We start from the raw sequence: 57671 nt of genomic DNA, 5'->3' as shown, positions 1-57671 counted from the left end.
TTACCCATAGGCCCCGCTCCGATCAGAAAGCTCACAGTTTCGATCAAACATCATCATTAGGTGTGCGCCATCTCCAGTCGCAGGTGATGTCCGGTAGAAACCATCGAGGCGCTCGATTCTTTTCGTCAGCTTTTATCGTTTTTATGCGTTGAACAACCGCTCTAAGCTAGCGACCTTCATTAATCCTGGCAGCAAACCATGTTAGAGATTCGCAAGGCCGGTGAACGAGGCAGCACCCGATTGCCTTGGCTTAAGTCACGCCATACCTTCTCGTTCGGCACCTATAAAGACCCTCAGGAGATGGGCTTTTCTGACTTGCGTGTGATCAACGATGACTGGGTGGTATCTGGTAAAGGGTTTGGTCAGCACGGACATCGCGATGTCGAAATCCTTACTTACGTGCTGCAAGGTACCCTCGCCCATCGCGACACGCTTAACAACAGCGCGAAAATGAAGGCAGGAGACTTCCAACTCATCAGCGCAGGCTCTGGCATCGAGCACAGCGAGTTCAACGGATCGACTACGCAACCCGTCCATTTTTTGCAGATCTGGCTGACGCCACATTCGTCGCGCACCAAACCAACCTACCAGCAGAAACATTTCCCCATTGTTCAGCGGCGCGGGAAGCTGCAGTTGGTCGCTTCAAAAAGCGGGCAAGATGGCTCGCTGAAGATACTCCAGGACGCCAAAATCTACGCCGGGGATTTCGGCCCGGCGGATTCCTTTAGCTTCCCCGTAACAGGACGCAGGCACGTATACGTTCATGTTGTCGCTGGCAAACTCAAGGTGAATGGAGAAAACGTGGCGGAAGGTGACGGTGTAAGGCTGAGCGACGTCCAGGCCGTGGAATTTACCCGCGCCGTGGATGCGCAGGTGCTCGTCTTTGACATGCGAGCCAACAATGGCAAATCTGCAAAAAATCAGTCGTTGGGCATCTGCTCCACTCGTGCCTGCGCAAGACGAAAGTAACCTGGATACCGGCCAGAGAGATCCTGAAGGTTATTGGGGCACGCTTTGTCCGAAGTACGGGAGAAAGGCACAAATGTACCTGCATAGCTAATGGCCTTGAGGAATGCTAGGGGTCTTCATTGGGAGGTACACCATGAGGAACCCTGGCCTGTGTGTCTGCTTGCTATGCGCTGGAACCTTGGCTGTCGCTGACCTGGCAGAGGCGGAAGATTCTGAGGTATCGGAAGGAGCGACGCTCAGTGTCTTGGCGCGGAATTTCTTTCTGTACAACGACAATCGTGCCTCTAACGCTGCGAAAAACTATCAGAAAGAATGGGCACAAGGTTTCATCACCACATTCGAGTCCGGGTTTACCCCAGGCACGGTAGGCTTTGGGGTTGATGCCCACGGCTTTCTGGGGATCAAGCTGGACAGCGGGAAAGGTCACTCCGGCACAGGGCTCCTACCGCAGGGCAGCGACGGCGCAGCACCTGACGATTTCAGTGATGCCGGCGGTGTCATTAAGGCGCGGCTGTTCAAAACCAAATTAAAATTCGGCGAGATGGAAGTTGAAACACCTGTATTCGACACTGCCGACAAGCGCCTTCAGCCCGAGTACGCGACCGGCTGGCTGCTTGAAAGCGATGATGTACCAAACGTTCACCTGGTCGCGGGACGCTTCACAGCGTTCAAGAACCAGGACTCATCTTCCTCCAAGGGCGACTTCCTCGGGTACGGCTTTAGCACCGATGTAGGCGCCATCAGCCTCGCTGGGGTCGACGTAACCTCCAACCCTAACGTTGGAGGCAGGTTTTACGCATCGCAGCTCACAGACACCTGGAGGCAATACTACGCCAACCTGTACGCTCAACGATGGGATACATTGGTAGACTTCAACCTCTATCGAACTGTCGACTACGGCCGGGCCGTCGCTGGTGTCATTAACAACACGGCGTACAGTGTATCGGCGAAACACACGATTGGAGCCCAAGCGTTCACCCTGGCCGCTCAACAGATCCACGGTGACACCCCTTTTGATTTTGTTGGGGGCGATTCAATCTACCTGGCCAACTCGATCAAGTTTGCCGACTTCAACGGTGCTCATGAGCGCTCCTACCAAGCTAGATACGACCTGAATTTCGCATCGTTGGGAGCACCCGGCCTCAAGTTTATGTCCCGCTACGTGACGGGGCGGAATATCGATGGCACGCGCGCACCGCTGGGGGGAGCATATTTCCCGTTCGATACCGATGCCCAAGCATTTGTCCCCCAGCAAGGTGACGGCGGCAAGCACTGGGAGCGCGATATCGATTTGAGCTATACGATTCAAACCGGCCCAGCGAAAGACCTGCTCCTGCATTTCACCCACGTCTCCCATCGTGGCAACGACGCCCAGGGTGGCCCGGACATCGACCGGATTTACTTTGTGATGGAATACAGCCTTAAAATACTTTGATAATCCGCAAGCGTCGGAAATGCGCTTCAGCCGTCGAGCAAATGCCGAATAGTAGGCGGCTTTCCGTCAATCTGATATTGCCTGGCTGCTGCTTCAATCTTGAGCTCTGCTCGCGTCACCCGGTTGTGGTGGCGCAAGTGGTCGCCGCTGAGTGAGATCGCCGCCGGAAAGTCGGTGGCAGGCACCAATTCAGGTGTGAGTGCCGACCAGGCAGGTGAGGTCAGAGCACTTCCAATTCCCATCAGGAACGTCATGATCAACAGCAATGACGCATCTACCCATCCGCCGCAGGTCAGAATGGCAAGAGCCAGCGCAACCGCTGCCATGCCAGTTTGCACGGTGAGCAAAAAACGGCGCTTATCAACGATATCTGCCAGAGCACCGGCAGGAAGCGCCAGAACAAATAACGGCGCCACACTGACCACTTGAACGAGCGAAACGATCAGGGAGCTCGTGGTAAGGGACGTCATCAGCCAGCTGGCACCCACCTCGTGAATCCAGGTGCTAATGTTCGAAGTGATGCTGGCGAGCCACAGCCATTTGAACATCCGATGTTTGAGAGGCCCCCATGCTGACTCTACCGGCTGCGCATTCACAACGCTCATAAGGTGCCTATAGGGTATCGAGTACAGGCCACCGGTTGGCGGCAAGGTGAGCAATCCCGAATCGCCCTGCCCCACCTATCAAGATGGTGGAAAAAATGATCAGCAGCAGCCAGGCAAATTGCCCCTGTTCCAAACTCCATTCGGGATGCACGTAGAGAACCGAAACGGCCAGCAAGAACAGCACCGGCAAGGTAGCAAGGCGAGTAAAGAGCCCCAGGATGATTCCGATGGGACAAATCACTTCGGCGAAGATGGCCAGTGACAACGTCAGCTGAGCCCCCATCTCGAACGGATCCTCGATGACCTGCAGCTCGTGATCAAAATGCACAAGCTTGGGAAGCCCGTGCACGGCGATCAGCAACACCGCGCCACAAACACGCATCCACAACATAGCAAGATCGGGGGCATACGCCGACATGCGTTCAACGGGATTCATCGTGGATCACCTCTAGTGATTAGATCCAGCCAACAAAGCTGCTACTCGCACGCTCTGAATGGTCAAGCGCCCTACGTTGTTTTCGATAACCAAGGATATCGACTCGTATCCCCTCCCCCATAATCGGGGTCGAGGTAGATGAAGCAACGGTTGATTTTCCAGTCACGAACCTCGAAGACATCACACCAATAGCCTGCGCCCCAATCCGGGCTTCCAGCGCACCATGAACCCTCAACGTGCTCGCCGTGACTGGTACCTTCGCAAACGACGACATCGGTGCCCGAAAACACCCAGTTGAAATGCGCGTAATCGTGTGTGATCGACAACAGTCGGGCACCCAGTTCATTGAACATCTCACCGATCTGCGCCCGACCAGTTGCAATCCCCCATTTGGGAAAATACACCTGCGCATCCTCGGCAAACAGATCAAGGATGCTACCGCCATCAGGCGTGACACCACCGTTATCGAATGCCCTGAAATACTCAAGGATGACCGATTTTCGCTGCTCATCCGTCATGGTGAGTTTGCTGATCATGGCTCGCCTCCATGTACCTGGTCGATGAATGTTCGGGGATGATCCACAAGCCCTTTAAAGAGGCCTGTGGATCGTCGCGGCCTTAGAACGCAAAGCACGAACAGCCGAATGCCCCCCAGAAACCTTGGAAGTCACTGATAGGCACTGATGAACTGCGAGCTCGTTCATGGCTATGGGCGTGGACAGCGCAAGCACCCTTACACTGATGGGCCTGCGCCACTGCAGCGGCAACAGGCTTCCAGTGCCCAGGCACCTTGGCCACCGGTGACCAGTCAGGCAAGACGGGAATAGCTTTGGGAGCCAGCGTATCGAACTCTTCAGCGCCATAGACAATCTTGCCGTCCACCACGGTGAGAACAGACTCAATCCACTTGATCGCATCTTCGTTGACGCTGAAGTAGTCAGCACTCAATGCTGTGAGGTCTGCGAGCTGGCCCACCTTGATCATCCCCTTTTTCCCTTGCTCGGAAGAGAACCAGGCACTGCCATGGGTGTAAAGCTCAAGAGCCGTATCTCGGCTCAATCCTTCCGGGTAGAGCCCCAAGCCCCCTACCGTCTTGCCACTGACCAGCCAATACAAGGATGTCCACGGGTTGTAGCTTGAAACACGGGTAGCATCCGAACCCGCACCCACAGGCACGCCCTCGGAAAGCATGCGCTTGATGGGCGGCGTCTGCTCTGCCGCCTTGTTGCCATACCGATCTACAAAGTACTCACCTTGGAATGCCATGCGATCCTGGATCGCGATACCGCCGTCAAGCGCTTTCACCCGTGCGATGTTTTCAGGTGTGATTGTCTCCGCGTGGTCGAAAAACCACACCAAGCCATTGAAGGGTATATCGCGATTCACCTTCTCGAAGACGTTCAACATCCGCGTGATGGACTCGTTATACGTCGCGTGCAAACGGAACGGCCAGCGATGCTCAACCAGATGGCGCACGACGGGCTCAAGCTCTTCCTCCATCGTTTTGGGAAGGTCAGGTCGAGGTTCCAGGAAGTCTTCAAAATCGGCGGCTGAGAACACCAGCATTTCCCCTGCGCCGTTATGGCGGAAGAAATCACTGCCATCGCCCGGCTTCACGAGGTTCGTCCAGTTCTGGAAGTCCGCGAGCTCCTGCTTTGGTTTTTGCGTAAACAGGTTGTAGGCGATCCTGACCGTCAATTCGTTTTTGGCGGCAAGGTCACTGATCACCTTGTAGTCGTCTGGATAATTCTGGAAACCGCCGCCGGCATCAATGGCGCTGGTGATACCCAGACGGTTGAGCTCACGCATAAAGTGGCGCGTGGAGTTCACCTGGTACTCCAAGGGAAGCGTTGGGCCCTTGGCAAGGGTCGAGTAGAGGATCATCGCGTTCGGACGGGCTATGAGCATCCCGGTGGGCTCGCCATTGGCGTCCCTTTGAATTTCTCCACCTGGGGGGTTGGGTGTGTCCTTGGTGTAGCCCACGACCTTCAATGCAGCACGATTGAGCAGTGCACGATCATAGAGGTGGAGCACAAAGACTGGGGTATCAGGAGCCGCTTTGTTCAAGTCGTCCAGAGTCGGCATGCGTCGTTCGGCGAACTGGAACTCAGTCCATCCGCCCACCACCCTCACCCACTGCGGAGCAGGGGTGCGGTCGGCTTGAGCCTTCAGCATCCCCAAGGCGTCAGACAGGGACGGGATGCCCTCCCAGCGCAGCTCCAGGTTGTAGTTCAACCCGCCGCGGATTAGATGTAAGTGCGAGTCGTTGAGTCCCGGAATAACCGTGCGCCGCTTCAAATCTACCACACGGGTAGTGGCTCCCTTCACTGCCATGGCCTCAGAGTCAGAGCCCACCACTAGAAACTTCCCGTCCCTGATAGCCACAGCGCTCGCTGTCGGGCGCTCGCGGTCTACAGTGTGAAACTTTCCGTTTACCAGGATGAAATCGGCGTTCATTTTGCCTCCTGAAATACTCGATGAAGAGGAAGAGCCTGCACCTGCTGAGGCAGAAAATGGCAATGCGCACCACAAGGCACCAACTGCTCCAATTACCGAGGTATCAGCAACAAAGCGCCTGCGACCGCTGTCCATCGACTCATCTTTTTTCATGGTTTCTTCTCGGTTGGCCGGGCGTTTAACCAAGGCTCAAACAAGCGGGTAACGCGCGGCATGAAGAGGTAGACCACTGACAACACGATAGTCACGGTGACCGCAACCGTACTCATTATGTAACCCTGCAACCAGGGTACCCGGGTAAAGACGGGCTGCCAGATCAGAGGAACCAGCAAGGTATGGGGAAGGATCACAATGAAGGTCACACAGGCCTGCTTCCACCGTGGTGGTGGCGACTGCCCCATAGTTGGGTTGAACCAAAACTCGCGATCCTGATTAACCTCGGTATGGTCACCATCGGCGAGCATGTCCTGGACTTTCGCTATCTGTTGGCGGCGATCATTGGACTCGAGCCATTTCTGCAGCTTCTCGGTACAGGAAAATCGAAGCACTGAGGTGTAAAGCGGCAAGCCTCCACATTCGCTGGGCGACACATCAATGCCTAGATGCCCCTCATAGGTTTTGGCAGTTTGGATCGTCGCCCGCAGCCACTGCTCGTATGCCTTGAGCGAACCTTCTTTGATCCGGTGACGAACCACCAGTGTGGCGACTTCATTTGCACTGCCATTGCTCATCGCGTGCTCCCCCTGATTGCCTCCAGTCAGGCTTGCGTTCGGCAAAAGAATGCCGCTAGTCGATCAAAATCGATTAGCGCCCCTCAATTCTTGAGGCTGCGGGGCTGTGTCCACAGCGCCCTGAGCCCATCAGCCCAGGGCGCACGCATATCAGTGCCCTTCAGAGGCGTTAAACATCGTTTTGGCGTAGATGAGGCCCAAACCGTATGCCCCACCATGTGCCACCGACGTTTTCACCGTCTCGTTGTAGGTATCTGTACGAGCCCAGTCGCGTTGTAGTTCCAGCAGATATTGCAGAGCGGTCATGGGGCGCGCACCGGCTTGCACCATCCGTTCAATCGCCCTTTCGTGAGCCTCGTCCGATACATCTCCGCAGGCATCGCAAATCACGTAGACCTCAAAGCCCTGGTCGAGCGCCGACAAGGTTGGGCCGACGATGCATACAGATGTCCAGAGGCCTGCGAACACCAGACGATCCCGGCCAATCCGGTTGACCTCCACTTCGATGTTCTTGTCTTCCCAGGTGTTCATGCTGGTGCGATCGATGAGCTTCTGCCCTTCGAAGACCGAGGTAATCTCCTCAAACATTGGGCCGGAAAAACTCTTCTCAGCCACGGTGGTCAGGATGGCTGGGACTTTGAACTCCTTTGCGGCCTTGGAGATAAGTGCGGCGTTGTTGCGCAGCGTAACGGCATCGATGGACTTGGTAGCGAAGGCCATCTGCGATTGGAAGTCGATCAGCACCAGTGCGTGATTGCTGGGGTCAAGCAGGCCTTTACCGGGTGCGGCTTTTGCGGTTGCCATGGCGATTCTCCAGGTTCGGGTGTGAGAGCCAAGATTGTCGGACTCCATGACAAAAAAATCAGGTACATCTGTGCGAATTTAGAACGTTTGTGATCACAAAGGCGCAGAGTATTTAGAGCAATACTAGATACCAATTGCCCCTTCATGAGCCAAACGCTACAAGGATCCAACCTTACATTTCCATAGCACACACGTACAAGACAGGAAAACGTCTTCGAACTAGCAAACTCCGCAATAGTCTCATTAATTCATGACCTCGACGAATGGCACAGTGAGTAGTTGATCTCTCAGATTTTTCGGCCAGAATCAGTTCTACTCAGTGCGTATCAGCGTTCCTACAAACGTCCTGCGATCGAGTACCTGCAAATGCCTGCTAACTTGGTACCGCTACTGCCCTCATCACGACTTTTCTTCACCCTCCTACAGCCGCTCGAAGGAAGCACACAATTTGAAATAATTCATAATGGGATCCTACATGATGTGTTCCCTAAGAAATTTCCCGACCTAGCTGGAGACTCCGTCAAGCAGATTACTTCTAGCAGGGAGAATGGCCCATCACGTACAGAAGAAGAGTTTGCGAAAAAATCTTCTCAACCTAAATTTAGGGGGCTTGCTCCATGGCAAGAGCGAAGAGCAAAAGAGCTGATTGCGGCAAACCTAATTAGCGGCATTACCGTCGAGGCTATAGCCGGCGAATGCTCATACTCAAGATGCCATTTCAGCCGAGCATTCAAGATTTCAACCGGTATCACCCCTCATCAGTACCTGCTAAACCTTAAAATCGAAAAAGCCAAACATCTACTTTGTGAGCAAAGCGCGAGAATCATTGATATCTCCAGCGAGTGCGGATTTTCCGACAGCTCCCACTTCACTAGGGTGTTCAGCAAACTAGTCGGATACACGCCCTCTTACTGGCGTCGAATCAATAACGGCTTTAACGATACGATAGCGAAGCCTGGTGACTAGTCAAAACTAAAAAAAGCGCCTCTCGGCGCTTTTTTGTTCCTGGTCATATCAGCGTTTGTCAATAGAGAATCGACCTGGGCCAAAAACGCTAAGTAACAGCAGGCCGCCCATGATGCTCAGATTTTTGTAGAAGTGAAGCATGTTCGCGGTTTTGTCAGGTTCGGGCATCGACCAGAAGTGGTGCCCAAGGAACGCTGTACCCAGCACAAACAGCGCCATCAATGCCGCTAATGGCCGAGTGAAGAAACCCACCACCAATGCTATGCCTACGAAGAACTCCATGACAATCGCGATGATAGTAGCGATTGATGGGGCCGGCACCCCTACAGAAGCGAAATACCCTTCGATCATCGAGAAGTTAGTCAGCTTCGTCCAGCCTGAAGTGACAAAGAGATACATAAGCAGGATACGTGCAATCAAAATGATCAGGTCTTTTTGACGATCAAAGAGGGTATATCGCATGGCTATCAACCTTTAGAAAGTTTAACGGTTAGTTTGGCCACATATTCGCCCTGATGTCGCGCGATACCAAGCTCGCGACCGTCGGGCTGGCGGGAGCCATCGCCGCCAGCGATGGTGGAGGCGCCGTAAGGGGTGCCACCACCGACTTGAGAAACGTCAAACAATGCGGGATCGCTGTAGCCAATGGGTACAATAATCATCCCATGATGAGCAAGCGTTGTCCAAGTAGACGTAATAGTCATCTCTTGTCCGCCACCTGTTCCAGTTGACGTGAACACACTTGCAATTTTTCCGACCAATGCCCCTTTAGCCCACAAACCACCGGTCTGGTCTAGGAAGTTTCGCATCTGCCCAGACATGTTACCGAAACGGGTGGGTGTGCCAAAGATGATGGCGTCAAAATCTCCCAACTCGGATGGCGAGGCCACTGCTGCTTGCTGATCCGTCTTCCCGTGCGCGGCTTTAAACGCTTCGGGATCCATTGTTTCAGGTACGCGCTTTACAGTCACTTCAACGCCAGGAACTTTTCGCGCACCCTCAGCAACAGCGTCAGCCATCTGTTCGATATGGCCGTACATTGAATGATATAGAACGAGCAATTTTGCCATTTTTAGATCCTCTCCCGATGGGTTCACAGTATCCCTACCGAACAGTTGGGCAATCAGGTTTGATAGCCAGCTCACTGTAGGCACCTCGTGATGGCGACTTAAGAATTGGTTTTCCCTCCACTGAGGGTGCAACCACCTATAACACTAGACTTAGGTCGCCAATCCTGCCACCGCTCAGATCACATCTACGAGCACAATTTCGCTACGTTCCAGCGCATGCACATTGAGGGAGTCCTCCCGATCAATAGCAGCGCCATCACCTGGCCCGACCAACACACCGTTCACATCAATTTGACCTGTTGCGACGACTAAATAAGCTTTCCGGCCTTTTGCGATGTTGTATTGCGCGCTTTGGCCGGCCTCTAAAGTTGCAGCCGCTAATCTGGCATCGCCGCGGATAGGAAGCGCATCTTCATCGCCATCCAGTCCACTCGCAAGCGTCACGAAAGCGCCTTCTGACATACCTTTAGGGAAAGGTCTTGTACCCCAACTAGGCGGCAAGCCCTTTTGGTTCGGGAAAATCCATATCTGAAAAATCTGCGTAACTTCATCTTCCAGATTGTATTCGCTATGTCGAATACCTGTGCCTGCACTCATGACCTGCACATCACCGGCGATAGTACGGCCTTTATTACCAAGGCTATCTTCGTGTGTGATCGCACCTTTACGGACATAGGTGATAATTTCCATATCACTGTGCGAGTGAGTGTCGAAACCAGTCTGTGGAGCAATGGTGTCATCGTTCCACACCCGCATATTGCCCCAGTTCATTCGCTGCGGGTCTTGATACTCAGCAAAAGAAAAATGGTGTTTAGAGTCAAGCCAACCATGGTGGCCTGCACCAAGTTTGTTAAAGGGACGTAACTCGATCATTTTTCATTCCTCGAAAAGCGTTGATTGAGATGGCTCCCCAATCCATGAAAAGATCTTATCATCAATTATAATGATTTAAAGCGCCGAATTAGTGCTAATACCAATCGACTTTACCGATTGATTGGCTCGAGCAACGTTTGTTGCTCCATACGGGGCCTAGCTGGCGTGATGCCAAGCCCCGAATTCTGCTGGCTCCTAGAGCCCTCAAGGGCGGATGCTAGACCCGTTAACCACCGTCCAGGTCGAGCACCAGGTACATAGCTACGGTGCAATACGCTGCGCGTAAACCATGCTGGAAGCGACCGCGTCAGAGCCAATTCCACCGCCGCGCGATGCAAGAGCCCTCGGCATGTCATTGGATGCCAGCACCGTATCACCTTCCTGGAACGACCCTGCTACCCGATTAGCGCCGACGCGATCACCACCATCCTGTGCCACACGGTTAGCACCAACGCGATCGCCGCCATCCTGGGCCACGCGATTAGCACCAACGCGATCGCCGCCATCCTGAGCCACGCGATTAGCACCAACGCGATCGCCGCCATCCTGAGCCACACGATTAGCACCAACGCGATCGCCGCCATCCTGAGCCACGCGATTAGCACCAACGCGATCGCCGCCATCCTGAGCCACACGATTAGCACCAACGCGATCGCCGCCATCCTGAGCCACACGATTAGCACCAACGCGATCGCCGCCATCCTGAGCCACGCGATTAGCACCAACGCGATCGCCGCCATCCTGGGCCACACGATTAGCACCAACGCGATCGCCGCCATCCTGAGCCACGCGATTGGCACCAACGCGATCGCCGCCATCCTGGGCCACACGATTAGCACCAACGCGATCGCCGCCATCCTGAGCCACGCGATTAGCACCAACGCGATCGCCGCCATCCTGAGCCACACGATTAGCACCAACGCGATCGCCGCCATCCTGAGCAACACGATTAACACCCACGCGGTCAGCTCCATCTTGAGCAATAGGCCCTGCGCCGACTGAAGTGTTTTCTGCCTGCTGGTCTGGGCAGTTCGAGGGCTGGTCGGGTGTATTGGTTGGTGCAGGCGAAGAATTGGCGGACGGAACGACTAGAGGGGGGGAATTGGTGCTGGGGCATGGTTTGACGTCTGCGCCATAGCTGGACACAGTAACGCCGGCGAGAACTAATCCAAGAAAGCCATTTAGGTTCATGATTTTTCTCCGCGTATTTGACCTCCATGACGCTGCCGATCGATCCATGATTGTGATCCGATTGCGCCGCAAATTGCCGGCTTTTACATTATAGATCCGGCCTTTTAGGTTGCTGAACCGATTGGCAATTACCGACTAGGCGGTATCAATCATAAACACACGAGAGCCCGAACTTTACAGCCAGCCAAGGCTTCTCCCGTTGCGCAGACCAGTTTCACCGGCTTGCCCAGCAACTGACATCCAAAGCTTCGAAGGTACGCAGCAATCAGAAATCAGAAGGACTTTGGACTAGCAGGCTTTCGAGTCGTCGTTCACGAATTGCCGCTTTCAGTAAGCGAGCCATCCCGCTGCGCACACCGCTGCTTACGCAACCACATCAGGGTCACCCGGGATGCCCCAATCGGGTGAATCCAGGACGTGCCAAGCTGCCGGCAGCGTGTAGCGCTCCAACATAGCGTTACACCGGGCCGATATCGAGTTGGCTTCGCGTGTCGCGGCACTAGGTGGACTCTCTCTCTACAGCCGCCAAGCACTCCAAGGTTTGGAAGTACCGCTTTTCGATGTCTCCAGGTTTGACCACATGCGTCAGGCCCTTGTAGACCTCGAATGCTTTGAAGATGGCGAGTGCTGCAAAGTGCTGCGCCTGATCAACCTGTTCAGCCGTAGGGTTGAACCCGCCAGCGTGCACTGCCTGGGAGCGCTTGCTGTACAGGGCCTCTACTTTCTTAGCGGCCTCGTCTTGCTCCGCTGGCGGGAAGCAAAGGGATGAAACGAATCGCGAGAGGCGAGCCTTGATCCAGACCTTTTCACCGAAGATGAATAGCTCTTCCATCGCGATTACAAACGACATGAATCGAACAACATTGTCCCCGCGAGCGTACCCCCTTGAGAATGAAGCGAGCGCATTTTTGAACCGGGAGAGCACCTTGTCACCGGAACAAAAGACCCTGTTGCAATACCACTCGAAATCGTTTGCCGTCAGAAAATCGAAGTAGCTACACGATGCATCGATGTTGAGACGCGATGGCGTACGCAAAACCTCTCGATCAATGGCACCATCGATAGTTCTGATATGAAAGGCGTGTTGTACTTTTCTTCCGCCCTCCAGCAAACGGCCTCCGTAAGGCTCATTGATTGTACTGAAGACTTCCGCCAAGCTGCAGAAAAACGCGAGCCGCTGCCGAGCTTTTGCATCCCGCACATCCTCTGAACCTTGGCTATGGAAGGCTAAAAAACATTCGTCGTGAAGCGCGCCTTCCGCTTGGGTGCTTTGATGCCGGTAGGATTCAGGATCGACTGAAGATACCCCAAACTCTGAACGCATGACCTCCTGGAAAGCTTCAAACCCCTCCTTAACGCTCACTAGTCGAAAGCGACCGAACCTGAGAATTCCATCAAACTCCGGCCGACCGAGGATCTGCTTTGCGATGCTGTTGAATGAGATTGGATAAACAGATACCCAGTCATGGTATTGCTCATGGTCTACCACGTACTGCTGCAGAGCATCGACGACGTGTTGGGAGCCATCAATCTTCAACGTCACAATGACGTGGTGCAACGCGGCCATGAAGAACTCGTAATCGAGATGCTCGCGAGCGTATTCGGTCGAGAAAAGAGCCTTGAGCAACGTGTCGTTGAGCTCAAAAATTGAGAACGCCCCTTGCCCGCCGTCGGCATTGTCTGCCGCAAGCAAATCCTTGTACTTGGGGATCCAATATCGCAGGCTTCTAACGATCGCTTTCTCATTCAGGCGCGGCGCCACCGTCATACTCTTTTCCTCTTCCCGTCTAGAGAGCCATTAGACTTCTGCTCCACGCGTCATCGTAGCGACCCTGCGCCGCCCAGCCATTAGCAAGACCGCGCGGTCTGGCCGGGATAATAAACTAGGCGGACGGATGGTATATAGGGTCAAGACGCGCGCAGCCAACGCGATCGGGGGACGTCAGACGCATTGATCGAGTTGCGGAAGGCATGATGCGCGCTACGGGCGTCGATCATCGCTGTGATGTGTGCCACCATCGATTCCTCGGTTCTTTACCAATAAACCATCAGGGATGAAGCATGGCATTTAGTGACGATAGCGGTGGGTTTGCTTTCCAGTGTCCTGACGCGAAATTTTCCATTGGCTCTGCAACGTGGGCTACGAGATTAAGTCAACTTGCGAAAATGACAGGAACAGTTCGGATTTTGACCCGTGCGTTGCCCGACGTGAATTACATCATCCGGGTTTTGGAGAAGCGGCCTCTGGATGTGTGGATCGTCGCTCATGTCACTGCGCACCAAAGCGCTGCCGCAATCAAACGAGCGCTACCGGGTGTACGAATAGCGCTCCATCCGGATATTGGTGCCAAGGTCGCGTTGATATCGCCTGAAACGGTATGGCTGTCGAGCAGCGATTTTGGGTTTGCAGGTAAGCTAGAATCAGCGATAGGGCTACATTCGCGCTATGCGCACGACCGGGCGGTACAAGACCTGTTCGAGCACGCTTGGAACGAAGCTGCAGAGGTCAGATCTTGAGGCACGCGGCATTTATAAGTGCGGCGAGATAGCTAGTACTTGAAGTGAGAGGATCCATCCTGTCTTCCCGAACCACGACCCAAATCAGCACTGAAAACGTTACGCTCATCCGAGCGCGCGATCTCCATCCTGATGCAAATGCGGTAATCCATATCCCGCCGAGCGACTCATTTTCGGTGATTATTCAGCTCACTGACTTTGCTGACCATCGATTGTGGAAAGGCAACCATTTGGAGTATCACGGTGGCCATCAGCGTGGAAGTGCTTCCCTGCCGTTCATGGGCGATGAGCTGAAGTGCCAGCATCGAGCGCCCTACGACAACGTTCGCTTCAACATTCCGAGGGCGACGTTCGACGGCCTGCAGTTGGAGACTGATGGCCGAAAGGTAGGCAGGTTTAACTATGGTCACAGTGTGCAGGATCCGACGCTGTTCCATTTGGCACAGTCAGTGCTCCCGGCGTTGACAACACAAGGAAAACACAATCACCTCTTTTTGGATTGCACACTTGTCACATTGTGCAACCACGTCATGCAGCATTACGGCGGCATTGATATCAAACCAGGCCCGATAAAGCTGACCGCCGCTCAAGTCAATCGAGCCAAAGACGTCATGGCTGCCAACCTCGCCTCAAGCCTGTCGATCGAGGAAGTTGCAACAGAGTGCTCTCTGTCTAGAAGTCATTTTTCCCGGGCGTTCACGCAGACGGTAGGAATGCCTCCGCGGGAGTGGGTTCAAAAAATGAGATTGGAGCGTGCCAAGTCGCTTCTACTTTTCGAACCGCCTATGAGCATTGCCCAGGTTGCAGTGGAGTGTGGCTACACCGATCAGCCGCACCTCAATCGTCATTTCAAACAGGCCTTCGGGGTAACACCCGGAGTCTGGCGCAATCAGCACCGCTCCTAAGTAGCAGTGAGCTCTACACGAGGGCCCCACCTGCGTCGACGGGACGTGGCGCTGTATTCGACGTGGCGCAGTAAAATGGGAGCTATGTCCCACCGGGCGCCATCGCCCGTTCAGCTCATTGAGGCTCCCGCATGAAAATCTTGATGGTTCTCACCTCCCACGATCAGATCGGGAACACAGGTCAACGAACTGGCTTTTGGCTTGAAGAATTCGCTGCTCCGTATTACGTCTTCAAAGACGCAGGCCTTGAGGTAGGGTTGGCTTCACCCGCCGGTGGCCAACCGCCCCTGGATCCTAAGAGCAATGAACCGGATGCGCTAAGCGAATCGACACAACGTTATTACGAAGATCTCGACGCACAGCGCGCACTTTCTTGCACCTGCCCGCTCACCGATGTATGTGCGGCAGAGTACGATGCTGTGTTCTACCCAGGGGGCCACGGCCCGCTCTGGGACTTGGCTAATGACCAACAATCGATTGCGATGATTGAAGAGTTCTCTGCCAGCGCCAAACCGCACGGATTCGTTTGCCATGCGCCGGCAGCTTTGCGTTCAGTAAAACGCCCGGACGGCGCTCCACTTGTCGCAGGCCGCAATGTCACCGGCTTTTCCAACAGTGAGGAGGAGGCAGTCGGCCTCGCCACCTTTGTCCCGTTTCTCTTGGAAACGGAGCTCAACCAGCTCGGCGGCGTCTATTCCAAAGCCGCGGACTGGCAGAGCCATGTGGTAGTGGATGGGTTGCTGGTCACCGGACAAAATCCAGCGAGCTCTACAGGCGTTGCGCTGGCAATGATCAGCCTGTTTGACAGAGAGTCTGCATAGCCCACTCTGCAATCTGCCTGGCGTCCCGACATGCTCAGCCGGCCGGTGCGTCTCAGGGGCAACCCTCGCTGAAAATGCCCAGCCGGGCTAAAAATTTAAACTGGCGCATCTTCGAACGTGCCTCCGATAATGCCCGGCTACCCACCTTCGGTGGCCAACCCTGCACCGAGGAGAAAGCGGACGATGGCTTCAATGCGTCCCTCACTATATGCCCTGGCGTTGCGCCCGGATATCCGCCCAAAGCAAAAAAGCTTCCTCCGAATGTGCTGGCTGATCTTATCGCTCTCGGGCGAGGTCCGTCTCGGCTGTCGAGGAGCGATCAACATTCTGCTGCGAGACTTGTGCACGACAACGTAGATGTCATGGCCAAGACTGAACGTCGCACACTGTTCAACCTTAAAGCAGAAATTGAACTGGTCACACTAGGTGAGCTGATCGAGGTTTTTGCGAAGATGCTCACGAGCAACGCCAAGGAGGCTCAATGGCAAACATTCCTGAGCGAGCATCCCTTCGTCTTGGACATGGCCTTCGGTTACCCGGTTAAAATGATCGCTGAGCGCCTCTATGTCGGCGGGAAAAGCTTTACTGGCCGCGGTGGGCAGCATTCTGATTTCTTGGTGGCAGCCAAGGCCACGGGGAACCTGGCGCTCATTGAGATCAAGCACGCCCAGCACGACTTGCTAGGCAAGCTCTATCGCAACAAAACGTACATGCCCTCCGAGGAACTGAGTGGCTCTGTCGCCCAGGTAATCAGCCAGCGAGCGCTGGTTCACCGGAATATCTTGATACTTGCCGATGAGCTTGATGACCGCGTACATGCCCACGCAGTTGCAGCCATTATCATCATCGGACGCACGCCCGACACCCGGGAAAAGCAGCGAGCTTTCGAGCAATACCGTAACAGTCTAAAAGATGTTTTGATCGTTACCTTTGACGAGCTTGAGGAACGGCTCCGAAGCATCCACCGGGCGCTAGTGTCTTCACCGCCTACCGTTCCGATTGAAGACGACGATTTGCCCTTTTAGATGGGTAAAGGTGGCGTTGCCAGTCCTGCAAAGGAGAGGTGGCAATGAGGACGGCAATTCTATGCATGGCTCCCACAGCAATGCTTATAGCGCCGGCCGCTTCCACAAGGGCAAGGCTCGTTTCGTGTGAAGCGGCCCCAAAACTTTGGAAAAGGCGGAAGCGTCGTCCCCAACTGGACTTGATCCTCCGATGAAAGCCGGGCAGCTATTTCTTCCGCCATCTCAGCCTCGCTGCCCTCGGTTACCAGATAAATTCCCTGGATGACCAAAGCATCGCCAGGGTTGGACTGCCGATAGTTTTTTTGGAGCGTTCTCAGAATCTCGTGGCCTATCTGGCGGACAGCAGCACGCTCGGCGCCCTGCAATGGTTGAAGCGTAACAAAGTCGCTGCTGCTCATGTCGCCCAACATGTTGCGGCGAGAGAGATCCGCATAAAGGCCATCGAGGTGCGGGTCAACGTGCGCACCTCCATCCTGTTCAGTCATGCTCAGCACCAGATCGCGCCGGGACATTGTTCGATCGCGTTGCCAATCCTGAATCACTGGAGCACTCCACCACTGCTCAAAAGGTACGAAGACTGGCTCACTATGAAGTTCGCTATCGAGCAGCGGAACATAGGTGACACCATCACTCGCGATGCGCTTGCCAACGAGCCCGTTGTAGCCGTTCGAGAAGCCTGGCAGCGGGGGGAGCGAGCTATCGTAGAAGGTATCCTTCATACCTAGCTGCTTCAACAGCGACACGCTCTGCCGCGCGTCTTTGACCAACGTGCGGATAGCCGTTGCGATGCGCTTGGCTTCACCGGTATACCCCTGATCGTAAGCCTTGCAGGAGGCGTCTATGAAGTAGAGTTGATCGTCGAGATGACGACGTAACTCATGTTTCGACTGCGTATGCTTGTCGCACATCAGGGCTGCTCCGGGTGAGTAAAACCACTCCAGAATTTTAGATCCTCAAACTTGAAAAATCACGCCGCCACAGCCTCCTTGACGTGATCAGAAGGTGTGGGGGAAGCCCACGAATACGCCGGTAGCGATGCTTGGAGGCTGCTTACCTAGCGCTCAGTGAGTCAAGAGCAAAACGACTCCCCCAAGAAATCTCCACCCGAACGTTACGTTAACGTAAGGTAATTCTATTGTCAGCTATCCCACCTGATCCAAGCGGGCTCCGGACTTGAATTTGAGTGAGCGGATGCTAGGGGACAATCGCGGCCCCTTCGGCATGCGAGCGGGATGAAAATGGGGGCGGCGATCAATACTGCGTCAGATAAACCCGTCCTGACAGTGAACCACCTTACCTTCCAAGAGTGTCAGCAACACCTCAGTCTGGGCGATCTCATAAGGGGACACTTCAAAGATGTCTCGATCCAGGACGATTAAATCTGCGTATTTTCCTACCGTGAGGCTCCCGGTGACGTTCTCCCTCCACGCCGCATAGGCAGCACTGATGGTGTACCCCTTGACCGCAGCCTCCACACTGATTCTATGCTGGGGAGTGTGGGGCTTCTCGCTCGAGTTCATCGTTGGGTTTTGCCGGGTAACGGCGCACTGAATGATTTGGAACGGGTCGTAAGTCGTCACGCCCCAGTCACTGCTGAGCATGCAGGGGATCCCCTGCTTAACGAACGCCCCAATCGGGTAAACCCACTCAGAGCGGAATTTACCCAGCATCCTAGAAACGACTGCGTCGAACTCTTGATGAGGCTGGGCCCAAAACGTCTGGTAATTCGCAATGACCCCTAGATGCTTGAACCGAGGGATATCGGAAGGATCGACTACTTGCAGATGAGCCAGTTGATGGCGAGAGTCCCAGCGACCGTTAACCTTCTGAGCGAACTCGATACCATTCAAAGCGGCACGGACAGCCCCATCACCAATGGTGTGGACATGCAGCTGAAATCCAGCTCGGTCGAACGCGGCGAAGAACTCGTTGATTTGCCCCTGATCGAACATCAACGCTGCGTTAAGCCCATCATCCGTACGAGGCTCGAGCAGCACCGCAGTGCCGTTCTCCAACACCCCATCCAGGAAGAATTTAGCCGAATGCATACGTACATGATCAGTGTTGAATTCGTCTCGCAAGCTGCGCAGCTCCAGAAGCTGCTGATCCAGTTCTTTGTGTGCAAAAACCTTGGCAGTCGCGCAGACACGAAGGGTCAAATTCCCCCGTTCGTAACATGCTTGGTAGGCCTCCATGTTTCTCCGATTCACCAGCGCATCCAGCACTCCGGTCACGCCACGGCGGTTAAAGACCTTACAGAAATGCTCCATGGCCGTGATGTAATCTGCCTGTGTGAAGCTAGGGGCCACATGGGCCATCGCCCAAATAGCATCTTCAACAATCCAGCCCTTGGGACTTCCATCCGGCAAGCGCAAATACTGCCCATTTTCGGGATCCTGACTACCAGGCGCCACATCGGCAATCTGGAAGGCAGCACTGTTCGCCCACCCATTATGATAATCACTGGCCAGCATCAAGGCAGGTCTGGTCCCAGTCACACCGTCGAGAAGCTCTTTCGTTAGCTCGTCAGGGGTAAAAAGAGCGGGGTTAAATCCAACGCCTCTTATCCATGGATTGCCTGGATTCGCCACGGCAAACTCATGAATAACAGAAAGCAATTGGTCGACAGTCTCGATGTCATGAAGGGAGACATTGTGAAACTGGTCGGCACTGCTCTGCTGAAAATGGATGTGCGTGTCCTGAAATCCGGGCAGCACCAACCGTCCTCCTGCATCGATCCGCGTCGTCCCGTGTCTTGCCCACGTTTCAACCTCACCTTGGGTGCCGACAGCAACGATTCGCCCCTGGGACACCGCAATGGCGTCTGCGAACGGGCACTTCTCATCCATTGTGCGAACCTTGGCGTTAACCACGATTAGATCAGCGACCACTTCCACCTGATTATTGCTCCTCTGTCTAAGAAATTTCTGCTAGCAATTGCGGCTGGCTAAAATCAGGTTTCATTACTCGATGAAACCTCTGACTTCCTTGCGTCACCGGGAAGCTAAAGCACAAATAAAAAACTGGTGCCGTTGCCAGCACCAGAAAGAGTGGAGTTCCTTTTAAAACTTTTTCTTGGCAGTGAAAATGAACGCTGATGAACAGACACTTCCATCGCCGGAGTAGCTGGCACACTCAAATTTCGTCAGATCGTTATCTACATAGGAAACACCAAACTCAACACCCACGAGATTTCGGCTGACTTTAACCTCCCACTCGCGATAGCCTTGACGCGCATGCATATCCCTATCCCAAAAAACATCATCCTTGTAGTCGACATACCCGAAATGCAGCTTGCCGACAAACTCCAGCAGCAGCGAGTGCGAATACTCAGCGTAGCTGTACATCGAAGATTGATGAAAGCTGGACATGCTCGCCGGGGCATATTGAAACCCGATCTTAGCGCCATACCCGATGAGCTCACCGTACCAACCATTGAAGTTGTAGTATTTTGCCCCTGAGTAATTGATATCTATATAGCCGACATTCGCCATAAAACCCATGACAAGTGGAATCATTGCACCTGCCAAGTAATCATACTCGTAGCTTGCGTTGGAGCCTTTGAACTCTACGTTAGCCAGGTAGGCACCAGCATACAACCCGTAAGGAGAGGACAAGACAGCCAGCGCCTGAGCGCCAGGTTTATTACTTGTCTGCGAAATCCCCTTTATACGATAGTCCGAGCCAACTGTGGCATCGGCCAGAACGCTATAACCATTTCCGAGATCAAATGCATGAGCCTGTACAATGGTGCAAGCGAGAAGCGCACCCATAGCCACGCTACGAACTGAGGTCATTTCGACACCTTCAATGATGATAATTAAGGCACATACCAAAAAGAGTTAAATCTTGTAAGGGTACGGCCCAAACGACCAGGCTGACCAAACCTTGCGTCGCTCACTTTCAAAATCTTTAACTAGAATAGGGTTGCTATTCCATACGAGAGTAGGCCGTGTAGAAAGAGTGTACTGACTCCATTGCGGTACGTTCTGACCGTTAGGATCTCCAAATTTAGCGAAATTACTCCAAGCCAGTGACATTTTTTTCGAAAGCTCTTTTGCCACAGCAGATTCATTGGAGCGATAGTAGTTTTCAATGCCCGGTACGATTTTCAGCCTATCGTCCAGTATCCCAAACACAAACGGAATTTCCATCGCATGAACTGCGCCCAACTGAGGCGTTCCCTGCGGTACGTACTTATCGGGCATCGTCCAAGCGAACCGATAGAGATAGGTGTTGCCGCCCCCAAGCGCATGATTCTCTGCGAACCTAACAGCCGGGCCATTCATGATGAAGTCGTTAACCATAGCGACTCTGCGCGCACGTTCAGATGCACCCGGAATGGCTTTTGCGTACGCCTGCTCCAGGGAGGCCACGCTATTGGCATTAGCTACCTTAGCTTCTACGTCCAGGGGCAGAAGGCGGTTGGGTTGCCCACCGTCCCATTCATCGATGAATAGGTTCCGAAATTTGCTGTCGTAGAGGTTCCAGTAGTTAATTTCGTCCTGGTTCGCACCGACGATCACAGGAATTTCCTTCGCTACTCCACTCTTCAGCGCTTCTTCAGGGTTGGCTGGAATTTCAAGGGTTCCGACCTTAGGCGCAAACATACTCGATGAGTTTTGCGCAGTAAACTGGGCGGTCAGTTGCACCTGTAAAAGCTCCTCAGTGGTAGCCGATTTGAAATCTTTCATCGACTTTAGCTTTCCAGCGGCTAGCAACTGTTCAAGGGTGCGCTTGGCAGCCTCCGGGGTCTGCAGGAGATTGAAGTTCCCGCTTTGGATAATCGCTCGTTTGAACAGTCCTTTAGTTTGCGGGCTAACAAGCATCGAGGCTACGGACGCTCCACCGGCGGACTCGCCAAAAATGGTGATATTTTCGGGATCCCCCCCGAATGCAGAGATGTTGTTTTTCACCCATTTGAGTGCTGCAATTTGGTCTCTGAAACCATTATTACCACTCCCAGTATACTGACTGTCCAAACTGCCCAATTCGGCGAAACCGAACAGGCCAAGGCGATAGTTAAAATTCACAACCAAAACACCATTCCTGGCCAACGCGGTTCCATCGTAGGCCGGGGAAGAGCCCGCACCAACGAAGAACGCCCCACCGTGGACGTAAAGCATCACCGGCAGCTTCGCAACACTGCCATGTGGCTTCCAGATGTTAAGGCTGAGGCAATCTTCGTTGGCAAAAACCGGAATCTCGTGAACTGGTCCACCCACCAAGTCGAGCATCTTAGGCTTTTGGGGGTAGGGAATAATGTGATCGGCTGCTTGAGGGCATACGGCGCCAAAGTTGGAGGCGTCCCTGACGCCTAACCATTTCTTCGGCGGCTTAGGAGGCATGAATCGATTCTCCCCTACGGGCGCGTCCGCATAAGGTATGCCTTTGAACGTCACCACATCGGTGTTTAGCACACCCTTGACTTCACCGCTTTCTGTCTTGGAACACGTATCGCACTCCGCTGCGAATACCCCTGTTGAAAACAAGCTTGCCCCTGCTAGTGCAACGGCCATACCTACTGCGGTTTTTTTACGCATTGCTATCTCTCTGCATTGGGTTATCTTTTATATTTCTAATTTCAATGTAAGGAGGCAGTTCACAATAAAATAGCAAATTTTTTATTCTGATGGGCACGAGGCACCCCACATTCGAGCCTCAAGTAACCAAAACGAGCAAGCAAACCACGTTTAAATAAGTTAAGTTCATGTGTGGGCTTGAGTGAAATCGACGGTATCACCGCCTTGCTTATTCGAATAGAGCTCTGATCTCACAAGTCTATTTCCATTTTGGAAACGAACGCGGCATCAACCATTTGATACACACGGCTGTCAGATTGAAACTGCCCGGTAGACTTACCCCCTGTGCACATCAGGTAATGCTACTGGCCAGGCCTGTCATGTAATGACGGGAAAAGCGCACCAGAAAAAATTCGGTGCGCCGCCATGAGGCACTACCTGCTGAACTGCATCTACGGCCGTTAGGTAACGAATTGGTGTTTCAAGAGGAAACACTCCCCTTCAGCCATAGCGGCGATAAGCTCAAATCAGGGCAATCTTTGCTGAGCGCTTGCCGGCACAATTAATGCATGGGGAAAGATTGGACAAATGCTCTGTAACTTTTTTCAGCGGTAGCTTCGATGAGTAAATTGACCTCCTTCGCAACCTTTTTATCAGTAGCCGAGCACAGCAGCTTCAGCCGAGCAGCGGAATCCTTGAGGAAATCTCCGTCTGCTGTGACAAAAATAATCACACAGTTGGAAGCCGAGTTAGGCGCACAGCTATTCGTCAGAGACACCCGTCACACGATGCTGACCGAAGCTGGAAAACTTTACATCGAAACCATCAGAGGTATATTTGAAAGCCTGAAGAACACTGAAGAAGAAGTGACACAATTGCGCAGTGAAATAAGCGGCTCATTACGAATCGCCGCGCCCATCGCATATTCACGAGCTTTTCTGGAAGATGCATGCGCGCTATTTCAAAGTAAGCACCCCAAAATACAACTGATCATTCACCTACTTGACACGCCCATCAGCTTAAATGAAGGCGGCTACGACTTAGCTCTGAGGGATGGAAATACAGACAGCTACATAGCCCGCCCGGTGGGTAGGAATCAACTTTACATCTGTGCCAGCCCACTGTACCTAGAGAAGCTCAGCACGCCAGTTACGATCGAACGCCTTGGCGAACTCGACTGGATGTCATTTTCAAACCCGACGATAAACAAAGAATACTTTGAACTTCATGACGGAGCCATCAGCCATAAAATCTGGCCAAATGTAAAAACCAAGATCATCAGCAACAATTACGATTTTTTGCTCGCTCAAGCTATCAGAGGGAGAGCATTGTTGATAGTGCCTCAATGGTGCGCCAATCCACTGATAAAGAAAGGTGAACTGGTGAAAATACTTCCAGAGTATGAAATCCACCCTAACCCATTTGGTAGCCACATAATCGGCGTGTACCCCGAGCACCGCCGTGCCTCTAGAAAAGTCTCCGCTTTCCTCGACCACTTGCAAACCTACCTTGAGGAGAACGATCTTCACTGAATTTCGGGTAAACGATCTTTCATTGCCTCCTGGCACTCGTCCCGAAGCCCGGCGGGTTGATGCTCGCCAATGGCAGACAACTTCGATAGGTACCTGCCCTCACTGACTAGCCCGCACCCGTCGTAGCATCGTTCAGCCTGGCTGCGGGTTTATTCAAAATAACGAAAACACCCTTTCCATTTAGGAAAAACCAAAACGATTTTATTGGGGTAGAGTTCATTGCGCTCTCCGACGCGGCAATGACAATCCGGGATTCAAGTATAATTTATTACCAGGTGCCCTCATGCTTACCGTATTTAGTGATAAACATCGCCTCCACCACGGACAAGGTGAGATGGTCAATGGTGAAGTCCATCCATGCTTTGAAATACCAAGCCGGGCTGAAACAGTCCTTCAGCGCGTTCGACAGCAGAACATTGGCGACGTCGTTGCCCCTCATGACTTTGGTATCGCGCGGATCCTACGCATCCATGACCAACCGTACTTAGAGTTTTTGAGTTGCGCATGGGATCGCTGGGCAGCAGAAGGTAACAGCTGCGATATGCTGCCGACTGCCTTCCCCGCGCGACGCTTGCGAAGCGATGGCCCGGTACCTGAGGCACTGCACGGAGCGCTTGGGCATTATTGTTTTGACACAGAAGCGCCTATTACCTCCGGTACATGGATCGCGGCCTACTCGGCGGCGCAGTCGGCACTGACAGCTCAAGACCATATCAGCAAAGGTGCGGACAGTGCGTTCGCCTTATGCCGTCCTCCTGGCCACCATGCGGGCACAGACTTCATGGGCGGCTACTGCTATATCAACCACGCAGCAGTCGCAGCACAAGCATTCCTGGATCAAGGCTCCAGGCGAGTCGCCATCCTCGACGTGGACTACCACCACGGAAATGGCACTCAGCAAATTTTCTATCAGCGCTCAGATGTACTATTTGCTTCCATCCACTGTGATCCTCTGGCCGAGTATCCGTACTACCTTGGGCACTCAGACGAACGCGGTGAGGGTGAAGGCCTTGGATTCAACGTTAACTACCCCCTACCCCGGGGAACGGACTGGGAGGCCTGGTCGGTAGCCTTGGAGAAAGCCTGCTTACGAATCGCCGATTACAACCCCGACGCCCTCATCATCTCCCTTGGTGTTGACACCTTTGAAGAAGATCCCATCTCTCAATTCAAACTCAGATCATCTGATTATCTTGAAATGGGGAAACGCATTGCGTCGCTGAAGCGACCGACGCTGTTTATCATGGAAGGTGGATATGCCGTCGAGGCCTTGGGTATTAATGCTGTAAACGTGCTGCAAGGATATGAACTCAACAAAAAATGCATTCAGCCTCCGCTGTAGCTCGACAAAAAATTAACCATGAGGGCCGCCCTCTACAACACGTGCCTTACATTCACCCCATCAAGAAACGTCCATTTATGATCTCTCAGCGCCTCGGCAGTTCTGAAGATGGAAGGAACATTATGCGAATCCACGTAAAAAAAGTTACAAGCTTTGGCGTGTTACTCATCTTGGGACTAGGGAATATTTCCACCTCCACTGCTAGCGAGCTTCGAATTTACAACTGGACAGAATACCTTCCAAAATCGGTTATTGCCGATTTCCAAAAAGAAACTGGAATCACGGTTCAATACGACGTATTCGATACCGCGGAGACTCTCGAGACCAAATTGATGACGGGCAGCTCAGGGTATGATGTTGCCTTCCCTGCTCACTCCCAAATCCCCAGGCTCGAAGCGGCGGGCGCCATCCTTCCTCTAGACCATGAAAAGATCCCTAATTGGAAAAAAATCGACCCCGCGTTTCTGCAGAACCTGGCCCTGAGCGATCCAGGCAATGCGTACGCCGCGCCCTATTTGTGGGGTACAACAGTGATCGGCTACAACGCAGATAAGGTGAAGGCCGCCCTTAAAGGCGAGGCCATCCCCAATTCCTGGTCGCTTGTGCTAGATCCTAAATATGCAGAAAAGCTAAAAGCATGCGGCATCGCCTTCCTCGATGCCCCTACCGAAATTTTCCCGATAACTCTGAATTATTTGAAGCTTGATCCTCACGCGCTCAACGAGGAAAGCTTGAAGCAGGCCCGAGACCTGCTGCTCACCGTGCGCCCGAATATCAAGTATTTTCAGTCGGCCCGTTGGGTGCAGGATCTCGCCAACGGTGATATCTGCGTAGCCGTTGGATACTCTGGAGCTATCAATATGGCGAAGGAACTGGCCAGATCTTCAGGAACTGACGTGAAGGTCGAGATGATGCTTCCTGATGAAGGCGCTCTGGCCTGGTCAGATGACATGGTGATCCCAAAAGGGGCTAGTAATGAAGCCAACGCGTACCGATTCATCGACTACATTCTCCGTCCTGATGTGATCGCCAAAATATCCAATAATGTCGGCTATCCAAACGCCATTGGCGCGTCCGCTCCGCTGATTGACAAAGAGAAGCTGACAAACGAAACACTGTTCATCCCAGAGAACAAACGTGAAAAATTATTCTTCCCCATCATCCCTTCTTTGAAAATTGAGAGGGTCAGTACCAGATTCTGGAACACAGTGAAGTCGGGGGCCTGACGTTCTCAAATAGCGATTGGGGAAGCATGCCAGGCTAACCTGGCGCGTTGGAAAGAGCTTTCTGTATCGCTGGCCCACGAATGAATGAGGCAAAAGCGGCGCCCTGAGGGCGCCGCCACCTACAATGTCAGGAGTGAAAAACCACGCTATCGCTGATCGTGGCTCTCCCAACATCTATTTGCTGGTCTGGTGCGTCGTGGTCGGCGTAGCCGAAAGAAATCCCGAACAGCAATTTGAACTCATCCGAAATCCCCAGCTTCCTGCGAATCGTGTCGGCGTAGAACCCAAGAATTGTCTGTGGGATACCTGCCAAGCCATTGGCAACGAGCGACAGCAGAAAGGTCTGCGCATACATCCCGATATCACCCGCAGTGCGAACGTTATCGCCAAAACTTGGCATGAACAACAATGCCACATGCGGCGCTCCATAGAAGCTCAAGTTTCGTAGCATATCCTCCCTTCGCGCCTCTACATCCTCGCGACTGATGCCTGCCGCGTTATTGCGCGTGGAAGCCATGGAGTGGTGGCGCTCAGCATAGACACCGTAAAAATCCGAGACATCAAACGAAAAATCTGGTTTCTGCTGCCCCAGCTCCTCCGCCAACAGCAAGGTTTGAGCAAGCGCTCGTTGCGCCTTGCCGGAGACAATATGCACCATCCAGGGCTGGGTATTGCAGTTGGATGGCGTGCACTGTGCGTCCTCGAGAACCTTTTGAATCAACTCGCTGGTAGCAGGCTTGGTCAGGTATTGCCTGGTCGACCGGCGAGAGCGGACTGCCGTGAAAAACCTGGTTGGAGCATCATTCATCAGTCACCTCTTCATCATTGCGATTCGGGAGTGGTTTCAGGACTGCGCGGGTGTCAGTCGATTATCTGGCGCTAGCATGAGCAGCGCGGCCAGGAAAATTGCGGTCAGGATGAACCCAGATGCGACGTAGCTGACGCTACCAAGGCCTGCGGTATCAATGACGCGACCACCCACAAGCGCACCGAGACCAATCCCGATATTGCAGCCAGAAATGTTGAGCGATGCTGCGAAAGCTGGCGCCTGCGGCGCTATTTTCATGACTCTCACATGACTCACCAGGAAAAGGGCCGCTTGTGTGATTCCCCACACACCCATTGCCACAGCCAGTCCGAATGAACTGTGAATAGAAGGAATTAGCGCGATCATGCCCCCTGCCAGGAAAAAGCAGAACACCATCGACGCGATCAGCGGATGGCGATCGACCGCTTTTCCTCCTAGCGTATTTCCGATCAAGCCAACCGCGCCGAACGCCATCAGCGACCACCCCACCCACTGGCCGCTAAAGCCCGCAAGTCTTTCAAGAATGTCCGCAAGATAGGTGTAGGCGGTGAACATCCCGCAGAACACCAGGACTGATAGCAGTACATGACCCAAGGTCGCCGGCGTGCGCAATATCTTAACTTGCTGGATCAACGAGGATTCAGCTCGAAGAGGCGGTACCTTGGGGAGAAACTGGATCAGCAATAGGCCTTTCATGATTGATAAGCCCGCCAAGACGGCGAATGCGCTGCGCCAGCCCCATGCGTCAGCCATTAACGTGCTCAACGGAATGCCGAAAACCGTGGCGCAGACGATTCCGAACGTAATCTTGGCCATGGCACGACCGGCGTGTTCAACGCCAGCGATGTCCACGGCCGTCTCGCTCGCCAACGCCCAGAATACCGGCAACCCGAGGGCCGGTATGAGGCGAGCTATCCCCAGGATCCAGAGACTGGATGCCGTCGCGGCCAAGAGGTTCGACAGCCCAAACAACATCAGGATCGACACGAACAGCCGCTTACGTTCAAAGCGTGCAAAATACGCTGTCAAGAACGGTCCGAAGGTCGCAACGGTAAGGGCGAAAAGCGTTACCAAGAGGCCTACTCGAGGCGTGCTCACGTTTAAGTCATGCGCGATGCCGGGTATGAGGCCCACGATCATGAATTCGGTCGTCAGCACGCTAAACCCGGCAGCGGATAACAATAAAATTGGAAGCATTCAATCTCCATACGACAGCGGCGGCTCCCCATGGCCAGCAATGCAAGCGGCACGCAGGCGTTAGCCGTGTGGATCGCTTGGCAGCAAGGGTGCTGGGGACAAGAGCTTGTGCCGCGTGCGAGAAAATGGGGTGACTTGAGACGACATTCGATACTAACAACCAGCACCTGGAATGCCTGATCGGTGCGAGTGATTGCACGATTCAGCGGAATTGGCCATCAGATGGAAGTCCTGATCTGAACAGACGCCAGATCAGGAAGACGCTTTTTCGATTGGAACCAGCGCATTCCCCTCATGGCTAGTGGACTCTATCTTTAGCCATGGTGTGTGCCCCCCTCAGCCTTTGGGAGACGCCTTCACCCCCCCGAATTCTTGAATGCTCAATTCCCGCATTCTGAATTTCTGGATCTTCCCGGTCACCGTCATTGGGAACGCATCCACAAATTTAAAATGCTTCGGAATCTTGTAATGGGCGATTCTGTCTTTTGCCCACGACCTCAACTCTTCATCGGTCGTGGCCGTGTTTACATGAATTCGCGCCCATGCGACCAACTCTTCCCCGTATTTTGGGTGGGGAATGCCAACGATGTAGATGTCAGCGACTGCGGGATGAGCTCTGTAGAATTCCTCGACCTCACAGGGATAGATGTTCTCCCCTCCCCGAATGATCATGTCCTTGATACGACCCACCACGGTGACGAACCCAGCTTCGTCCATGGTCGCGAGGTCTCCCGTGTGCATCCACCGGCTGGCATCGATGACTTCAGCTGTTCCCTGCGCATTATTCCAGTAGCCGAGCATCACGCTGTAGCCGCGGGTGCAGAGTTCACCGATGTGGCCCCGGGGAACGATTCTGCCATCCGAGTCGATAATCTTGTTTTCCAGGTGCGGCTGCGTCCGCCCCACCGTCGAAACCCTCTGTTCGACAGCGTCGTCCGGGCCGGTCTGCAAGGACACCGGACTGGTTTCGGTCATACCGTAGGCGATCTGTATCTGCGACATATGCATCTCGGTCATGACGCGCTTCATGACCTCGATTGGACAAGATGCGCCTGCCATGATACCCGTGCGCAAGCTAGACAGATCAAACTCTTCGCGCTGCGGATGGTCGAGTTCGGCGATGAACATTGTCGGCACCCCGAATAGCGCAGTGGCGCGTTCCTGGGATACCGCTTGCAGCACTTTTAGTGGATCGAATCCCGCACTTGGATAAATCATGGCGCTACCATGAGTCAGGCAACCCAGATTACCCATGACCATGCCAAAACAGTGATAAAGCGGCACCGGTATAACGACGCTGTCTTGCTCGGTCAGACCAAGGCTCTCAGCTACCAGAAAACCATTGTTCAAAATGTTGTAGTGGCTGAGCGTCGCGCCTTTGGGGAAGCCAGTAGTTCCAGACGTGTACTGGATGTTGATGGGGTCATCGAACTGAAGTAATGCTTGGCGAGTATCCAGGTGCTCGGGAGGGACGCCTTCGGCCATGCTCTGTAGCTGCGCCCAACTCAGGAAACCTGATGGCGGCGATCCCGACAGGCTGATTACGCCCCGCAGGCTCGGCAGTCGATTGATGTTCAGTGCGCCCGGTTCGCTTGCCGGCAGCTCAGGAATGACTTCGCTGATCATCGCGTGGTAATGCGACCCCTTGAAGGTCTCATCGCTGATGATCCAACTGCATTGGGACTGAGCAACGACATACTCGAATTCACTGGTGCGGTAAGCGGGATTGATGTTGACCAGAATGGCGCCGATTTTAGCCGATGCGAACTGGGTCAGGCACCATTCCACTCGGTTAGGGGCCCATATGCCAATCCGATCCCCTGCCTGCACGCCAATAGCCATCAGGGCACGAGCGTGTTGATCGACATAGGCTTTCAGATCGGCCCACGACCATCGGATGCCCTGATCGTGAATCACTAATGCCGAGCGATCGCCGAACTTGGATACGGTCGTGTCGAACGCCTCACCGATCGTCTGCGCGATAAGCGGGGTGTGCTTGGAGCCTTGCGAGTAACTCAGCTGGTCCATGGATTAAACCTTTCTTATGCTTGTTGTGCAGCCAACTGGGGTGTTGCCTTATCTGTGCTCCATATTCATGGCTTCCACCATGATCAGCGCATCATCTGCTCGGTCTACCCAGGCACCACCAGCACGCGAAGGGTACCGCCATTCATGGGCGCGGCCAGGACGCCTTCGCCAGCCTGAAAAGCAGGCGTCTCGAGCAATATTACGTTAACGTAAACGTAAGCATCCCTTAGCGCGCTGTCAATGGTTGCTTCCATGCACTGCCCTGCCAATTCGACTAACTCACGCAATGCAGAGGCAGGTGCACCTGTTTAGATCGTAGTGCTTCGCTCGTTTGGAGCATATTCAACAAGCTATCGATCAGCCGTTCTGCGTTATCAGAAATCGAGCAGCTCGAAGGCTGCAATAGCCACAATCCAATATGCCCATCAAATGAATGCATGGATCGATATCGCCGCGAGTCTGTTATCCAGACTGCGAGGTAGCTGTCCATTCATCTTGGCAGCCTGGAGCAGTTGCTCAAGGTAACCGTTGCATCGTGTACTGATTCGCTGACGCTGAACGCGCAGGTCACACATTTCATCGGTCAACTCGCACTCGGCCTTCTGCAGTACCATCCTGCCAGGACGGCGCTCAGGCCAATGCGCAGCTACCTGAGGGCGCTTGTTCGCCCATACTGGAACGTTATTGGCAGGTACGCACCTGCGAATGATGCTGCGCTCGAAAAAAATGCAGGATAAGGCGGGACTGCGAGGGGACCCCTCACCAAATGCCGGTCAAGATCTGGCAGGTGCCAGCTTTATCTGGATAGCAACGCGCAGATACGGATAAAAAGTCAGATGCTATGCAATCGCATCCGCTTGATGTCGCGTTGTGGTGGCTCACCAAAAAGGCGGCTGTATTCCCGGCTGAACTGGGAAGAGCTCTCATAGCCGACCAACCCCCCCGCACTACTGGCATCGATATTTTGGCTAAGCATCATGTGCCTGGCAGCTTGGAGTCTCAGTTGCTTTTGGTACTGCAAAGGGCTCATCCCGGTAACGGCACGAAAATGCTGTCGAAAAGTCGATGGGCTCATGTAGGCAGTCGCGGCGAGATCATCCATGCGAAGCGCCTCGCGAAAGTTCTGTTTAAGCCAGGCTACCGCTTTGGCAATGTGCTGGCTCGGCGAGCCGGCACTCACCACATGCATGAGTTGCGGGCCATGCGAGCCACTCAGAAGGCGAATGATGATCTCTTTGGTGATCAGAGGCGCGACAGTCTTGATCAAGCATGGCTCGTCCAGCAACGCTACCAGCCGCTCCAAAGCTGCAAGAATATAGGCGTCCAATGACTGCACTGTCACTGGCCTGAATTCGTCGTCTTTCAGTCGCTGCGAGAGCTGGAGGCGCTCCGCGAGCTGCATGACCACCGTGCTGTCGAACGTCAACATCAACCCTAGAAAAGGATGAGCATGACTCGCCTCGATGACGTTCGATATGACGGGCACATCTACGCTGGTGACCATTGACTGCCCTGGCGAATATGTCAGGATTTCTTCCCCGACCATCGCCTGCTTGCCTCCTTGAAGGGTCACCCCTATGCCTAAGCCGTAGATGCAATGCAATGGCACCGTGGGGCTGTGGCGCCGATGGAAGCTTAGCCCTGGAATCGCGGTATGGAGGTCGCATTCCGTTCGGGCCGTTTGACTGACGAGGTCTGCCAAACGGCCTGTATCGCTATAAGTCAGGTTATGTCTGGATGCGGCTTGCATATTCATCTCCCAAAAACGCCCCTTGGCTACAAAGCGCTCCGAAGGACCCCGTTATTGACTCGTATAATATCCGCCATGACAGCCAAAGCGATCTCTGCGGGTGTCTTGCTCCCGAGGTTCAATCCAATGGGCGCGCGTATTCTCTCTACGAGTTGCTCTTCAAGCTTCCCTATGCGCTTGACGCGCTCCAGGCGCTTGGTGCTCGTACGCGCGGAGCCCATCGCGCCTATGTAAAACGCCGGCGTCCTGATGGCCTCCAGGAGCGTCAAATCATCCAGCCGGGGATCATGAGTCAACGCCACGACCGCGGTGCTGGAGTGGCACCCCCCCTGAGCAATGTAGTTTGCTGGCAGTACTTCCACGACCTTGACGCCAGGCATGCTGAACTTCGAGGTCAGCTCTACCCGTGGATCGCACACAACGACCTCAAAGCCCAGTGATACAGCGAAGCTGGCACAGTATTCTGCAACTGGGGAAAGCCCTGCGATCAATAGCCGCTGAGCGGCTCCCACGCGCAACCTGACCTGGTCACCCACTATCGAGACGGTCGCACAGACACCTGCATCTAACTCGATATCGGTGACCAACGTCCCCAGTGCTACACTTCTGATGACGGCTTGCCGACCTTCGATGGCTCCCAGCAGTATTGAAAAATGCTCTCGGCTTTCGCACGTTGGTTCAAAGCGTTGTACGAGTACATCCAGAACCCCACCGCAGGGTAGTTCGAGTGACGGTGCGAGACCGCCCTCCCCGTACCGTATGATTTGATTCTCAGGTACAAGCTCTTCACGTCCTAGCCTCTCCAGGAAGTCCTCCTCGACACAACCGCCCGAGAGCGATCCGCAAAAGGTGCCCGATTGCAGTGCCACCAGCATCGCGCCTGGCCCCCTGGGCGCAGAACCATAGGTGCTCAAGACTGTGCAAAACCAGATGTTTTCGCCACGGTCGAGCCACTCAAGACATTGCTGGATTACCTGATGATCAAGACTTTTCATCGGCCGCAGTTCTTCATGCGAGTAGCTTGTCCATGGTAATGGGAAGGTCGCGAATACGTTTTCCAGTCGCGTGGTAAACCGCGTTTCCAATCGCCGCGGCGACGCCCACGATACCGAGTTCACCCACTGCCTTGCCGCCCAATGCACTGGCCTGCGGATCGGGAACCCCCACGTTCAAAGTGAGGATCTCCGGTACGTCAGCGTTCACCGGCACGACATAGTCGGCAAGATTCGCGTTAACTACGCGCCCATCGCGCGGATCAATGTGTCCCTCTTCAAGCAGCGCTTGCCCCAACCCCATGATCATTCCGCCCATCCACTGGCTCTCGGCCAATTTTGGGTTATAGACCCGCCCGCTATCAAAGGCGGCGACCATGCGCTTGACCCTGACCGTGCCGAAATCCTCGTCCACCCGTACTTCAACGAAATGCACGCCCCAGCTGTGTGCCGAGACGCCACCGGTAGTTGCTGGCAGCATTTGACTGAACGCGTGCGCCGCTGCATCACGATCTGCTTCGGTCGCACCCGCCTTGAAAGTGTCGGTCGAGATTTCGAATCGCTCTTTTCCAACGGCTGCGAGCAGGTCGGCCAGGGCTATACCGTCACCCGGACGCTGAGGGGGTTTTATGCGGCCGTTCTTGAACACCAGATTGCCGATATCCATACCGTACAAAGGCGATTTAGGCTCGGTGGTCGCAACCCGCAGCAATTCATTACGCGCGAGCTTCGCAGCTTTGTACACCGCTCCTGTCAGGTTGTTTGCCAGTTGGGACCCCCCGGCGACCGGCGCTCGAGGCAATACGGTGTCCCCCAGAGAAACCTTGATGGAGCTCGTCGGTACATCCAGCACTTCTGCGGCGGCCTGGGCCAGGATGGTGTAGGTACCGGTCCCCAGATCCGTCCCGCCGCTCAGCACTTCAATCAGCCCGCTGCGATGAATCAAGATCTTCGCTTCACCAGGCGTGCGCCATACTGGGTAGGTGCCGGCAGCCATACCCCAGCCTATCAAATCCCGACCTTCGCGCATGGAGCGTGGTTTTGGATTACGCTTCGCCCAGCCGAATGCTGCGGCTCCCGCAGCGTACCCTTCACGCAGCCGGCGCGTTGTCCAAGGGATATTGGCCTTGGGATCGTGGGCCGCCCAATTGCGCAGTCGTAGCTCAATGGGATCGATATCGAGCTCGTACGCCAACTCATCCATTGCTGACTCAAGGGCATAGGTACTGATGTTTTCCCCGGGCGCTCTCATCCAGCCAGGGTTGACCGTATTCACAGGGACAATGCTATGGCGCGCGAGCATGGCCGGTGTGGCATACATGAGGGCAGTCACCGAAGTACTTGGTTCCAGATGCGTGTCGTCGATAGCGGTTTCGTTCCAGCCTGCGTGTACGACCGAAACCAGCCGTCCATCTCGTGTGGCACCCAAAGCAATCTGCTGGCTGGTTCTTGGGCGCCCACCATACCCGGTAAAGGTCTGTGGACGAGTCAACGAAACCTTCAACGGACGACCAAGCGCCTTCGAGGCAGCGCAAGCCATGGCGACATGCGGATGGGGCGCGATCTTGCACCCAAACCCGCCCCCAATGAACGGAGAGACCACGCGTACCTTGGTCATCTCCATGCCCATCCATTGCGAGATAACGCTTCGTGCGCCGCCGACCCATTGGCTGGATTCATACACCGTCAAGTCATCTCCAGCCCAATGGGCGATACAGGCATGGGGCTCCATAGGAACGTTGTATTCTCTCGGCGTGGTATACGTCGCCTGGACTTTGACAGGTGCAGCTGCCAGCCGCACCTCGGCATCGCCCCACTGCGCCTTTAGGTCATCAATAGGCTGATGCTTCGCGCCGGGGTCATTGGGGTTGATGATCGCTTTGGTCTGTTCGTAGGTCACTCGCATCAGGCTTGCCGCTTCAGTGGCTTGCTCGAATGTCTCGGCGACTACCAGGGCGATATGTTGCCCATTCCATTTCACCTGATCATCTTGCAAAGGCGTGAAGGCTTCTGTCGCCGCACCGCCTTTGATGAAAGGCGTAGCTGGCTGGATCGAGAGTGGATTGAGGTGCGTATAGACGGCAATGAAGCCCGGTGCTTTCTTTACCTGATCGATGTCGATATCGACGATACGCCCCGAAGGGACGGTCGACTGAACCGCGACGCCGTATACCAGGCCATCGATCACATGCTCGATGGCGTAGGTAGCATGGCCCGTGACTTTAAGCCCGCCGTCCTGGCGTGACGCGCGTTCACCCAGTGATCCATTGGGCTCTCGCGCCGACAACTGTGCCGCTTCGCCTGTCACAGGATTGAACGCCAACCCACCATAAGCGATGGCGGAGCCGGCAGCGGCTGTTTTCAACAGGCTGCGCCGATTGATCTTTGGATTGAAGATATCGTTCATACCAAACCTCCAGCGGCCATCAACGCCCGTGCGACGACTCGAGGGGCCAGCGTGATTTTGAAACGGTTATGCTCCAAACCTTGCGCTCCGTCGACGCAGAGCTCTGCGGCCGACCGGATGACCTTTTCGTTGAAGGGTTTGCCCCGCAATGCCTGCTCCACGGATCTGGCCCGCCAAGGTTTGGTCGCAACACCGCCCATGGCGACACGCACATCACGGATGGTATGGCCATCAGGCTCGAATTCGAGTCCAACTGCCGCACTGGCTGCAGCGAATTCATACGAGACCCGATCGCGCACCTTCAGGTAATGGGACTGTTTGAGCGCAGGCACCACTGGAACCTCCACGCCCACAATGATCTCACCGGGCGCTAGAGTGTGTTCGATATGCGGGGTGTCTCCCGGCAATCGATAAAAGTCATCCACGGGTATCGAGCGCTCAGTGTCTCCAAGCACCTTGACCTTGGCATCGAACGCGACAAGCGCTACCGCAAGGTCTCCGGGATAAACCGCCACACATGACTCGCTGGCACCGAGTATGGCGTGGTTACGATTGACTCCCTGCAAGGCGGCACATCCAGAACCAGGGCTACGTTTGTTGCAGTTGGGATAGGCCGCCGGATCGCGATAATAGGTGCATCGCGTGCGCTGCATCAGGTTTCCCCCAATGGAGGCCATGTTGCGCAACTGCGGCGACGCTGCGCGCCACAGCGCTTCGCTGACGACAGCTGCCTGTCGCTGGACGTGAGCATTTGCAGCGACGTGGCTCATCTTGGCCAAGGCGCCAATGTGAATCAGCTGGTCGTCGACAGTGGTGTCATTCAACCCACCCAGATGGCTGATGTCGATCAGACGCTCTGGGCGCTCTACCCCGCATTTCATGAGATCGAGCAACGTTGTTCCACCAGCGAGTATCCGGGTACCGGGCACGGCAGCATCCAGATGTGCACTACTGACGTCCCGGGCACGTACGTAATCAAAGGCTCTCATGCCTTGCCCTCTTGAAGACGGGCCGCAGCGGTGCGCACTGCGGTCACGATATGTGGATAGGCACCGCAGCGGCAGATATTGCCACTCATGTATTCGCGGATTGCCTCGTCAGATCCTGTATGACCTTCACGGATACAGGCAACAGCCGACATGATTTGCCCAGGGGTACAGTACCCGCACTGGAACGCATCGAATTCGACGAAAGCTGCTTGCACTGCATGCAAGGTGCCATCTGCGTTGGCCAACCCCTCGATGGTTGTGATATCACGCCCCTCAACCTGGGCCGCTAGCGTCAAACAGCTCAATACACGCTCGCCACTGACATGCACCGTACAAGCCCCGCACTGCCCGTGGTCACAGCCCTTCTTGGTGCCGGGCAATATGGCATGCTCACGCAGTGCGTCGAGCAGCGTAGTTCTGGCGTCGAGCTCAAATACACGCTTATCGCCATTGATGGTGAGCCGGAGCTTGTTACGGTTGGCCATGGGGCTTACCTCGTTAGTGTTGACAAGCAGCCTTATCAATATGCAGCTGTGTCGGTAAGTTGAAGTATGCAATGCGCGCCCCGCCAGGAATTGCCTGATCGGGGCTGTTTATTGCCCAATCTGACGGCGGTATCACGGGCGGCGCGGTCGTAACAGGATGCGACGGGCTCCAGGGGTGCTTGAAATGACGGCGAGGCCTACGTCGCCATTAACCCGAGCCGGACCAAAGTTTGGTCCAGACTCGACAACCCCGAGTCGAATCGACAAGGGTAAAGCGATCGCCCAACACTGCGCACGGAAATCACAGTTTCAATATGAACGAGCGGATGCCAAAAGCGTGTTGTTGCCTGATCGGAGTGAGCGCCTTCCCCCGCGGGCATACGCAGAATAGCCATTGTGCACTACCTCTCCATACGCGCGGGACATCTGACGCTCTGCGAAAGTCTGACCTCCGTAATAGCCCGATAACTCCTCACAATAGGCAATCCTTTCGATGGAATGGGCAAGTATGGAGGAGGCATATGCTGCAGCCTTATATGACGGACTCGCAAAGGGAGGGCATGAACAATGAAGCAACTTCTCAGCGGCAAAACTGCCATTATCAATGGCGCATCCAGTGGCATTGGGGAAACAACCGCCGAACTCCTGGCTTCCGAAGGTGCGAATGTAGTACTTACTGCTCGGCGCGAAGAGAAGCTGAGGGAGATCGTCACGAGAATTACTGACAAGGGCGGCAAAGCTATTTATGTTGTTGCGGACTCTACGCTGCCCGAAAGCCCTTCCCATGTTTTTCAGGAAGCCATCAGTGCATTCGGGCAAGTAGATATCCTGGTCAACAACGCGGGCTTCGGCGATATGTCCTCCATTGAGGAAACCACCGATGAGCACTTCGAAAAAGTTATCCAGATAAATTATTTCAGTGTATTCAGGTTTTGCCGCGAGGCCATTCAGCATTTCATGCCGCGCAATGAGGGGGTTATTGTCAACGTCAGCTCTATCAATGGCTCACTTCCAGTTTGCGGTGTGGCCTACACGTCTACAAAAGGAGCCGTGAACATACTGACCAAAAACGTCGCACTTCGATTCACTGGCACCCGCATCCGCTGCAACGCTGTTGCGCCGGGCGTAACGGATACGCCAATGGCGGCAGAGTGGGCCGCCGGCAAGTTGCCTGGCGGCGACACGATGCTGAAATACTCCAATACCTACTCCAATACAGAGCTTCCACCTACCGCCCCTATTGATCAAGCAAACACTATCTTGTTCCTTGCCTCAGACATGAGTCGCGCTATCACAGGCCAGGTCATAGTGGTCGATAACGGCGCCTATATGGGAGCTTGAGCCACGCCTTCAAGCGCTGACTGCTGCCATCTACTGGGTTGGGTTGCTATCTGCGGCAGGAGCGATAGCCCTGCCAAGTCAGCGCAGGCCACTAATTCGAGCAAGGAACTTTCGATCGGCTGCGTGGTATGCATGGCACCTGACCACACTCAAACTGCCCTACAGGCCATGCTTTACAAGGGTTATGGCGGTTCAGACGGGTTGTCGGAGACGCGATGACATCTCGCCCCTCTCGATACGAAACCTCGTTTTAGGCAATAAAACCGACGGATCTGGCAAATACGGCCTGTGTGTTCTCGCTAATTTCGGATATCACTTTCAGGAGCTTTATATGCCTTCGCTTTTCGATCCGTTTGCCATCAAAGGCGTTACGCTGCGCAATCGAATAGTGGCTTCCCCCATGTGCCAGTACCAAGCCCAGGACGGCATCCTCAACGAGTGGCATCATGCTCATTACGCAACGTTGGCCCGCGGCGGTGTAGGTCTAGTGGTCGTGGAAGCGACTGCTGTCGCTCCCGAAGGCCGAATCACCCCGGGTGATGCCGGTCTTTGGCGTGATGAACAGGTGCCCGGTTTCGCTGCAGTGGCCGAGTCCATCAAAGCTGCTGGCGCCGTACCTGGTATCCAGATCGGACACGCTGGCCGCAAGGCTGGGTGCGCTCCTCCTTGGCTGGGTGGCGCGCCGCTGGAGCCAACCGACCCTCTCGCCTGGGAGCCAATTGGCCCTAGCGCCCTCCCTTATCTGCCAGGCTCTACGTACATTCCTCGTGAAATGGCTGTGAATGAAATCCGCGAGGCACAGCAGGATTTCGTCGATGCCGCTAGCCGCGCACGAGCGGCCGGCTATGAATGGCTGGAGCTACATTTCGCGCATGGGTTCCTGGGGCAGAGCTATTTTTCCAAACAATCCAACGCGCGCAATGACCAATACGGTGGCTCGGTTGAAAACCGCGCTCGATTCATCCTCGAAACGATAAGAGCAGTTCGGCAGGTGTGGCCTGACCAGTTTCCGTTGACGATGCGCCTCGGCGTCATCGAGTTCGGCGAAGGTGCCGAGCAGTCGTTCGCCGAATCCCTGGAACTGATTCGCTGGGCGAAAGAAGCCGGCCTCGACCTGGTGGACGTTGGCCTTGCAGGCACGACGGCAGGCGAACAGGTTCCATGGGGGCGTAACTTCATGGTGCCCTATGCCGAAGCTGTTCGACAGGAAAGCGGGCTTCCCGTAGCCACCAGCTGGATGATCACTGACCCCAAAGAGGCGGATGCATTTATCCGCGAGGGCCAGCTGGATCTGGTCTTCTTCGCGCGCACGCTCCTCGCCAATCCTCATTGGGTCTATCTAGCCGCCCGCGAACTGGGCGTCGATTCACCCGAATCGACCCTCCCTACCCCCTACGCCTACTGGTTGCGCAATTGGTCTGTCTGACCTGGGCCGCGGGCACTGTGCGCGGCTGCCTGCTGGACCGATACCGAACCACCACTATGGAGATTTCCAAATGAAACAGCGTGAACTTGGTAACAGCGGTCTCAACGTATCGGAGCTTGGCTTCGGTTGTATGGGATTGAACGGTGGATATGGTGCGCCAACCGAAGACAAGGCTGCCATTGCCGTGATCCGTGCCGCCTATGAGGCAGGGGTCACGTTTTTTGATACTGCAGAAGTTTACGGACTGCGGGCAAATGAAACGCTGGTAGGTAAAGCCCTGGCACCGTTCAGAGACAAAGTGACAATCGCCACGAAGTTCGGGTTTGACCTGGATAATTACCCAGACCTCAATAGCCGCCCCGAGCACATCAAGAAAGTTGTCGAACAATGCCTGACACGTCTGCGAACCGATGTGATCGATCTGTTTTACCAGCATCGCGTGGATGCTAATACGCCGATTGAAGAAACAGTTGGTGCGCTCAAAGACCTCATCGACGAAGGCAAGATCAAGCATTACGGCCTCTCCGAAGCAAACGTTGCAACGCTTCGGCGCGCGCACGCTGTGCATCCGGTCACAGCGCTGCAAAGTGAATACTCTCTCTGGACACGTGATCGTGAAGCAGACGTCATCCCTGTCTGTGAGGAACTGGGTATTGGATTCGTCCCATGGAGCCCCGTTGGCATGGGCTATTTGGCCGGCAAAATAACGCCATCCGCGACCTTCGACAGTTCTAATGATCTGCGCTCCGAGTTTCCTCGCTTTACGCCTGAGGCCATACGCGCCAATCAACCGTTTCTGGATGTCCTCAACGGCATGGCCGCGCGCAAGGGCGCTACAGCAGTTCAAATCGCCCTGGCGTGGTTGATGGCCCAGAAACCCTGGATTGTGCCCATCCCGGGTACAACCAGGATCGCGCATTTACAGGAAAACCTTGGCGCATCGAATGTAACGCTCGACACGGATGACCTAAAGGTTATTCAGGCCGCCCTTGCCACGCTCAAGGTTGTAGGCGCTCGCATGTCGGAAAAATACCTCGCCAGTTGCGAAGACTGATCTCGATTGACTTACTAGGAGTCTTGAAAATGCAGATGCAAAATCTGAGTGGAAAAATCGCAGTCGTCACCGGTGCTTCAAGCGGCATTGGTGCGGCGGCTGCACGGCTGCTGGTTGACGAGGGCGTTACCGTAGTGTTGGCGGCGCGCCGCAAAGACAGAATCCAGGCGCTTGCCGACGAGCTCGGAGAGCTGGCTTTGGCCGTCGAGGCCGACGTGGCTGACCCTCAAAGCGTCGCAGCGCTGTTCAAACTGGTGCATGATCAGTTTGGCGGCCTGGATCTGCTTTTCAACAACGCCGGGGTCGGAATCAATGGCGTTTTTGCCGATAGCAGCCCTGAGGGATGGCGTACCCAGATAGATGCCAACTTTTACGGCGTACTGAACTGCACTCACGCAGCGATCCCATTGATGCAGGGGCGCGAGGGCGCAATGATTTCGACCGTTTCAAGTGTTGGCGGCCGGAACGGAGCACCGGGTTGGGCCGTGTACTGCGCAACAAAGTTCGCGGTTATTGGTTTCCATGACTCGTTGCGCAAGGAGCTGGGTGATCAAGGTATTCGTGTTTCCCTGATCGAACCAGGCGCGACCTGGACAGAATGGGGTGGTACCGGCGAAAACGACCCTGCCGCTCAGCACCGTGCTCAGGTTGACGCACTTCACTCCGTCGATATCGCCCAAGGGCTGGTGTACAGCTTCGCGCAGCCGCCACGAGTGCTCGTCGGGGAGCTCGTTATCCGGCCGGTACGGCAAATGGACTGAGTCGTCCCCATGGGTATTGTTGATGGGGCACTTGATGCCCCATTTCTACGAAAATCTCCAACGCAGGATCGCTACATGGCCAAGACCTTTGACCCTACCGTTCATCCAGGTACTGCTGGACAGCTTGATCGACGGGGTTTTATCAAAACCGGTGTTGGAATCACTGCTGCGATGGTGATTCCATCCTTCGTCAACGCAACGGCCATTGCGGCTGTCACAGTGGCGCCATCGGCGATTTCGAACGAGGGTAAAAGCGGCAAGCGAGCGCTCGTGATCAATGCGCATCAGACTCATCATGGCATTAGCGAGGGACGCCTGAATCGTACAATGGCAGCATTGATTGCCGACGAGATGAAAAAACACGGCTACACGGTACGACAAACCTATATTGAGTCCGGTTATGACGTGAGTGAAGAAGTCGAGAAGCATCTATGGGCGGATGTCATCGTGACGCAATCCCCTATCTTTTGGTTCGGTAACCCGTGGTTGTACAAAAAATACGTCGACGAAGTGTTCACGGCCGGACTGATTCAGCAAAGTTTTCTCGGCGGAGATGGACGATCCATGGATGATCCCTCGCGCCAATATGGCTCAGGTGGAAAAATGCAAGGCAAGCGCTACCTGCTCTCGCTGACCATGAACTCGCCACGCGAAGCTTTTGATGACCCCAAGCAAAAGCTGCATCAGGGCCGATCGGTGGATGAGGTGTTTGCAGCGAATACCGCAAATTACCGATTCTGCGGTGCTGAGGTTTTGCCAATTTTTGCGTGCTACGACGTGATCAGTGCTCCCACAGTCGAGCAGGATATAAAGCGACTGAAAGACCGCATTGGTGATGAGTTCGGATAAGCGATGCCTCTCCATCCATTGGCCGTGCGACCCAAGGAATGGTTCAAAGTGAGATATGGGCGCTGAACCCGCGTGGCGTGGTATCGCGAAGTAGTGAGCGATGGGGAGAACCAGGTTCCCCCCCCCCACGCAGATCGTTCTTGATTGCTGTCGAGGCGCACGCAGCAGATCCAAGACAATCAGCAAACGATCTCAGTTGACGAGTCAAGTCATCATCAGGCGCGGTGCAACCTGCCGCTTGACTTACTCGTCATGAGCCAACGAAGACGAAAGTTCGCGGTGGGCGTTTGCCTGTTCTGACAGCAGCTTCGCCTTGTTCTCGAAAGCCTGGACGGCGTCTGCACCGCCGGCAAAACGAGCGGGTGGGGTATCGCTACCTGCCAGTTGAACGACTGCTACCGCGAGCTTGGCAGGATCTCCGCCTTGTTTGCCGCTCATTCCGCTCCACGCGCTTACAGTAGCGCGAGTCATTTCCGCATAGTCCTCAATCGCTGGTTCGGCGAAGGTAGTGGAGTTGGTAGTCAGCAAGTCCGTGCGGAAGAAGCCAGGCTCAACCAGCATCGTTTTGATGCCAAACTGCTCGACCTCAGACGCCAAGGACTCCATCCAACCTTCAACACCAAACTTACCCGCGGCGTAGGCACTGCAGAACGTTCCGCCGACTACACCGGCCGTTGAAGATACTGTGACAACCAGGCCAGAACGCTGCTTGCGCATGACTGGAAGCACGGCCCGGGTCACATTTACCGGGCCAAACAACAGTGTTTCGATCTGGCTGCGGAAATGTTCAGGAGTCAGCTCTTCGAAAAAACCAGCGTAGAAGTCACCAGCGTTGTTGATAAGGACATCGACTCGGCCAAATTTGGCAACCGTAGCAGCGACAGCTGCTTCAGCATCTTCTGGGCGGGTAATGTCGAGCTTAACGGTCAACAGGCCAGCACTTGCCCCTACCGCAGCTTCCACTTTTTGCGGGTCGCGTCCGGTAGCCACCACGGTATGACCGGCGGCCAGAGCAGCCTTTGCCAGTTGGACACCAAGACCGCGACTCGCACCAGTGATCAGCCAAACCTTCTTATCCGCCATGACATCTTCCTCGTAATTTGAAATTAATTCGTCTTGCCGGAGCGCTGATAACCACGTCCTCGGCATGGAGGTCATTCTCCTCATCTACGGGATAGGCAGGTTGCTGAGTCCGGGCGAAAGATTGCCTAAAACGACGAATCTCGTGGTTTCTGCCAAGCCGGGGAAGACATGCCTCCGAAGGTGAACAAGATGATTCCTGAGCAAAGATTCATTTTCATTGGAACAGGCAAGCATCCGCCCGGATCCAGCAACCAGTCGCATGCTGCGGTCGACATAATCGCTACAAGCTACGCCATGTAGGGCTCTATCAGGGCCGGCGGTGGGCCGTACACTCGTATTAAGTGATCGGATTGAATAATGGCTATACGATTTGCCTGTAATGGCTGCGGCGTTTGCTGCAAAGGACGTTTGATTCCCTTGACTCTCGAAGAGTCTAGACAATGGCTTCGACGTGGACACGATGTCGCCGTGATTCTCGAGGCATTCGATGACTCAGCGTGGGAAAGCCAACCTGCAAAGTTTGCCTACAATGACCGGCGCTCAGCAGTGGTTGTGAGCGATGCGTCCAAGCTGAAAGTCATCTCTATCTTTGCGGCCAATGCCCTCACCCAGTGCCCTAACCTGGACGACCAAGATCAATGTGGCATCTACGAGAAGCGCCCCCTGGTGTGCCGGATTTACCCTATGGAAATTTCTCCATTCATAGCCTTGAAGCCCGAGCAGAAGGCCTGCCCGCCCCAGGTATGGGAATCAGGGGATGTCATCTACACCGACCGCGTCGTTGATCAGGTGTTGGCTGACAACATCGACCAGTCGCGAGAGGCGGACAAGCGGGATGCGCAGGACAAGGTCGCCATCTGCGAATCGATGGGCATGACGGTCGCCGCGTGGAAGGACAACGCCTTGGCGGTTTATTTGCCAGACCGTGCCAAAATGATGGAAGCCATTGAGCGATACGACTCTGGTTTCAAAGGCCCCACTCCACCAACGTGGGCCGTATGCGCTGAAAATCCGACGCTGCGTCAATCACTTCTCGATAAAGGTGTGGGGGTAGCTGACATCGACAGTGGTGACTACATTTTTCACCGGCTTTGACAGCGCAGAACCCCCCATGGATAGGGGAACGGTGATATTGGCAAAAGCCGCCAGACAATCAGAAATCCTGCGCACTGCAGCAGAGCACGCAGCTTGAGAGGAAAGTGCACATGTCCCGAGTCATCGTCGTCGGCGGTAGTGGACACATCGGAACCTACCTCGTTCCTGCTTTGGTTGAGCTAGGTCATGAGGTGATCAACGTCAGTCGAGGAAAAGCCAAGGCCTACAGCGAGCATTCCGCCTGGGCTGCCGTCCAGCAAATTACTGCTGATCGCTCGGCAGAGAATCAGGTGGACACCTTCGGCCAACGCATTGCAGCATTGCGACCAGATATCGTCATCGACCTGATTTCGTTCGACCTCGACAGTACGCGAAAGCTGGTGGAACCGCTACGTGGGAAAATCGAACACTTCGTTCATTGCAGCACGATATGGGTGTACGGTCACAACGTGGCCGTACCGACGTGTGAGGACGACCCGCTCAATCCATTCGGAGCGTATGGCATCAACAAAGCCGAAATGGAGGGCTGGCTTCTCCAGGAAGCACATCGGGCTGGGTTTCCGGCGACTGTCTTCCGCCCCGGACATATCGTAGGGCCCGGGTGGGCTCCCATCAGCCCCCATGGCAACGCTAATACAGCGGTATTTGCCCAGATGGCGCGAGGCGAAGAAATCACGCTCCCGAACTTCGGTCTTGAAACGCTTCATCACGTTCACGGCTATGATGTCGCGCAACTGATCTTGCTCGCTCTTGCCAACAAGGCAGCATCGGCAGGGGAAGCGTTCAACGCGGTATCCGCTCAAGCTTTAAACCTGCGGGGATATGCGGAATCCATGTTTCGCTGGTTCGGTAAAGAACCAAAAATCCGCTATCTTCCGTTTGAAGAATGGAAGGCTGCTTACCCACCCGAAGACGCCCAACTTTCCTGGGAGCACGTTGTACGAAGCTCGTGCCTGTCCATGGATAAAGCGCGCACGAGGCTAGGCTACCATCCTCGCTACAGCAGCCTTGAGGCTATACAAGAGTCTGTAGGCTCATTGATCGAAGCGGGCACTCTTTAATTAGCCTTTTTCTTCTCAATAGGCAATCTTCTCTTCGAATTTGGCAACCTGAGGCGCTTGGTTATGGGGAGAATCGATCGCCATCACCATCACGTTGTAACCCCGGCAAAGCGCTGGATGCTGAATAGGATTGTTGCCAGTACTATTTTTTCATATATCGGTGCCTACCAAATGTGGGATATACCCGAGACCTGGGAATTGACATCAATGGAATACTCCCAGATAGATCAGCGTGCCTTTTCTCGGCCTGCATTACGTGGGCCCAGCGGCTTAGCGATGCTTGGCTCAATTACAGCATGGAGCCTGACCGCGCTCTACTCGCACTTTGTAAACGGCGATCTTTTTTTGCTGATCATTCCGATCATATGCTCGGGCGCAACGGCTGTGATGTACCTCATGACTCCCAAGGGAAATGTACCAGGAATGATTGGTGCCACGTCGATAACGTTCGTGAATTTGCCCTTGCTATACGGCTACCCCATCTAGATCATTGGCTGGACAGTCACGATCGCGGCTTAGACAATGTCTGGAGATCCATGATTTACTTTGGCTCCTGCTTGGAAAAACCATGCCAGATTTAACCCATTGATGGCAGACATCGGGTAGTCCGAACAAAACCGAGTATTTCGGACTTTCCACCTGAAGCAAGTTCGCTGCTTTGCACCTGGTTGGTTGGGCGGTTTGTTGATCGGATGCTCCGGCTGATGGTGCTTGGCGCAATGGTGCAGCGCCGCGTCCAGCCGCTGCCCCGATTCCGGCGCACATCGATCAGGTTGTCAGTCACGCCCCCGCACCAACAGCCACCCCGCCAGCAACGTCAGCCCCGCGAACACCGCCAGTGTGGTACGTGGGCGGCGCTGCGTGAAGGCCGACACCTCGGCCAGCAGGTCGCCGTAGTGCTGTTGAAGCTCCCCCGCCGACTGCCGCGCCTTGCCTTCCACTTGCAGCCGCTCATTGCCGGTCAGGTCGCCGAGGATGTCCTGGGCTTTGCCTGCCGCCTGTTCCAATGCACCTTTGACCTGTTCGGGTTTCATGGCTACCTCCGGGTGATGCCGACCACTGTGCCGGCTTTACCCCAGATTACGAACCCGCGAACCACCCTGACAGGTGATTTCGCATCAGTGCCCCTGGTGCATTTGCACCCTATTCCTTGCGTTTGGCCTTGGCCTGGCCCGCGAACAGGTGACGTTCCCGGGCCCAGACAATGGCCTCGCTTCGGCTGTGCACGTCGAGCTTGGAATACACCGTGGCCACATGGTTGCGCACCGTGTTGAGGGCCAGGTTGAGCCGTGCGGCTATTTCCTTGTCGGCCAACCCCTCGCAGATCAGGCCCAGCACATCTCGCTCACGCGCGGTAAGGTCGGTGAAGGAGGCCGACGGGAGCTGCCGGCCATTGACGCTTTTGGCATTGGCCAGCTTTTCGATCAGGGTCTGGCTGAACCAGGAAGCGTCCTGCATCACCGTTTCAATGGCTTCCACCAACTCCAGCTCCGACCGCTTGCGCTCGGTGATGTCCATCAGCACCAGCAGGTAGCACGCTGCGTCCTGGAGGCTGACGGTATCGGCCGCCAGCACACAGTCGAGGGTCTCATCACCCTTTTTGCGCAGCTTCACGTCCAGCCCGTCGATACGCCCGCTCTTCTCCAGCACATCAAACAGGGTACCCGCCATCCCTGCGCCCTCGATGAAGTCCAACTCGGCCACGGTGCGGCCGATCAACTCCTGGGCGGTGTAGCCCAGGGTGGCAAGAAAGGCTTCGTTGACGTCCACCACCTGCTGGCGATCGGCGCTGCATACCAGGGTGGGCACCGGGGTGAGCCGAAAGGCCTTGGCGAAGCGCTCCTCGCTCTGGCGCAAGGCGGTTTCGGCCTTGCGCCGGGGTTCCAGGTCAGTGAACGAGAACAGCATGCAGTCCTCTTCGTTCATGTCCAGCGGCTGCCCTGCCACGATCACCAGTTTGGTCCCGCCGCCCGGCAGCTTCAGTTCGGCCTGCATTTGCGGAATGGTCGCGCCCTGGGTCAAGCGCTCGATGGCCAGGTCCTTGCGCTCGGCATTCTCCAGCACGTCCACCTCGTACACCGAGCGCCCGATCACCTGCTCGCGCGAATGCCCGGTCATCTCCAGAAAGCCCTGGTTGACCTTGATGAAACGCAGGTCGCTGAGGCGGCAGATCACGGCGGGGGCCGGGTTGGCGTTGAAGGTCTTTTCAAAGCGCTGCTCGGCACTGGCCCACTCGGTGGCATCGGCGATGATCAACACCAGCGACTCCGGCGTGCCCTTGCTGTCTTCCAGCACCATGCTGCGCACCCGGTGCACACGGCTGCGCTGTTCTGGATCGTCGGCCGGTGCGACCTCCACGATCACATCACTGAACACATCGCCCGCCGCCACCCGGGCGATCGGGTATTGCTCCACCTCCAGCGGATGATTATTGCGATAACGCAAGGCGAAGCGCGCGCGGTACTCATCGCCGTTGGCGCCCAGGTCGGCGATGGCCTCGACCCCGTGCATCTGCAGGGCCGCCTCGTTGGCCCAGATGATGGTCTGGTCGGTTTCGATCAGCATCACCCCATCCGACAGCCCGGAGATGATCTGCTGCAACTGGCGGCGGTTGGTTTCTCTGGCAAGCACGGCCTCACTCATCTTCATCTCCTGTTCCTGTGGCGTGGACATCGGACCCACAGCCCGCAGCTTAGTGCAGTACCCGCACACGGCGGTCGGTGCGAATGCACCAGAGGCACCGGTGCAAATGCGCCAATACACCCCGTACCTGGCCTCGGCACACTGGTACTCACGTCGAAATCGACGATGAAGGCAGCCCCGCTGCCCGCCAACCGGCCGGTGCCACTGGCGCATCGGCCGAACGCACTTACTGCCCGAGGATCGATTCATGAGCACAACCTATGTAGACACAGCTGCTACCACGGCCTCTCCGTTCCGGGTGTCCTGGAGTTCGGTTTTTGCCGGTGGTGCCATTGCCCTGGTCACTTACCTGGTGCTGAGCGTGCTGGGCACTGCCATCGGCGCCGGTGCGGTCGACCCGATGGCCCAGGGCAACCCCCTGCGCGGTTTCGGTACTGGCGCCGGCGTGTGGTTGTTTGTCAGCACCCTGATTTCGGTGGCGGCCGGCGCCTGGGTGGCCGGGCGCACCGCGCCAGACCGCGGTGGCCTGCATGGCCTGCTGAGCTGGACCATCACCACCCTGCTGACCACCTGGCTGTTGGCGTCCCTGGCCGGTAGCCTGGTGGGGACCGCCGGCACCATCGCGGGCAAGGGCCTGTCGCTGGCCGCCGATGGCGTCGCCGCTGCCGCGCCTGGCGTGGGCCAGAGCATCAAGCAGCAGCTGGACAAGAACGGCATCAGCCTGGACTGGGACAGCCTCAAGGCCCAAATGGACACCACCCTGAAGCAGTCGGGCAAGGCCGAGCTGGACCCCTCCATGCTTGAGCAGAAAACCGACCAGGCCGGTAACGACGCCAAGCAGGCGGCTACCCAGGCGTCTACTGATCCTGCCCAGGCAGGCGACCAACTGAAGCAGTGGTTCGACCGCGTCCAGAAGGCCGGTGAGCCAGCACTGAACGCCGCCGACAAGGAAGCGCTGGTCAATATCGTCGCCGCGCGCACCGGCAAGAGTCACGAACAGGCGCAGCAGATCGTCGACAACTACGCCCAGGCCTACGAACAGGCGGTTGCCAAGGTGCAGGCGCTCAAGCAGCAGGCCGAGCAGCAAGCCCGCGAAGCCGCTGACGCGGCGGCCAGGAACCTGTCCAAGGCTGCCTGGGGCACCTTGCTCATGCTGTTGATCGGCGGTGCCTTGAGCATCGGTGTCGGACGCTTCGCCTTGTCTTCGCGCCCACGGGTGGTCATCGCCGCCGTCTGAAACCGCAGGTGATACCTCTCATCGGCTGTCAGCGCGCAAAGTAGCCACACAGCTCACACGCCCTGACAGTCGATGATTCACGGCAGCGTTGCCGGAAAAACGGGCACGGAAAAAGACTTGTCATTGCAACGGAACCACCCAACCAGGAGTGTGGTCGGAGCCCTGCATTACCGAGATTCGGCTAGCCAGAAACAGCGAACCAGCGCGGATCTCGGTGCACTCCCACCCAGCCATACTTCAGCATTGGGCGCCGTAGATGAACGTTCCTCCAAGCAGCAACGCAATGGATCGACCTGACGATCCTGGGGCCGCGACGAGCGAGTGCGCCGGTGAACTCGGCGCTTTGATCGAAGCGTTTGATTGGTCCAGTACCGCGCTAGGGCCATTATCGGAATGGCCCCCCAGCTTGAGAACGCTCACAAGGACGGTTGTACAGTCCAGAGTCCCGATGGCCTTGCTCTGGGGCCGCGCGGGAACCATGATCTATAACGATGCCTACTCCGTGATCGCCGGGAACAAGCACCCCCAGGTATTGGGCATGAACGTCGTCGACGCGTGGCCGGAGGCCGCTGAATTCAATGCCAACGTCATGGAGAAAGTATTGCAGGGACAGCGCCTGTCTTACGTTGACCGCGGGTTTGAACTCAATCGCACTGGCGCCCCCGAACAAGTCTGGCTGAACCTCGACTACTCTCCCATCCCAGACGAAGACGGCACCCCCTTGGGTGTACTGGCCGTCGTGGTCGAAACCACCGAACGGTTTCGTGCCCAATGCGCTTTGCAGGAAAACGAAAGGCAGTTGCGCTTTCTTGACAGTTTGGCCGCGCACACCATCCAGCTCAGTGGGGCCGATGCGATCCTGGCGACAACGACCCGCCTGCTCGGCGAGTACCTGGATGTTGCGATCTGCGCTTATGCCGACGTTGAGCCAGATGCTGACCACTTCACTATCCGAGGCGACTGGTGCATACCCGGTGTGCCGAGCCTCGTTGGGCACTACAGTTTGTCGACGTTCGGCAGTCTGGTTGAAAAACAACTGCATACCGGTCTTCCCCTCGTCCTCGGTGACGTCCACGAGCAACTGGCGCCCGATGACGCGCAGATGTTTTTGCAACTGGGCGTAGCGTCAAGCATCTGCATGCCTCTGATCAAGGACGGTAAGCTGACGGCAATGATGGCGGTCCACGGCAACACACCTCGAGCCTGGAAGACCAACGAAATAAGCTTGCTCCGGGAGGTGACGGAGCGTTCCTGGGCGCATATCGAACGCGTGCGCGCAGCAGAGCAAGTACGAAAAACCGAGCTGCGGTTTGTAGAGCGACTTGAAGAGCAGGTCGCACAGCGAACCGCGCAGTTGATGCAAAGCGAGGCGAACATTCGTGCCATTTTCGACACGTCACATTTGTATCAATGGATGACCTGCCCAGAAGGGAAGGTCATCTACGCGAATGCGACTGCGCTGGCGGGCGCCGGCACTACGCTGGCCGAGACAGAAGGCCAACTATTCTGGGATAGCGCCTGGTTTGAGCGCTCGGCTGGCGCGAGCGAGACGGTGAAAACCGCAATGGCTAACGTCGCTGCCGGGGCAACGGAAAGCTTCAGTCTTTCTGTTGAAGAGCACCGCGGCACTCGGGTTTTTGATTTCTCCATACGCCCCATGCTTGATCAGTCCGGTAGCGTCATCGGCATGGTCCCGGAGGCATTGGACAAGACCGATCGACTCAAGGCTGAACAAGCGCTGCATCAGTCACAGAAGATGGAAGCGATTGGTAAATTGACGGGAGGGATCGCGCACGACTTCAATAACTTGCTTACCGTCGTGCAAAGCAGCCTGGATTTGCTCAGCCGACGCGTACCTGAAGATCCACGCGTTTCCCGGTTGATTGATACCGCGAAGGAAGCGGCAAGTCGAGGCGCGTCGCTGACCTCCCGGATGCTCTCCTTTGCCCGCATTCAGGAGTTACAAAGACAACCCAGTGATGTCGAGCCACTGCTGTTGGAAATCGGCGATTTTCTGAGGTCGTCCCTGGGGTCGATGATTATCCTGGATGTGCAGGTTGCTCCCGCCTTACCTCGAATCGAGACCGACCGACATCAGCTCGAATCAGCACTACTGAACCTGGCGGTCAACGCGCGCGATGCAATGAAGGATGAAGGGCTGCTGACTATCACTGCGCAAGCACGAACCCTTGCCGCTCCAGAGGGCAACATCAAGCCGGGTGATTACGTTTGCCTGTCGGTAGTCGACCAGGGGGAAGGTATGGATGCGCCTACCCTCAAGCGCGCGCTGGACCCTTTCTTCACCACAAAGGCAGTCGGGAAAGGAACAGGGCTGGGACTGTCCATGGCGTACGGTTTTGCCGAGCAGTCTGGTGGTGGGCTCAGATTGCACAGTGTGCCAGGCCGAGGCACAACGGTAGAACTCTGGCTTCCCGCGGTCGGCCAGCCCAATTCGGTGGTGGCGAACACGACCACACACTGAAGGGTTCCAGCTAACCACGCAGCTTCAACTCATGAATGGTTTCACGGAAGTCATTTTCCGGGTGGAGCCTGATGAGCCCCAGCTTTTTTGCCAAGTGCTGCATGGCGTGATTATCAGTGAGATCCAGTGACATCATGGCCACAAAATGATTGCGCCGAGAAGTGAACGACAAGGTATTGATAAACTCGAACTCGCGCACACGGTCCTCGGCATGCGACGGCCGTATCAATACGTGTGTTCCGTTGTTCAACGCGTGAATCCAATGTTCGTCCGGCGTCTGCGCACCGATTTCTGACAATATCGCTTCGACTTCGTGATCAATAGACATGACGCGAACCTCGCTGGATAGGGCACTGCATTAACTGGCGGCTGACATTCCCAGCCCCCTGACCGCTTCGATCATGGCGATGAGTTCGGCTTGGGCGTCCCCGTAAACCATGTTGCAGTTGTCGGCATAGAACAGGGGGTTGACTATGCCGGCATAGCCCCTGCCCTCCCCGCGCTTGACCACATAGACCTGCTTTGCCTGGTCGACGTTGAGGATCGGCATGCCGTAGATGGGACTGGATTTATCGGTCCGGGCAGCGGGGTTGACGACGTCGTTGGCACCGATCACCAGGACAATATCGGTGTGGGCGAAATCGTCGTTGATGTCCTCCAACTGCACGATCCAGTCGTAAGGCACGCCTGCCTCGGCCAGCAACACGTCCATCTGCCCCGGCATGCGTCCCGCCACGGGGTGCACGGCAAACCGTACCTGGACCCCGGCCGACATCAACAACTTGACGAACTCGTAGAGCTTCTGCTGGCCCTGGGCGACCGCCAGACCATACCCCGGAACGATGATCACGCTGGCGGCGTAGCGCATGGCGGTGCCCGCATCACTGGCCGCGGTGGGCTTGAGCTCACCCTTGATGTGACCGGGTTTGGGCTTGTGCCCATCGCCGAAACGGGTAAAAAGCACGTTGGCAACCGAGCGGTTCATCGCCCTGGCCATCAGCAGTGTGAGCAGGATACCCGCCGCACCGACCAGCATGCCGGCAATCATCAGCGCAGGCATTTGCAAAACAAAGCCTTCCAGGCCCACAGCCAACCCCGTGAAGGCGTTGTAGATGGAAATCACCACAGGCATGTCGGCGCCACCAATGGGCAACGTCATCAACACGCCAAATAGCAGCGCACAGCCCACGAACAGCCAGATCCAGGCAGGGGCTATGGCATCACCCAGCAGCAGGTAAGCTCCCACGCCCAGCAGTAACAGCATCATGGCCACATTACCCCATTGCTGGCCGTGGAATCGCCAGGGGGCCTTGAGTACTCCGGCCAGTTTTGCCCAGGCAATCAGCGATCCGGATAGCGATACCGCACCGATGAGCGCGCCCAGCAGCGTCATCATAAGCACGGTCGGGCCCATGCTGCGATGCGCTAGCAGTTCAATGGCAGCGATCGCGCCTGCCGCGCCGCCACCCATGCCGTTGTAGAGCGCGACCATCTGCGGCATTGAGGTCATGGCGATTTTCTTGCCCGCCCACCATGACACACCACCGCCCATGGCCAAGGCGATCATGGCCAGCCCTGCGTTACCGAACACATAGGGCCGGGCCGCATCACTGACCTCGAACAGCACCAGGAAACTGACCAGCACGGCGGCCAACATGCCCCAGCCGGCCACCGTGATCCCTGCCGACGCGGTGAGCGGCGACGCCATGCGCCATAACCCGTAAATCAGCAGAAAAGCGGCAGCCAGGTCAACGACGCCGATCACCGTGGATGTCATCATCATGAACATGACCGTGCCTCAGGTTTTTTTCGACTTCAGGGTCGTGCGAAGGGGCCGGGTACGCGCCGGCGGATGTCTGCTGGGCTGGAACATGGCAAGCATTCGTCCTGTCACGGCATAACCGCCCGCGGCATTGCCGGCACCGAGCAACACCGCGACAAATCCGATGACCTGTTCCAGTGAGTTGCTGGCGTTGAGTAACGCTACCAAGGCGCCTACCACGACGATGCCATGGACAAAATTGGACCCGGACATCAACGGCGTGTGCAGAATCGCGGGGACGCGCCCGATGATCACCCATCCCACGAACGCGGCCAGCATGAACAGGTACACAGCAAGCAGTGGGCTGATGTTCATGACGTACGGCTCCTGGTTGTTGCGCCACGCTGGCCGTGGGGCATGTCATCACCTAGCACGCCAGCATGGGTCAGCACCGTCTTGGCGAGCACCTCGTCATCCCAGTCCAGGGTCACCACGTTGTCCTTCATCATCAGGGCCAGCAGGCTGTATTGGTTGCGAGCGTAGAGTTCACTGGCATCCTGCGCCAATAGCGAAGCGACATTGAGCGGCGCCATGATCGTGACACCGGCGACTGAAGTGGTATGCCCCGGTATCGTGTCTTCGCAGTTGCCTCCGCCCTCGGCAGCCAGATCGACCACGACCGCGCCCGCTTTCATGCCGACCAGTTGCACATGGGTAATCAACGTGGGTGACGGGTGCCCCGGAATGGCCGCCGTGGTGATGATCAGATCCGCATCATGGATGTGCTGCGTCAGCGCCTGCGCCACCTCTGCCGCTTCCTGGGCGCTCAGGGCACGGGCATAGCCGCCTGTGCCACTGGCATCGACACCCGTGTCGACAAAGGCGGCGCCCAGTGACAGCGCCTGCTCCCGTGTCTCAGGCCTCACGTCATAACCCTCCACCAGCGCGCCCAGACGGTGCCCGGTCGCAATCGCTTCCAGCCCGGCCACACCCAGCCCCAGCACCAGCACCCTGGCCGGGCCAATGGTGCCGGCTGCGGTGGTCAACTTGGGCAACGTACGGCCCAGTTGAGTCGAGCCCAACAGCACCGCGTAATAGCCCGCCAAGGCCGCCTGACTCGACAGTGCATCCATGGCCTGCGCCCGACTGATGCGCGGTATGCGCTCCATGGCGAAGCAGGTGATGTGCCGCTCCAGCAACAAGTGCACCAGCGACGGCTGTTTTTCGGCGTAGATGAATGACACCAGGATCGCGCCTTTTTTCATCCTGCCGATCACCTGAGCACTGGGTGGCTGCACGGCGAGTACCACGTCCGCATCACTGACCAAGTGCTGGCAGTCCTCGATCATCGCCACATTCGGGTAGGCGTCATCGGGCCAGTGGCAGGCAACTCCTGCCCCAGACTGCATATGCAAGCGAGCACCCAGTTTAATCAGCTTGGCGGTGAGGGACGGAACCAGGGCCACACGGTGTTCGTGGGGCCTGGTTTCCTTCAAGACGGCGACGTTGACGTACATGCTTGGCTCCGCGCCCACTGGGCGTTGGGTGAGTAACGCCTTCAGGCCGGTGCTTGCGCGCTGGCATAACGCACCAGCTTCTTGTTGACGAATGCCTGGATACCCATATCGCCCAGCTCTCTGCCGTACCCTGAATTCTTGATGCCACCGAAGGGCAGTTCTGCATCCGACCAACTGATGTTGTTGATGAACATCATGCCTGTCTCGATGCGGCTGGCGACCCTGCGCCCGCGCTCGATATCGCGGGTGAACACCGACCCACCGAGGCCGAAGTCGGAGTCGTTCGCGAGGGCAATGGCCGCCTCTTCGTCCTTGACCGGAAAGAACAAGGCCACCGGGCCAAAAAACTCATCTCGGAACGCGGGGTTATCAGGGCTGATGTCGGTCAGGATGGTGGGTTGCATGAAGGCGCCGGCACGAGGGACACGCTGGCCACCCATCACCACCCGCGCCCCGCTGGCGACGGCAGCGTCCACTTGCTCCAGCACCTGCAACAAGGCTGACTCGGTGGACAAGGGCCCAAGCGTGGTCTGCGGATTCAACGGGTCTCCTGGTGCCAGTGCCGCGAAAGCTGCCTGGAGCCTTTCCAGGAACGAGGCGGCAAGCGTCTCGACCACGATAAAGCGTTTGGCGGCGCAACAGGTTTGACCACCGTTGTACATGCGGCCCCACACTGCCCAGCGAACGGTCAGGTCCAGGTCGGCGTCTTCAAGCACAATGAAGGCATCGCTGCCCCCCAGCTCCATGGATGAAGGTTTGAGGTTCTGCCCGGCACGGGCTGCGATACTGCGTCCGGCGGCGACACTGCCGGTCAGGGCCACGCCTTTGACCCGTGGGTCATCCACCACCCGATCAGACTGTTCGTGGGAGATCAGCAAGTTGGTGTACAGGCCCCTCGGCGCCCCGGAGTCCAGCAGCATTTGCTCGAAGGCCATGGCACATTGCGGCACACAGCCGGCGTGCTTGATCACCAGCACATTGCCCGCCATCAAATGGGGGCCCGCCACACGCGCCAGTTGGTAATACGGAAAATTCCACGGTTCGATGCCGAAGATCACACCGATCGGGCTGCTTTCCATGTGTGCATCGCCAATGCTGGGATGCAGCACCTGAGGGCCGAGAAAGGCAGCGGCATGTTGCGCGTAGTAAGCCAGGATATCGGCACTGAACATCACCTCGCCACGCGCTTCATTGATACGCTTTCCCATCTCCAGGGTCATGATGTGGGCAAGCTCCTCGACTCGCTCGCGCATCAACACCGCCGCACGGCCCAGGATGATTGCGCGTTCTGCATAGCTTTTCTGCTTCCAGGACAGGTAGCAGGCCTGTGCGTCGGCCAACTTTTGTTCCAGTTGAGCATCACTGATATCGGCAAAGGACTGGCTAAGCTTGCCGTCGTAGGGGTTGACGCTGTTGTAGCTCATGATGATTGACCTGTTGTGGATCGACATGGCGCAGGTGCCAGGCACCTGCGTCAATCAGACCTGGATGATGACTTTGAGCGCCTTGGTGTCCGCCGCGTGGGCAAAGGTTTCGTAGGCGCCCAGGATGTCGTCGAGGGCGAAGTGGTGAGTGATCAGTTGCAATGGATCGATCTTGCCGGCCGTCAAGGTGTCCAGCAGCATCGGTGTGCTCACCGCGTCCACCAGCCGCGTGGTGATGGTGATGTTGCGGTCCCATAGAGCCTCCAGGTGCAAGGTGGAGGACGTGCCGTGTACCCCGATGTTGGCGATGGTGCCGCCGGGGGCTACCAGCTGTTGGCATAGCTCGAACGTGGCGGGCAACCCGACAGCCTCGATAACCGTGTCGGCCCCCCGCCGTTGGGTCAGCGCCATCACGGCCTCCATGGCCTGGCCATTAGCGCTGTTGATCACCGCCGTGGCACCAAAACGCGTCGCCACGCCAAGGCGGTTATCATCCAGGTCGATCATGATCAACTGCGCAGGGGAATAGAATTGGGCGGTGAGCAAGGCGGCCAACCCGATGGGGCCACAGCCCACAATCGCCACCGACTGGCCGGGCTGCACCTTGCCATTGAGCACACCGCATTCAAATCCGGTGGGCAAAATATCGCTGAGCATGACCAGGGCTTCTTCGTCCGCCCCCTCGGGCAAGCGATACAAGCTGTTTTCGGCATGGGGAATTCGCACGAACTCGGCCTGGGTACCGTCAATGGTGTTACCCAGGATCCAACCACCGGTGGTGCAATGGGAGTACATGAGCTTGCGGCAATACAGGCATTTGCCACAGGCGCTGATGCAGGAAACAAGCACATGG

The 57671-nt window shown here is 55.8% G+C and carries 52 protein-coding genes and 1 pseudogene; 20 read left to right on the top strand and 33 right to left on the bottom strand.

The features are described 5' to 3' along the window. The first annotated feature begins 198 nt into the window (after positions 1–198). A complete protein-coding gene (locus tag QBK88_RS15400; protein WP_277962690.1) occupies positions 199–969 on the top strand; it encodes a pirin family protein in 771 nt (256 codons plus the stop codon). Positions 970–1102: 133 nt separating this feature from the next. After that, positions 1103–2404, top strand: a complete 1302-nt coding sequence (locus tag QBK88_RS15395; RefSeq protein WP_277962689.1) for an OprD family porin — start codon at positions 1103–1105, stop codon at positions 2402–2404. Between the two features lie 146 nt (positions 2405–2550). On the opposite strand, the pseudogene QBK88_RS15390 reads toward QBK88_RS15395, so the two are convergent. From QBK88_RS15390 to QBK88_RS15365, 6 genes and pseudogenes are all read right to left on the bottom strand, one after another. Beyond that, a pseudogene (locus QBK88_RS15390) lies at positions 2551–3009 on the bottom strand (MFS transporter); the annotation flags it as partial. A gap of 7 nt (positions 3010–3016) precedes the next feature. Continuing rightward, positions 3017–3445, bottom strand: a complete 429-nt coding sequence (locus tag QBK88_RS15385; RefSeq protein ID WP_277962688.1) for a DoxX family protein — start codon at positions 3443–3445, stop codon at positions 3017–3019. A gap of 71 nt (positions 3446–3516) precedes the next feature. After that, entirely contained in the window at positions 3517–3981 is a 465-nt protein-coding gene (locus QBK88_RS15380; protein WP_277962687.1) for a nuclear transport factor 2 family protein, read from the bottom strand. A gap of 82 nt (positions 3982–4063) precedes the next feature. Beyond that, positions 4064–5902: an amidohydrolase gene (locus QBK88_RS15375; protein WP_277962774.1), complete on the bottom strand. Its 1839-nt coding sequence runs from the start codon at positions 5900–5902 to the stop codon at positions 4064–4066. 149 nt (positions 5903–6051) lie between these two features. Then, positions 6052–6633, bottom strand: a complete 582-nt coding sequence (locus QBK88_RS15370; RefSeq protein ID WP_277962686.1) for an antibiotic biosynthesis monooxygenase — start codon at positions 6631–6633, stop codon at positions 6052–6054. Between the two features lie 150 nt (positions 6634–6783). Continuing rightward, positions 6784–7437: a hydrolase gene (locus QBK88_RS15365; protein ID WP_277962685.1), complete on the bottom strand. Its 654-nt coding sequence runs from the start codon at positions 7435–7437 to the stop codon at positions 6784–6786. Positions 7438–7803: 366 nt separating this feature from the next. Between QBK88_RS15365 and QBK88_RS15360 the strand changes: the two genes are divergently transcribed. Continuing rightward, on the top strand, positions 7804–8403 hold the full coding sequence (locus QBK88_RS15360) for a helix-turn-helix domain-containing protein (protein ID WP_277962684.1): 600 nt from the start codon (positions 7804–7806) through the stop codon (positions 8401–8403). Positions 8404–8451: 48 nt separating this feature from the next. Here the strand turns inward: QBK88_RS15360 and QBK88_RS15355 are convergent, their stop codons facing one another. From QBK88_RS15355 to QBK88_RS15335, 5 genes are all read right to left on the bottom strand, one after another. Further along, entirely contained in the window at positions 8452–8865 is a 414-nt protein-coding gene (locus tag QBK88_RS15355; RefSeq protein ID WP_277962683.1) for a DoxX family protein, read from the bottom strand. A 5-nt stretch (positions 8866–8870) separates the two neighbouring features. Continuing rightward, positions 8871–9473, bottom strand: a complete 603-nt coding sequence (wrbA, locus tag QBK88_RS15350) for an NAD(P)H:quinone oxidoreductase (protein WP_277962682.1) — start codon at positions 9471–9473, stop codon at positions 8871–8873. 174 nt (positions 9474–9647) lie between these two features. After that, entirely contained in the window at positions 9648–10346 is a 699-nt protein-coding gene (locus tag QBK88_RS15345; protein WP_277962681.1) for a pirin family protein, read from the bottom strand. A 395-nt stretch (positions 10347–10741) separates the two neighbouring features. After that, the gene (locus tag QBK88_RS15340; protein ID WP_277962680.1) at positions 10742–11329 is read right to left on the bottom strand and encodes a hypothetical protein; all 588 of its coding nucleotides are present in this window, start codon (positions 11327–11329) and stop codon (positions 10742–10744) included. A 707-nt stretch (positions 11330–12036) separates the two neighbouring features. Then, positions 12037–13305, bottom strand: a complete 1269-nt coding sequence (locus tag QBK88_RS15335) for a HEPN domain-containing protein (RefSeq protein ID WP_277962679.1) — start codon at positions 13303–13305, stop codon at positions 12037–12039. A gap of 293 nt (positions 13306–13598) precedes the next feature. Here QBK88_RS15335 and QBK88_RS15330 point away from each other — a divergent pair, with 293 nt between their 5' ends. The 4 genes from QBK88_RS15330 to QBK88_RS15315 all read left to right on the top strand — a co-directional run bounded on the left by QBK88_RS15330 (position 13599) and on the right by QBK88_RS15315 (position 16805). Further along, positions 13599–14054: a hypothetical protein gene (locus tag QBK88_RS15330; RefSeq protein WP_277962678.1), complete on the top strand. Its 456-nt coding sequence runs from the start codon at positions 13599–13601 to the stop codon at positions 14052–14054. A 44-nt stretch (positions 14055–14098) separates the two neighbouring features. Next, a complete protein-coding gene (locus tag QBK88_RS15325; protein WP_277962677.1) occupies positions 14099–14959 on the top strand; it encodes a helix-turn-helix domain-containing protein in 861 nt (286 codons plus the stop codon). A 131-nt stretch (positions 14960–15090) separates the two neighbouring features. Continuing rightward, a complete protein-coding gene (locus tag QBK88_RS15320; RefSeq protein ID WP_277962676.1) occupies positions 15091–15780 on the top strand; it encodes a type 1 glutamine amidotransferase domain-containing protein in 690 nt (229 codons plus the stop codon). A 362-nt stretch (positions 15781–16142) separates the two neighbouring features. Next, a complete protein-coding gene (locus QBK88_RS15315; protein WP_277962675.1) occupies positions 16143–16805 on the top strand; it encodes a Shedu immune nuclease family protein in 663 nt (220 codons plus the stop codon). Positions 16806–16864: 59 nt separating this feature from the next. Here QBK88_RS15315 and QBK88_RS15310 read toward each other — a convergent pair whose 3' ends face one another. From QBK88_RS15310 to QBK88_RS15295, 4 genes are all read right to left on the bottom strand, one after another. Beyond that, the gene (locus QBK88_RS15310) at positions 16865–17713 is read right to left on the bottom strand and encodes an SEC-C domain-containing protein (RefSeq protein ID WP_277962674.1); all 849 of its coding nucleotides are present in this window, start codon (positions 17711–17713) and stop codon (positions 16865–16867) included. Positions 17714–18067: 354 nt separating this feature from the next. Continuing rightward, positions 18068–19702, bottom strand: coding sequence for an amidohydrolase (locus QBK88_RS15305; protein WP_277962673.1), 1635 nt, complete (start codon positions 19700–19702; stop codon positions 18068–18070). 165 nt (positions 19703–19867) lie between these two features. After that, the gene (locus QBK88_RS15300) at positions 19868–20602 is read right to left on the bottom strand and encodes a TorF family putative porin (protein WP_277962672.1); all 735 of its coding nucleotides are present in this window, start codon (positions 20600–20602) and stop codon (positions 19868–19870) included. Between the two features lie 45 nt (positions 20603–20647). Beyond that, on the bottom strand, positions 20648–22348 hold the full coding sequence (locus QBK88_RS15295) for a carboxylesterase family protein (RefSeq protein ID WP_277962671.1): 1701 nt from the start codon (positions 22346–22348) through the stop codon (positions 20648–20650). A gap of 599 nt (positions 22349–22947) precedes the next feature. Here QBK88_RS15295 and QBK88_RS15290 point away from each other — a divergent pair. The 3 genes from QBK88_RS15290 (at position 22948) to QBK88_RS15280 (ending at position 26427) form a co-directional block, all read left to right on the top strand. Beyond that, a complete protein-coding gene (locus tag QBK88_RS15290; RefSeq protein ID WP_277962670.1) occupies positions 22948–23859 on the top strand; it encodes a LysR family transcriptional regulator in 912 nt (303 codons plus the stop codon). A 283-nt stretch (positions 23860–24142) separates the two neighbouring features. Further along, a complete protein-coding gene (locus tag QBK88_RS15285) occupies positions 24143–25201 on the top strand; it encodes a histone deacetylase family protein (protein WP_277962669.1) in 1059 nt (352 codons plus the stop codon). Positions 25202–25278: 77 nt separating this feature from the next. After that, a complete protein-coding gene (locus tag QBK88_RS15280; protein WP_277962668.1) occupies positions 25279–26427 on the top strand; it encodes a polyamine ABC transporter substrate-binding protein in 1149 nt (382 codons plus the stop codon). A 127-nt stretch (positions 26428–26554) separates the two neighbouring features. Here QBK88_RS15280 and QBK88_RS15275 read toward each other — a convergent pair whose 3' ends face one another. The 9 genes from QBK88_RS15275 to QBK88_RS15240 form a co-directional block, all read right to left on the bottom strand. After that, positions 26555–27235, bottom strand: coding sequence for a nitroreductase (locus QBK88_RS15275; protein ID WP_277962667.1), 681 nt, complete (start codon positions 27233–27235; stop codon positions 26555–26557). A 36-nt stretch (positions 27236–27271) separates the two neighbouring features. Beyond that, on the bottom strand, positions 27272–28432 hold the full coding sequence (locus QBK88_RS15270) for an MFS transporter (protein WP_277962666.1): 1161 nt from the start codon (positions 28430–28432) through the stop codon (positions 27272–27274). A gap of 336 nt (positions 28433–28768) precedes the next feature. Then, positions 28769–30460: an AMP-binding protein gene (locus QBK88_RS15265; protein ID WP_277962665.1), complete on the bottom strand. Its 1692-nt coding sequence runs from the start codon at positions 30458–30460 to the stop codon at positions 28769–28771. Positions 30461–30885: 425 nt separating this feature from the next. After that, complete coding sequence (locus QBK88_RS30900) at positions 30886–31074, bottom strand: hypothetical protein (RefSeq protein ID WP_445764942.1); 189 nt, start codon at positions 31072–31074, stop codon at positions 30886–30888. A 218-nt stretch (positions 31075–31292) separates the two neighbouring features. Further along, a complete protein-coding gene (locus QBK88_RS15260; protein WP_277962664.1) occupies positions 31293–32210 on the bottom strand; it encodes an AraC family transcriptional regulator in 918 nt (305 codons plus the stop codon). Between the two features lie 26 nt (positions 32211–32236). Continuing rightward, complete coding sequence (locus QBK88_RS15255; protein WP_277962663.1) at positions 32237–33205, bottom strand: XdhC family protein; 969 nt, start codon at positions 33203–33205, stop codon at positions 32237–32239. Positions 33206–33218: 13 nt separating this feature from the next. Continuing rightward, a complete protein-coding gene (locus QBK88_RS15250) occupies positions 33219–35609 on the bottom strand; it encodes a xanthine dehydrogenase family protein molybdopterin-binding subunit (protein ID WP_277962662.1) in 2391 nt (796 codons plus the stop codon). Further along, the gene (locus QBK88_RS15245; RefSeq protein WP_277962661.1) at positions 35606–36598 is read right to left on the bottom strand and encodes an FAD binding domain-containing protein; all 993 of its coding nucleotides are present in this window, start codon (positions 36596–36598) and stop codon (positions 35606–35608) included. The genes QBK88_RS15250 and QBK88_RS15245 overlap by 4 nt, the downstream gene beginning before the upstream one ends. Beyond that, positions 36595–37083: a (2Fe-2S)-binding protein gene (locus QBK88_RS15240; protein ID WP_277962660.1), complete on the bottom strand. Its 489-nt coding sequence runs from the start codon at positions 37081–37083 to the stop codon at positions 36595–36597. The genes QBK88_RS15245 and QBK88_RS15240 overlap by 4 nt, the downstream gene beginning before the upstream one ends. A 567-nt stretch (positions 37084–37650) precedes the next feature. On the opposite strand from QBK88_RS15240, the gene QBK88_RS15235 reads away from it, so the two are divergent. The 5 genes from QBK88_RS15235 (at position 37651) to QBK88_RS15215 (ending at position 42514) form a co-directional block, all read left to right on the top strand. Further along, on the top strand, positions 37651–38424 hold the full coding sequence (locus QBK88_RS15235; protein WP_277962659.1) for an SDR family oxidoreductase: 774 nt from the start codon (positions 37651–37653) through the stop codon (positions 38422–38424). Between the two features lie 331 nt (positions 38425–38755). Beyond that, positions 38756–39850, top strand: a complete 1095-nt coding sequence (locus QBK88_RS15230; protein ID WP_277962658.1) for an NADH:flavin oxidoreductase/NADH oxidase — start codon at positions 38756–38758, stop codon at positions 39848–39850. 70 nt (positions 39851–39920) lie between these two features. After that, positions 39921–40904 carry an aldo/keto reductase gene (locus QBK88_RS15225; protein WP_277962657.1) on the top strand — a complete coding sequence of 328 codons (984 nt, stop codon included), beginning with the start codon at positions 39921–39923 and terminating at the stop codon, positions 40902–40904. Between the two features lie 29 nt (positions 40905–40933). Then, entirely contained in the window at positions 40934–41665 is a 732-nt protein-coding gene (locus QBK88_RS15220) for an SDR family oxidoreductase (protein WP_277962656.1), read from the top strand. Positions 41666–41740: 75 nt separating this feature from the next. After that, positions 41741–42514: an NAD(P)H-dependent oxidoreductase gene (locus QBK88_RS15215; protein ID WP_277962655.1), complete on the top strand. Its 774-nt coding sequence runs from the start codon at positions 41741–41743 to the stop codon at positions 42512–42514. Positions 42515–42757: 243 nt separating this feature from the next. Here the strand turns inward: QBK88_RS15215 and QBK88_RS15210 are convergent, their stop codons facing one another. Beyond that, positions 42758–43597 (bottom strand): SDR family oxidoreductase, encoded by an 840-nt coding sequence (locus QBK88_RS15210; RefSeq protein WP_277962654.1) that lies wholly within the window; start codon positions 43595–43597, stop codon positions 42758–42760. A gap of 357 nt (positions 43598–43954) precedes the next feature. Between QBK88_RS15210 and QBK88_RS15205 the strand changes: the two genes are divergently transcribed. From QBK88_RS15205 to QBK88_RS15195, 3 genes are all read left to right on the top strand, one after another. Next, positions 43955–44692, top strand: a complete 738-nt coding sequence (locus tag QBK88_RS15205; protein ID WP_277962653.1) for a YkgJ family cysteine cluster protein — start codon at positions 43955–43957, stop codon at positions 44690–44692. A gap of 110 nt (positions 44693–44802) precedes the next feature. Further along, complete coding sequence (locus QBK88_RS15200) at positions 44803–45753, top strand: NAD-dependent epimerase/dehydratase family protein (protein ID WP_277962652.1); 951 nt, start codon at positions 44803–44805, stop codon at positions 45751–45753. Between the two features lie 63 nt (positions 45754–45816). Continuing rightward, complete coding sequence (locus QBK88_RS15195) at positions 45817–46239, top strand: hypothetical protein (RefSeq protein WP_277962651.1); 423 nt, start codon at positions 45817–45819, stop codon at positions 46237–46239. 290 nt (positions 46240–46529) lie between these two features. On the opposite strand, the gene QBK88_RS15190 is transcribed toward QBK88_RS15195, so the two are convergent. Both QBK88_RS15190 and QBK88_RS15185 read right to left on the bottom strand, forming a co-directional pair. Further along, complete coding sequence (locus QBK88_RS15190; protein WP_277962650.1) at positions 46530–46787, bottom strand: CsbD family protein; 258 nt, start codon at positions 46785–46787, stop codon at positions 46530–46532. A gap of 109 nt (positions 46788–46896) precedes the next feature. Further along, a complete protein-coding gene (locus tag QBK88_RS15185; RefSeq protein WP_277962649.1) occupies positions 46897–48396 on the bottom strand; it encodes a helix-turn-helix transcriptional regulator in 1500 nt (499 codons plus the stop codon). Between the two features lie 247 nt (positions 48397–48643). Here QBK88_RS15185 and QBK88_RS15180 point away from each other — a divergent pair, with 247 nt between their 5' ends. Both QBK88_RS15180 and QBK88_RS15175 read left to right on the top strand, forming a co-directional pair. Further along, complete coding sequence (locus QBK88_RS15180) at positions 48644–49633, top strand: hypothetical protein (RefSeq protein WP_277962648.1); 990 nt, start codon at positions 48644–48646, stop codon at positions 49631–49633. Between the two features lie 448 nt (positions 49634–50081). Further along, complete coding sequence (locus QBK88_RS15175) at positions 50082–52115, top strand: ATP-binding protein (protein ID WP_277962647.1); 2034 nt, start codon at positions 50082–50084, stop codon at positions 52113–52115. Between the two features lie 10 nt (positions 52116–52125). Here the strand turns inward: QBK88_RS15175 and QBK88_RS30895 are convergent, their stop codons facing one another. The 6 genes from QBK88_RS30895 to QBK88_RS15145 all read right to left on the bottom strand — a co-directional run. Next, positions 52126–52443 (bottom strand): hypothetical protein, encoded by a 318-nt coding sequence (locus QBK88_RS30895; RefSeq protein WP_445764941.1) that lies wholly within the window; start codon positions 52441–52443, stop codon positions 52126–52128. A 30-nt stretch (positions 52444–52473) separates the two neighbouring features. Continuing rightward, entirely contained in the window at positions 52474–53898 is a 1425-nt protein-coding gene (locus tag QBK88_RS15165; protein WP_277962646.1) for an NAD(P)(+) transhydrogenase (Re/Si-specific) subunit beta, read from the bottom strand. 15 nt (positions 53899–53913) lie between these two features. Beyond that, positions 53914–54252, bottom strand: a complete 339-nt coding sequence (locus QBK88_RS15160) for an NAD(P) transhydrogenase subunit alpha (protein ID WP_277962645.1) — start codon at positions 54250–54252, stop codon at positions 53914–53916. Then, entirely contained in the window at positions 54249–55394 is a 1146-nt protein-coding gene (locus tag QBK88_RS15155) for an NAD(P) transhydrogenase subunit alpha (RefSeq protein ID WP_277962644.1), read from the bottom strand. Before QBK88_RS15155 ends, QBK88_RS15160 begins: the two co-directional genes overlap by 4 nt. A 41-nt stretch (positions 55395–55435) precedes the next feature. Beyond that, on the bottom strand, positions 55436–56818 hold the full coding sequence (locus QBK88_RS15150; RefSeq protein WP_277962643.1) for an NAD-dependent succinate-semialdehyde dehydrogenase: 1383 nt from the start codon (positions 56816–56818) through the stop codon (positions 55436–55438). Between the two features lie 54 nt (positions 56819–56872). Further along, positions 56873–57671 (bottom strand): zinc-binding dehydrogenase (locus QBK88_RS15145; RefSeq protein ID WP_277962642.1); only part of this gene is annotated, 799 nt, incomplete at its 5' end.

Source organism: Pseudomonas sp. RIT-To-2, assembly GCF_029623465.1.
In the GTDB taxonomy this organism is placed as follows: domain Bacteria; phylum Pseudomonadota; class Gammaproteobacteria; order Pseudomonadales; family Pseudomonadaceae; genus Aquipseudomonas; species Aquipseudomonas silvicola.
This window is presented reverse-complemented; position numbering and strand designations above follow the sequence as displayed.

What these genes read in the sequence shown, in the direction of transcription:
- QBK88_RS15400 (WP_277962690.1), top strand. Translation starts at nt 199, where the DNA reads ATGTTAGAGATTCGCAAGGCCGGTGAACGAGGCAGCACCCGATTGCCT.
- QBK88_RS15395 (WP_277962689.1), top strand. Translation starts at nt 1,103, where the DNA reads ATGAGGAACCCTGGCCTGTGTGTCTGCTTGCTATGCGCTGGAACCTTG.
- QBK88_RS15385 (WP_277962688.1), bottom strand. Translation starts at nt 3,445, where the DNA reads ATGAATCCCGTTGAACGCATGTCGGCGTATGCCCCCGATCTTGCTATG.
- QBK88_RS15380 (WP_277962687.1), bottom strand. Translation starts at nt 3,981, where the DNA reads ATGATCAGCAAACTCACCATGACGGATGAGCAGCGAAAATCGGTCATC.
- QBK88_RS15375 (WP_277962774.1), bottom strand. Translation starts at nt 5,902, where the DNA reads ATGAACGCCGATTTCATCCTGGTAAACGGAAAGTTTCACACTGTAGAC.
- QBK88_RS15370 (WP_277962686.1), bottom strand. Translation starts at nt 6,633, where the DNA reads ATGAGCAATGGCAGTGCAAATGAAGTCGCCACACTGGTGGTTCGTCAC.
- QBK88_RS15365 (WP_277962685.1), bottom strand. Translation starts at nt 7,437, where the DNA reads ATGGCAACCGCAAAAGCCGCACCCGGTAAAGGCCTGCTTGACCCCAGC.
- QBK88_RS15360 (WP_277962684.1), top strand. Translation starts at nt 7,804, where the DNA reads ATGCCTGCTAACTTGGTACCGCTACTGCCCTCATCACGACTTTTCTTC.
- QBK88_RS15355 (WP_277962683.1), bottom strand. Translation starts at nt 8,865, where the DNA reads ATGCGATATACCCTCTTTGATCGTCAAAAAGACCTGATCATTTTGATT.
- wrbA (WP_277962682.1), bottom strand. Translation starts at nt 9,473, where the DNA reads ATGGCAAAATTGCTCGTTCTATATCATTCAATGTACGGCCATATCGAA.
- QBK88_RS15345 (WP_277962681.1), bottom strand. Translation starts at nt 10,346, where the DNA reads ATGATCGAGTTACGTCCCTTTAACAAACTTGGTGCAGGCCACCATGGT.
- QBK88_RS15335 (WP_277962679.1), bottom strand. Translation starts at nt 13,305, where the DNA reads ATGACGGTGGCGCCGCGCCTGAATGAGAAAGCGATCGTTAGAAGCCTG.
- QBK88_RS15330 (WP_277962678.1), top strand. Translation starts at nt 13,599, where the DNA reads ATGGCATTTAGTGACGATAGCGGTGGGTTTGCTTTCCAGTGTCCTGAC.
- QBK88_RS15320 (WP_277962676.1), top strand. Translation starts at nt 15,091, where the DNA reads ATGAAAATCTTGATGGTTCTCACCTCCCACGATCAGATCGGGAACACA.
- QBK88_RS15315 (WP_277962675.1), top strand. Translation starts at nt 16,143, where the DNA reads ATGGCCAAGACTGAACGTCGCACACTGTTCAACCTTAAAGCAGAAATT.
- QBK88_RS15310 (WP_277962674.1), bottom strand. Translation starts at nt 17,713, where the DNA reads ATGTGCGACAAGCATACGCAGTCGAAACATGAGTTACGTCGTCATCTC.
- QBK88_RS15300 (WP_277962672.1), bottom strand. Translation starts at nt 20,602, where the DNA reads ATGACCTCAGTTCGTAGCGTGGCTATGGGTGCGCTTCTCGCTTGCACC.
- QBK88_RS15295 (WP_277962671.1), bottom strand. Translation starts at nt 22,348, where the DNA reads ATGCGTAAAAAAACCGCAGTAGGTATGGCCGTTGCACTAGCAGGGGCA.
- QBK88_RS15290 (WP_277962670.1), top strand. Translation starts at nt 22,948, where the DNA reads ATGAGTAAATTGACCTCCTTCGCAACCTTTTTATCAGTAGCCGAGCAC.
- QBK88_RS15285 (WP_277962669.1), top strand. Translation starts at nt 24,143, where the DNA reads ATGCTTACCGTATTTAGTGATAAACATCGCCTCCACCACGGACAAGGT.
- QBK88_RS15280 (WP_277962668.1), top strand. Translation starts at nt 25,279, where the DNA reads ATGATCTCTCAGCGCCTCGGCAGTTCTGAAGATGGAAGGAACATTATG.
- QBK88_RS15275 (WP_277962667.1), bottom strand. Translation starts at nt 27,235, where the DNA reads ATGAATGATGCTCCAACCAGGTTTTTCACGGCAGTCCGCTCTCGCCGG.
- QBK88_RS15270 (WP_277962666.1), bottom strand. Translation starts at nt 28,432, where the DNA reads ATGCTTCCAATTTTATTGTTATCCGCTGCCGGGTTTAGCGTGCTGACG.
- QBK88_RS15265 (WP_277962665.1), bottom strand. Translation starts at nt 30,460, where the DNA reads ATGGACCAGCTGAGTTACTCGCAAGGCTCCAAGCACACCCCGCTTATC.
- QBK88_RS30900 (WP_445764942.1), bottom strand. Translation starts at nt 31,074, where the DNA reads ATGGTACTGCAGAAGGCCGAGTGCGAGTTGACCGATGAAATGTGTGAC.
- QBK88_RS15260 (WP_277962664.1), bottom strand. Translation starts at nt 32,210, where the DNA reads ATGCAAGCCGCATCCAGACATAACCTGACTTATAGCGATACAGGCCGT.
- QBK88_RS15255 (WP_277962663.1), bottom strand. Translation starts at nt 33,205, where the DNA reads ATGAAAAGTCTTGATCATCAGGTAATCCAGCAATGTCTTGAGTGGCTC.
- QBK88_RS15250 (WP_277962662.1), bottom strand. Translation starts at nt 35,609, where the DNA reads ATGAACGATATCTTCAATCCAAAGATCAATCGGCGCAGCCTGTTGAAA.
- QBK88_RS15245 (WP_277962661.1), bottom strand. Translation starts at nt 36,598, where the DNA reads ATGAGAGCCTTTGATTACGTACGTGCCCGGGACGTCAGTAGTGCACAT.
- QBK88_RS15240 (WP_277962660.1), bottom strand. Translation starts at nt 37,083, where the DNA reads ATGGCCAACCGTAACAAGCTCCGGCTCACCATCAATGGCGATAAGCGT.
- QBK88_RS15235 (WP_277962659.1), top strand. Translation starts at nt 37,651, where the DNA reads ATGAAGCAACTTCTCAGCGGCAAAACTGCCATTATCAATGGCGCATCC.
- QBK88_RS15230 (WP_277962658.1), top strand. Translation starts at nt 38,756, where the DNA reads ATGCCTTCGCTTTTCGATCCGTTTGCCATCAAAGGCGTTACGCTGCGC.
- QBK88_RS15225 (WP_277962657.1), top strand. Translation starts at nt 39,921, where the DNA reads ATGAAACAGCGTGAACTTGGTAACAGCGGTCTCAACGTATCGGAGCTT.
- QBK88_RS15220 (WP_277962656.1), top strand. Translation starts at nt 40,934, where the DNA reads ATGCAGATGCAAAATCTGAGTGGAAAAATCGCAGTCGTCACCGGTGCT.
- QBK88_RS15215 (WP_277962655.1), top strand. Translation starts at nt 41,741, where the DNA reads ATGGCCAAGACCTTTGACCCTACCGTTCATCCAGGTACTGCTGGACAG.
- QBK88_RS15210 (WP_277962654.1), bottom strand. Translation starts at nt 43,597, where the DNA reads ATGGCGGATAAGAAGGTTTGGCTGATCACTGGTGCGAGTCGCGGTCTT.
- QBK88_RS15205 (WP_277962653.1), top strand. Translation starts at nt 43,955, where the DNA reads ATGGCTATACGATTTGCCTGTAATGGCTGCGGCGTTTGCTGCAAAGGA.
- QBK88_RS15200 (WP_277962652.1), top strand. Translation starts at nt 44,803, where the DNA reads ATGTCCCGAGTCATCGTCGTCGGCGGTAGTGGACACATCGGAACCTAC.
- QBK88_RS15195 (WP_277962651.1), top strand. Translation starts at nt 45,817, where the DNA reads ATGGGGAGAATCGATCGCCATCACCATCACGTTGTAACCCCGGCAAAG.
- QBK88_RS15190 (WP_277962650.1), bottom strand. Translation starts at nt 46,787, where the DNA reads ATGAAACCCGAACAGGTCAAAGGTGCATTGGAACAGGCGGCAGGCAAA.
- QBK88_RS15185 (WP_277962649.1), bottom strand. Translation starts at nt 48,396, where the DNA reads ATGAGTGAGGCCGTGCTTGCCAGAGAAACCAACCGCCGCCAGTTGCAG.
- QBK88_RS15180 (WP_277962648.1), top strand. Translation starts at nt 48,644, where the DNA reads ATGAGCACAACCTATGTAGACACAGCTGCTACCACGGCCTCTCCGTTC.
- QBK88_RS15175 (WP_277962647.1), top strand. Translation starts at nt 50,082, where the DNA reads ATGGCCTTGCTCTGGGGCCGCGCGGGAACCATGATCTATAACGATGCC.
- QBK88_RS30895 (WP_445764941.1), bottom strand. Translation starts at nt 52,443, where the DNA reads ATGTCTATTGATCACGAAGTCGAAGCGATATTGTCAGAAATCGGTGCG.
- QBK88_RS15165 (WP_277962646.1), bottom strand. Translation starts at nt 53,898, where the DNA reads ATGATGATGACATCCACGGTGATCGGCGTCGTTGACCTGGCTGCCGCT.
- QBK88_RS15160 (WP_277962645.1), bottom strand. Translation starts at nt 54,252, where the DNA reads ATGAACATCAGCCCACTGCTTGCTGTGTACCTGTTCATGCTGGCCGCG.
- QBK88_RS15155 (WP_277962644.1), bottom strand. Translation starts at nt 55,394, where the DNA reads ATGTACGTCAACGTCGCCGTCTTGAAGGAAACCAGGCCCCACGAACAC.
- QBK88_RS15150 (WP_277962643.1), bottom strand. Translation starts at nt 56,818, where the DNA reads ATGAGCTACAACAGCGTCAACCCCTACGACGGCAAGCTTAGCCAGTCC.